The organism is Methanobacterium veterum (assembly GCF_000745485.1).
GTDB classification, from domain to species: domain Archaea; phylum Methanobacteriota; class Methanobacteria; order Methanobacteriales; family Methanobacteriaceae; genus Methanobacterium_D; species Methanobacterium_D veterum.
The window spans coordinates 1-57,671 of record NZ_JQJK01000016.1; the positions used below are offsets into that span (position 1 = coordinate 1).

Consider the following 57,671-nt stretch of genomic DNA (forward strand, 5'->3'; position numbering starts at 1 on the left):
TTGAGGTCAGAGGCTGCTGATACTGTTGTTGTGGTTTGGTCCTGGTTGTTTGTGGGGTTTTGGTCGTATGTGTTGTTGTTTACAGTTGCAGTGTTGGTTATAATGGTGTTGGATTTTATGATTTGAGCTATTATATTTAGTGTAATTGATGCTCCATTTGAGAGGGTATCTATGGTCCATATCCCTGTATTATGGTTATATTTTCCATTACTGTCATCTGATATCCATTGGAGTCCGGATGGTAGATAATCACTTACAGCGATATTATTGCTTGCGTCTGGTCCATTGTTAGTTACAGTTATGGTGTAATGTATTTTATCCAGGTAATTGGCAGTTGTTTTATCTACTGTTTTGCTTATTCCCAGATCTGAAGCTGGACTTACATTTACAGTCGTATTTGACTGGTCATTACCAGGTTCTGGGTCGTAATTAGTTCCTGTTATATTGGCAATATTGGTTATTTGGGTGTTTGAAGAGACAACCTGTGCTATAATATTTAATATTGCTTCTCCGCCATTTGCCAGGCTTCCAATGGTCCATGTTCCTGTTATGAAATTGTATGTTCCATTCCCGCTGGCTGATATGAATTTTAATCCTGCAGGTAATTTATCTAGTACAGTAACACCTGTTGCATTATCTGGCCCGTTGTTGTGCACTTTTAATGTGAAAGTGACATTTTGCAGATAGTTGGGCCGGGTATTATCCACGGTTTTGGTTATTTCCAGGTCAGAAGTATTTACATATAATCCTCCTGCTGGAACCTGTGCTTCGGCATCTGCATGTCCAATTACTAGATTAACAAGGCCTCCTCCAAGAAGACCAAGAATTTGCAGCCGCAAAGCATCACCTGATGCTTTGGCATAGGTACCGTCAGCAGAAGTGGTACTTTCAGTACTGCCCAATGAAAGAGTTAATATGTTAAGGCCCAGAAGGCCAATATTAACACGGCCATTTAAGGTTAAATCGTCTAATATGCTTATACCCAGAGCTTTAATATCTGCTACGTTCCATGTGAACTTTGCAGTAGCGCCTCCTGGTTTTCCATTTACTGAAGCTACTGCATTTGATTGTAATGCTTCAATGTCTAGTAAAGGAATTCCTAAAAGAGTTAGAGTTATATCAGCTACTCCTGCATTTGAAGAGCTTATTAAAATGCCTGTATTAAAATTGGGCGTTACGCTGCTGTTTGCAGTTATAAGATCGGCATTTAATGATAATACATCCAATAATTGTAGAAGCTTTATACCTACATCAATTGATGCCACTTCTCCTGATCCACTTGATTGTGGTAAAGTAGCACTTGAATTAGAAGTAGCACTTAATAGACCTACATCTATACCTAAAAGCTTTAGAGATGAGAGCAAACTGGCATTATTCGATGGAAGCAGCCCTCCTATTTTACTGCCTTCATCACCTGTTGAATATACATCTAAAAGTCCTGCTAATAAACTTCCGGTAAGAAGTTTAACTTCTAAAGGAGTTCCTCCTCCCTTGGAATAATTTGGGGAGGTACTGTTTACCAATGCGCTTGATTTTCCAGCGTAAATATCTACCAGAATATCTGGCAGTGCTCCTACATTGAGTACATAACTTGATGCACTACCGCTGTATTTAAGCAGATTATAAAGTCTAAAATTTGCGGTACCGTAAAGATTAGGGTCGCTTAGGTTTGAACTGGGTGCAACTGTTATTGTTTTAGAAATAGGCATATAACCTAATTTACTTGCAATTATTGTAAAACTCGTTTTAGAACTAATGAAATTTAATGAATAGGTACCATCATTGTGGGTTGTAGTTTGTGCTACCTGTGCGTTATTTTGGATAACCCTTATTGTAACACCTCCAAGACCCTTGTTGGTAGAATTATCTTTGACTACTCCCGATATTATAGGATCTGGAATTTGGCTGCTGGTACTTTTTACACTTGTTGATGATTGTAAAGAGTGAAAACTAGAATTGGTGTTATTGGCTGTTATATTGCTTGTATCTGCTGCTGAAACTGTACTGCAAAGAGCCAATGTGATGATACATGTTAATATTAATATTGTTCTTTTGATATTCATTTGAGAATCACCTCCTGTTTTTTTAAAAGAAATTCAAATCTTTAAATAGTTATATTGACATTTTTTCGGCGATTTTTATGAATTCACTACATCTAAAAGAATGTGAAGTATAGTAAAACATTTGTACTAATAGTGAACTGTTTGTGGGTAATATCACACGTTTATTAAAGAATTTGAATAGTTATGTGATTTGACTAATATTTTCAGTTCCATTTCAATAATTCATACTATAAAGTTTGGTACGTTATGCACAAAACGAAAAGAAGTATATCTACTTTTATTTAGTAATATAATACCATATTATATTATTAAAAAATAAATAATTTTTATAAATCAATTTTTATGTCAGATAGATAGTTTTAAAAATACTATTATAGTTAAAATAATCTTTTAGACCATTTTAATAATATAAATAAATAAAATAGCTTTTAAATTTTAAATTATGTTTATTTATGCATTTTAATTGCTTTAAAATTTATATATAAATTTTATTTATTAAATTAAATTTGCAGTAATTTTATAAAATCAAAATAGGAATGTATATAATCATAATACTTTATTAAAACTATTTTAAGCTCCATTATGTATTATTCATATGTATATTAGTTATACATTAATAATAGAATTGATAGTAGATGTATTTCTACAAAACAGGTTAAATTAAGAAATTTTTATATAACGAAATTTAAAAAGAAAAAAAGTAAAAGATGAATTTTACCATCCAGTGTGTTACTTAAGTTATGATTGCATTTCCTTTTATAGATGCAACAGTTGTCAATTTGACATTTGAGACCATTGCTTGTTCAACTATATGCATCACGACCTTAGAACCATTTTTTAAATTACCAATAGTCCATACTCCTGTTTTAGAGTTGTATTGGATGTTCTTGTCTTTGGATATGTATTTAAATCCTTTAGGCATTTTAAGAGTTACAGTAACGTTTTTAGCGTTCATTGGACCGTAATTGTATGCTGTTATTGTAAATGTAACTTTCTGTTTATATTTGGGGTGTGCGTTGTTTACTGATATCTTTACAGCTAAATCAGCTGCGGGTCCAATTTTCACGATTGCAGCTGCATTGTTATTGCTGGATTTTTGATCATAGTTGTTTCCAGTTATAGTAGCAGTGTTAGTTACCTTGGTGTTTGGAGCGGTAGCTTGTGCCACTATGTTCAGCACTGCAGTTGCGCCGTTTGCTAAGTTTCCGATGGTCCATGTCCCTGTTGTGGAGTTGTATGTTCCATTGCCGCTGGCTGATATGAATTTTAATCCTGCAGGTAGTTTGTCAGTGACTTTAATTCCTGTGGCATTATCTGGTCCGTAGTTGTGTGCTGTTAGGGTGAATGTAACTTTCTGCAGGTATTTAGGATTTGCATTGTTTACAGTTTTAGTAATTCCTAAATCTGAAGCGAGGTTTACAGTTATTGTTGAGTTATTTCGGTTGTTGGTTGAATTCTGGTCATAATTAGTCCCGTTTATAGATGCAATATTAGTTATTTTGGCGTTTGAAGTAATTACCTGTGCTATAATTTTTAGTATTGCATCTTTCCCGTTTGCTAGGTTTCCGATGGTCCATGTCCCTGTTGTGGAGTTGTATGTTCCATTGCCGCTGGCTGATATGAATTTTAACCCTGCTGGTAGTTTGTCTGTTACTTTTACTCCGGTTGCTGTGTTTGGGCCATTGTTGTGAGCGGTTAATGTGTATGTGACATTTTGAAGGTAGTTTGGACATGCATTATTTACTGTTTTAATAATTTTTAAATCTGAAGCTGCACCCACAGTTATTGTTGTATTAGACTGATTGTTGGTTGAATTCTGGTCGTAATTATCTCCTTTTACTTCTGCAATGTTGGTTATTTTGGTGTTTGATACGATGACCTGTGCTATGATACTTAGTGTTGCTTCTGCTCCATTTGTTAGTGTTCCGATGGTCCATATTCCTGTTGCGGAATCGTAGTCACCATTTGAAGATATGAATTTCAGCCCTGCTGGTAGTTTGTCCGTTACTTTTACTCCTGTTGCAGCGTCTGGGCCGTAATTGTGTACTATTAGGGTAAAAGTTACATTTTCAAGATATTTTGGATTTGTGTTGTTTGCTGTTTTAGTAATTTTTAAATCTGAAGCTGTACCTACCGTTATAGTTGAATTGGACTGATCATTATTTGGATCTGGATCGTAGTTAGTTCCAGTTATATCAGCTATGTTGGTTATTTTGGTGTTTGATGCGATGACCTGTGCTATAATATTTAATGTTGCTTCTGCTCCATTTGTTAGTGTTCCGATGGTCCATATTCCAGTTGTAATATTGTAAGTACCGTTACCATTAGCTGATATAAATTTTAACCCTGATGGTAGTTTATCTGTTACTATTACACCTGCTGCTGCATCTGGTCCGTTGTTATGTACTTTTAAGGTGTAGGTTATGTTTTGAAGGTAGTTTGGATGGGTATTGTTTACTGTTTTGGTCACTTCAAGATCGGAAGTGTTTACATGTAGTCCTCCTACAGGGACCTGTGCTTCAGCTTCAACGTGGCCAATAATTAGATTAACCAGACCTCCTCCGAGAATGTCAAGAACTTGTAGTCTTAATGCATCACCTGATACTTTGGCGTAAGTACCGTCGGCAGAAGTATTTGTTTTTTGGCCGCCTAGAGATAGGGTTAGTATACCTGGAATTTCAATCCCTGCTTTTAATTGGTCCAGAGTAACAGTTGCACCTAAGAGTTTTATAGATGCTACCTGCCAGTTGAAGGTTGCAGATGCTCCTCCTGGTTTTCCGTTAACTAAAGCTGTCGCGCTTGTTTGTAATGCTTTAATTTCCAGTAATTTATCACCTAAAAGTGTTACAGTTATGTTAGCTACTCCTGCTTTTGAAGTGCTCACTAAGACTCCTGTATTAAAATTGGGTATTACGCTGCTGCTTGAACCTACTGCACCTACATTTAATGATAATATGTGGAGTGCTTTTAAAAGCGTTATATCCAGATCAATTGATGCAAGGGTACTTGTTCCACTTGCAGATGGGGTGTTGGCACTTGAATTTGATTCAGCACTTAAAAGGCCTATATTAAGTCCTAAATTATTCAAAATTTTGTTTAAAGTGGAATTAGTTGTAGGAAGCAGTCCTCCAGATTTATAACCTTCATTTCCTGTTGAGTATACATCTAATAGTCCAGATAATAGGCTGGCTGTTAGAAGTTTGATCTCTAAAGAGGATCCACCTCCAGTGGAGTAGGTTGTGGAGCTGCTATTTACTCCAGCACTTGATTTTCCCGCATATATGTCTAATAATATCTGGGGTAATGCACCTATGTTTAAAACATAACTTGAAGCATTACCGCTGTATTTAAGCAGTTTGTAAAGTTTAAAGTCTGCAATACCGTAAAAATTAGGATCGCTTAGGTTTGAACTGCGTTTAACTGTCATGGTTTTAGATATGGGCATATATCCTAGTTTGCTTGCGATTATAGTGTAAGTTGTATTGGAATTAATGAAGTTTAATGAGTATGTACCGTCATTGCGGGTTGTAGTTTGTGCTACCTGTGTGTTGTTTTGAATAACTTTTATTGTAACGTTTCCAAGGCCTTTGTTGGTAGAATTATCCTTGACTACTCCCGATATTATAGGATCTGGAATTTGGCTGCTGGTACTTTTTACACTTGTTGATGATTGTAAAGAGTGAAAACTAGAATTGGTGTTATTGGCTGTTATATTGCTTGTATCTGCTGCTGAAACTGTACTGCAAAGAATCAATGTAAAAATGCAAACTAATACTAATATTATTCTTTTGATATTCATTTGAAAATCACCTCCTGTTTTTGTAAAAAAAATTCAAATCTTTAATGTAGGCTTGGCAATTTTTGTAGAGATAGAAATGTGAAATATAGTAAAACATTTGTACTAATTGTAAACTGTTTGTGAGTATTATCCCACGTTTATTAAAGAATTTGAATGGTTTAGTGATTTGACTTCTTTTCAGTTTCAATAGTCCATACTATAAAATTTAATACGTTATTCACAAAACAAAAACAAGCACATATGCACATATTGGGAGTATTATATAATATTAGATTATTAATTAAAGATTTATTTTAAAAAATTAATTTATATTATCTGTTAGCCATTTTAAAACTTTAAAGGGGGATTAAAACTAGTTTTAGTTGATATAAAATGGTAACTTTGTAAAATAATTTATAAATAACTAATTTTTACACTTGAAATTGACCTCTGGAATAAGTGAAAGAACCCTATTATTTTTTAATAGTTTAAAACATAAAGTAATAAGGGATATAATCATGGAATATGATGTTGTGATAATTGGTGCAGGACCTGCAGGGCTGCTTGCAGCAGCTAAGTTAGCTGATCATCTTAAAGTTGTTTTAGTAGATAAAGGGAGAGGGATGGAAGGAAGATCATGTGCTGCCCTTAAAAACAGCACCTGTAGAAAGTGCAAACCATGTAATATAACTGGGGGACTTGGTGGAGCCGGGGGGCTTTCAGACGGCAAGCTCAATTTAAGGCCGGACATAGGAGGTAACCTTGAAGAGTTTGTAAACAATGAAGAAGCATGGAATATTATACATGAAATAGATGACTTTTTCTTAAGACATGGCGCCCCCGATGAGCTGTATTCTCCCTCTAAAGAAGATATATCCGAAATTTTAAAGAAATCTGCTGCTGCTGGAATTAAATTTATCCCAATAGTCCAGAGGCACATTGGATCAGATAAGACACCTGCTGTCATAAGCTCCATAAGGAAAGAACTTGAAAGTAAGGGTGTTGTTTTTTTACTTGAAACTGAAGTTCTTGATATTCTTGCTGATAAGGAAATAAAAGGAGTAGTTGCGCGGGGAAAATCTGGAAATGAATTTGAAATAAAATGTAACTATGTACTGGCAGCACCTGGAAGAGTTGGGGCATACTGGCTCTCAGATCAGCTTAAAAAGCTTAAAATTCCTATAAAATACAACCCGGTTGATATTGGAGTTAGAGTTGAGGTTCCACAAATTGTAATGGAACCTATAACTGAAATAGAGTGGGATCCTAAATTTCACATAACAACAAAAACATATGATGACTTTGTAAGAACTTTTTGTGTGTGCCCTAAAGGGTTCGTCGTTGAAGAAGTATATGATAGTTTTGTTGGTGTAAATGGGCATTCTATGCGTGAAAAATTATCTGAAAATACAAATTTTGCTTTTTTAGTTAGGGTAGAATTAACTGAACCTGTTGAAAACACCTCTGCATATGCTTTTTCAGTTGCAAGTATTGCTAACATACTTGGGGGTGGAAAACCCATCATTCAAAGACTTGGAGATCTTAAAAGAGGCAGGAGATCAACCTGGAAACGGATTGAAAAAAGCCATGTTATTCCAACATTTAACAATGTAGTGCCTGGTGATATTGCTATGGCCCTGCCAAATAGGCTGGTTGTAAATATTATAGAAGGTCTTGATGCATTGAGTGAAGTTATTCCGGGAGTAGCATCTGATTCAACACTTATCTATGCTCCAGAAATTAAACTGTATGCCATGAGAACTGAAGTAGATCGAGGGCTGAAAACTGGTATTGAAGGGCTTTATGTGGCAGGGGATGGGGCAGGAGTTTCAAGAGGGATTGTCGGAGCTGCTGCAACGGGCATTATAGCTTCAAATGATATTTTAAGGAAAATTAACTCCATGTAATCCTATAAATGAATATAAAATAATGGCTATTCTAATAAAAGAGTTTTGGTGTTTAATTAAATGTTATAATGCCTATTTTTCTACAGTTAACCTTATTTTGAGCTATTTTTGGATTAAAGGCATAAATTTATATCATATGTTATTAAGAATATATGTATTAGATTTGTGGACTCTGAAATAACTATTAGGAGGATTAAAATGAGAAGTCTGTTTGCGGGGATACTGGCCATAATTCTTGGTCTTATAGTTATTGCGTTTCCGTTTTTAACAACGGTAACGGTCAGCATATTTGCGGGTGTTGTGGTACTTTTAATAGCAATATGGCTGCTTATACTGGGAATATCTGAGTTAGAAATAAGCAGAACAACAGGTATATTGAATTTGATACTGGGTATTATAGCCCTGATAATAGCAATTGGTTTGATTATAAACCCTGCCTTACTCAGCTTTATAGCAGGACTAACCCTTTCTATAGCAGGTATATTCCTGATAATAGCAGGTTTAATATCGTTAGTAGATGGAATGCACCGAAAAATGGCATGGGCAGGCGTTTTAGGTATAGTCCTTGGTATTATCTATCTTATACTGGGTTTATTTGCATTCAATCCAGTTAACCTGGGATTCCTAATAGGTATCTGGCTGGTTATAACTGGTATATTCAAATTAGTAGAATGAATTTAAAGAGTGGTAATTAATTACCACATATTTTGTTTTAAAACATTTATTCCATTAAAAACTTCTAAATTAGCCAGTAATCTGTTTAAAAGATTATTAAAAGAATTTAAAAATAATTTTTAGAAAAAAGTATCTATTTTTTTTGGACAACTACAGCAGTTCCATAGGCTAAAATTTCCTGCATTACATTTGAAACTTCATTGGAATCATATCGAACGCTTATTATGGCATTGGCACCCATTTGCTGCGCATGATCTATCATCCTGTACACTGCTTCGTCCCTTGACTCTTCCATCATTTTAACGTATTCCTTTATTTCTCCACCAAACATGGAACGTATTCCTGCACCTACCTGCCCGCCTACACCTCTACTGCGGACAGTCAGTCCGTAACAAAAGCCTTTAGTTTCAACAACTTCATAGCCGGGGACATGGTTCGAGCTTACCACTATAAAACTCTGCTGTAACCCTCCCTCTTCAGTGTTTATAGGCATTTCGCCCTCTTGGGAAGTATTTCCTTTCCTTTTTTCTTCAAGTTTCCTTTGTATTTCCTCATTTGAGACCATGGGAACCAACTCATTTACTAAACTACAGTTATATTTGTCTAGTTAGATTTAAATTTTTATATTCCAGGTAAAAAATTAGTTAATGATTGAATTTCATTAACCTCCTTTTAAAAGCACTTCACCGGCAAATAATACTTATAATATCTCCACTTTTAAGCTCGTAGTCGCTGCTCACCCTCATACAGCTCCTTGCGTCCATAGCATGCATGAAGCTCTCACCAATATCTGTATGGATCACGTAAGCTAAATCCCTTGGTTTTGACCCTGTCCTAATTAGAATAGCGTCTGGAAGCACGTTACCTTTGCCGTCGCACATCTTATGTTCGTCTTCAACAGGGAAAACAACGATCATCTTTAAAAGGTTGAAAATAACTGCGTTTAAAGCTTCCTGTACCCCAGTACTCCCATATTTATCGAGTACGTGTTCCTTAATATAATTCAAGGCTTTTTTCTGGGCATCGCTTAATTTTTCAGGCTCTATTATTTCGAAGTCTGAGTCTCCTGAAGTATAATTTATCAAACCTGCTTCAGCAGCTTTTACCAGAGCTAATTCTGATTCAGCAGATGCGGGAATTACATTTTCGTATTTTTCCTGCAGGCGTTTTACATTTTCCTCTGCAGTTGGAAGGTCTGCCTTGTTGGCAACTATGAGCATTGGTTTAGCTATACGCAGCAGAACAGCTAAAAATTCCTGCATGTCTTCATCTTCCCAGGCATGATATTCGGCAGGGATAGACCTTTTTGCTTCGAGGATATCTTCTAAAGATATTCCAATTCCGCTGAGCTGGTCGTGTATAATTCTAGCAAAATCAACCTTCTCTGCCTGGGCCTTTCTTATTAACCTGCTCCAGTTTTTCTTCAATATCCCAAAGAGCCACATGGTTATCTCATGTTCTAAGAAGTCCACGTCTTCAAGAGGATCATGGGAACCTGCATCTACAGGCCGTCCTTCTTCATCAGTTGATCCTGAAGCGTCTATTATATGTATAAATGCTCCAGATTGCCTTAAATCGTCTAAAAACTTATTTCCAAGTCCACGTCCTTCGTGAGCTCCTGGAACTAACCCTGCAACGTCTATTAATTCTACAGGTATCATCCTGGTTCCTTCAACACATTTTGAGTTTCGTGGGTTGCATGTAATCTCTAGTTCTGTACATGGGCATTTTGTTGTGACATAGGCAACTGCTTTATTTGCATCTATGGTTGTGAATGGATAACTTGCAACTTCAACCTGACTTAAAGTTGCTGAATTAAAAAATGAAGATTTTCCAACGTTTGGCTTTCCTGTTACTCCGATCTGTAGCATTTTTATCACGTTCTATTTATTCTTTTTATCAGTTTAATATTGAGGTGAGGTAGCAGATAACATTTGTGGAAATTAATTTAATTAATTTAAACAGTTATAATGGAGAAAAGTAGTGTATAACACTAATAACTGGATAATTAATTAAAAAAATTTAGGTAAGGACGTATTTTTTCCCGTACCGTGTTTCATATGTGTAATATAATTTATAGGCCCATTTATAAGTCCAGTAGTAGTGCCATTCCCCATGGCGTTTGTACCAGTGTTTGTACCATTTCTTGTACCATTTTTTATGTGAAACCTTTGCTTTGTAGCTGTATTTTACTGTTCGATAAATTTTGTATTTATCTGTGTAAACATATGACAACGTACCTGACCTGTCAATGGCCATGAATTTGATGGTTTGGCTGGTTTTAAGGATAATGGGGCCTGTATAAACCAGACTATTTCTTGTAGGGTTACTTCCATTCAGCGTATAATAAATGGTTGCAGGTTCACTTGCTTTTAAGATTATAGTTAATGGGCTGTAGTATGAACCTCCTTTTAGATTAACACTTACTGAGGGAGCTGTTGAATCTGCTATTATGTTTGTTAAAGCCTTAAGTGCGTTAATTCTGCCTCCAGTTAAGATTTTCCCTGCTAAAGAACTTATATAGTCTACGTTATTTAAAATGGTGTATTTTATTTGAAGGGCACTTAGATCTGGCCTTACTGACTTAATGAGTCCTGCAAGCCCTGTTACATATGGTACAGCCATCGAAGTTCCTTGCATATATCCGTACTGTGATCCTGGCAATGTACTGCATATGTGTGTTCCTGGAGCAGCTACATCAACTGAATTCAAGCCATAATCTGAAAAAGAGGCAAGAGCATCGCTTGCATCGGTTGCCGCAACTGAAATTATGTTTTTACTTGTAAAACATGCAGGGTAAACTGGTGAAATATCATCATTTGTGCCACTGCCTCTATTTCCTGCAGCACAGACTACAAGAGCAGAAGAAGCATCAATTACATCTTTAAGGGCTTGGGAGTATTCACTTCCTCCCCATGAACAGCTTATTATACTTGCCCCCATTTTGGTTGCATAACGTATTGCAGATACAGCATCATCTACGTACCCGTTTCCTTCATTATCAAGGAATTTTAGGGACATGATTGTGGCGCTCCACATAACTCCTGTAACTCCTTTGGAGTTGTTACCTGCGGCTGCAATAATCCCTGCTACATGGGTACCATGTCCGTCATCATCAGAGATATTATTATCGCCGCTGATGAAATTCCATCCATAAATATCATCTATATATCCATTGTGGTCGTCATCAATGCCATTTCCAGGTATTTCGCCTTTATTTATCCATATATTGGCTTTAAGATCAGGGTGATTTAGATCAATTCCAGAATCAATTACTGCAATTATAACCTTATGTGATCCAGTTGTGATATTCCATGCCTCTGAGGCATTGACCTGAGAAAGTCCCCATTGATAATCATAATAAGTGTCATCAGGAATGGAATTTTCTGCATAGGCGTAATTAGGTTCTGCATAAATTACGTTAGAATTTTTCTTATACTTTGCTATTGCATCCTTTAGAGACATATTTGCAGGTATTCTAACAAGTTGTAATCCTTTCACTTCATTGTATTCTTTTATTACAGTAGCCCCAATTTGGCGGTTAACCATTTGGGAATTTTTTTTATAACTGGTTTCGCTGCTGTACTTAAATTTAACAAAAAGCTCATTTTTTTTGTAATTTGTAGAATTAGTGTTTTTTGAGGTGTAATTATTTGTTATATTTGAAGAAATGGATGTTGAAGATAGATTAGTACTACCATTTATGTCCGAAACATTTGAGGCGCTAGCTACGCTACAAAAAGTAAATAATGAAATTAATACCAGTATCAACAGTATTATATGCTTTTTCAACGCTTTCCCCTTTATTTAATTTATTATAACTCAATTTATATTATGTAAAATCCAGTATATAATAATTTCTTATACATAAATGCTTTAAGGGCTATAGTACGCATTTTTAAGTTTTAAAATAATAAAAGTTAGGCATATATGTATTAATATGAAATTTCATACATGCAGTGTCTTAAACATTTTCGTTCATGCCCACGATCATAGGCATGAGTGTAAAGAAAAATAAGTTCATTCAGGCGGGCATGATTTTAGACATGTTCAACTCAAAGTAACAGGTTTGTTGTTTAACACACACAGTAAAATTTTACAATAATATGACATGGGAGAATAAGTTTTAAAAGTTAGTGAACCTATATAATATAACATATTTTAACGGGGTTTAAATGTCAAAGCTGTATATTGTAGGAATAGGTCCTGGATCTAAAGATTACTTAACTTTAGCTTCAAAAAAAGCGGTTGAATCTTCGGATATAGTAATTGGAAGTAGAAGAGCACTTGATCTTTTTAAAATTCCAGATCATGGTAAGATAGAACTCAACGCTCAAAATATGAAAGAAGATATGAAACTCGCAGTTTCTGAGGTTAAAAGTGGTAAAATTGTTGCACTGCTTTCAACTGGCGATCCTGGATTTTCCGGAATTTTAAAGCCAATTTTAAAGATGAAAGAGGATATAAATATTGAAGTTATCCCTGGAGTAAGTTCAGTTCAATTATGTGCCGCCAAACTTAAAATTCCGTGGGACGAAGCTAATTTAGTTACCATGCATGGAAAAGGGATTTCAGAGGATATTTTGGATATCATCAACAATGGAAAGCCTACAATAATGCTCCCAAACTTTAAACCAGCTGAATTAGCAGCTTATTTAATTGAAAATGGCATTAATCCAGATAGAAAAGCATCAATTTGTGAAAAACTCAGTTACAGGGATGAAAATATAATAGAAACATCTTTAAAAGGTATTTTAGAAATGAAATTCAGCTATATGTGTGTTATGGTTGTTTATTAGAACTAGAAAAGAAAGAATTTGGTATTTTCATGTTTTAAATCGAAAGTGTATCCTGCAAAACTATTGCAATCATAATTCTTTATACCTGATATTAAATGATAAAATATTATTAATAAAGTAATCTGGGATATAATTTAAATAGCATATATTGGTTTAAATTTTGTATTATACAATATAAAAGTCCAAAATTCATAATAAACGAAAATGTATTATTAATAAAATAGAAACAATAAAGTATGACTAATAATGCATATGCTTCTTGGATTCATGGTTCTGCTATGCAGATAGAATTTCCAGAAAATCTCGCATCTGTTAAACGTGCAGGATGGGGAATTACTGTTTCTAGTAAAAGTGGTATGTCCAATGTATTCCATTTTCCAATTCCAACTCCAGTGATAATCAATGATCAGAGGCTGAAGGTTGGTTCTGTAATGCTTCAATTCACAACTGGGTCTGGTGATGCAGTTGTACGGAAAATTATCATTAATGATGGTAAAAATTTGCTAAAATCATATGAAAATGTTAATTTGTCTGGAAAGGTTGGATGGAAGCGTTTTGATGTTCCTAATCATCCTTCTGCACAGTTGGGGATAGATATTATAGTTCACGTAAGATTTGGTGTGGAAAGTTCAGATCATAGCATGACATTTGAAGCTGCAGGGTGTGATTTTTTACCTCCATAAGACACGTGGAATACAAATATTACACAATTTGCAATAAAGTGTATCCAAAAGTAATACGTTAGTTTATACCAGTACTGATCGTTACGAATTTTTTATCTATTTTGAATTTTAAAGTTTTACAGCTAAATTTAGTTTTAAGAATCTGTAGTTGATTTGATATTGCTTCATGTGTTTATATCATAAGATTAAAATTGTTGATTTGCAGAAATAGTAAAATAAAACAAGCCATGTCTATTTTATCAATTCTTCATCTTCTTCCTGCCACATTGGGTAAACCATGGCTAAAAATTTAAGTTCATTATGGTCTGTGTTTTCAATGTACTGCTTTGAATTTGCAGGAATGTAAATGACTTGCCCTGGTTGAACTTCTTCAGATTCATCATCAATATGCATAATGCCCTTGCCTTCAAGGATGTAGTATATCTCAATGGAAGTTTTTAATCTGTGGGGTAGTGAAGATTCACCCGCCTTTAAAATTGCATGGGCAATGCTGTAACCTATGTTTAAGTCTTCATTCTCATTTTGTGGATGCAGTAATTCGCAGAGAATGGTATTATCAAGGGCTTTAAAATAATCGCAGTTTTTTATGTCTCTTATCAACATATGACCATCTCATTCAGGATATAATTAATAATATTATATAAACAATTGAATATATGGGATATTAACACTATAAATGCTTTTTTATAATACAAACTCATTATAATCAAATTTATTGATGTTAAGCCATTTTTGTGCTCTATAATGGTATTTTTTTCATGATTATATATTATATTATGTTAATAAATGATATTTTAATGGTTAAACAGCTATATTTGAAGATATAATACCTATAGTCTAATAAATACTTAAAATAATGCTTAATTAAATAGTTTAAAATTAGGACTCTAGAATTAAAATTTTTAGGTAAATAACAAGAAATAAAAAATATTTGAGTTATAATAATCAAATATTTTTAGAATTTGGACTGTAAAAGGATATCTATAGCATCATCCACGGTTACAATGCCTTTAAGATGATTTTCATCGTCAATAACAGGGACTGCAAGTAAATTGTACTTTGCAATGGTTTCTATTACATCAAACTGTTTTTTGTTAACATCAACAGATATAACCTCTTTAGTCATGAACTCTCTTATTGGTTTATCAGGATCTGCAAATAACACCTGTTTTAAAGATGTAACTCCGGTTAAATTATCCTGTTTAGATAATGCATAAATGTAATAAATACTTTCAGCTTCTTTATCCATTTCTTTGAGCTTATTTACAATTTCACCTGCTTTCAACTCTTCAGAGACTGCCGCAAATTCGGTTGTCATAATCCCTCCAGCGGTGTCTTCGGGGTACTGTAGAAGTTTCTTCAGGTCATTTGATTCTTCGGGATCCATTAATTCCAGCAGGTTATCTGTTTTAGAATCGGAAAGACAGCTGAGTAAATCAGTTGCATCATCAGGCGACATTTTATTTAAAATATTTGCAGCTTTTTTAGAATCAATTTCATCCAGTAAACACATCTGGTTTTCCTGTGAAACTTCCTCCAGAATGTCGGCGGCAACTTCGTCATCAAATGAGTTGAGGATGGTAACTGAATCTTTAACGCTCAACTTTTCAACTATATCTGCTATGTCTGCAGGGTGAAGCTTCTTAAGGTCGTATTCATGAACTTTTAATTTTAAATTGAACATGTTGTCCCTGCTTGTTGTGACATCGATATCTTTCCAATCTATATAATCCTCTTGAAGGTTTATCTTAAGGCTGCTTGCTATTTTTTCCAGCCCAAGTCTTCGCAGTGCTCCTTTAAGACTTATATCCACACCAATAAGCCTATAATGGCTGTTAACAGGGGATACCTGCAGGTCGTTAATTCTTCTTATTTTTTTGCCATCTACATCCACCAGCTGTTTATCAAACACATCGTCTACAAGTTTGATATCTCTTTCGCCTATATTATATTCTTTAATGCTTTCAAAGCGGGTATTAAGTGATATATTACTTCCGGAATTGTTTATATATTCCCAGGGTATGTTAATATCTTTTTTATGGGGGCCACGAAGAACTATTGCGTTTATTACAGGATATGATCTCCTGGCAGAGATTATGCAGTCTTTGCACTTTCCAACCATTTTACCGTTTGAGTCAAACACGGGTTTTTCGATGATTTCGCTTATAAATTGTAAAAAATCACTCCCCTGAGCAGATTTATTTTTCGCTTATGTCTATCATGCAAATGGATTATACTTCCTGTTAAATTGTAATTGGGACATAAAATTATCTTAAAAATATTTATTCAACATATAATTTATTTAAACAATCTCATGACGCGGGTGTTACTTTGAAATTCCGGTTATAACCACAATTTCTTCAAAGAAACACTTTTCACTGGCTGTGATGCTGGCCTCAAATCCCAGTGCCTCTAATTTTTGGATGGTTTTTTCGTTATCGGATAAAGATGACTGCACGAGCTGGACTCGGCCGCCTTCATTTAAATGGTCCTTTACTTCATCAAGGAACTTGTCTATAGTTGCTCTACCGTCTGCTCCACCGTCCCAGGCGGCATTGATTTCACCGTCAAATTTTTCATCTTCCTCAGTTGGGAGGTAGGGGGTATTGAATAAGATTAAATCAAATTTCTCATCTTTAACTGGCTCAAATAAGTTCCCTTGTTTTAATTCAACGTTATAAGTCCGGTTAGTAATGGTATTTTTAAGGGCGCATTTAACTGCATCTTCATTTATGTCAGTTGCAGTTACTTTTTTTGATTTTTGTGCAGCTGTAACTGCTATGAGGCCTGTTCCTGTCCCTATTTCAAGTACTTCATCTCTCCTTTGAATATCTAAATTTTCTGCAAGTAAGAATGTGTCTTCTGCAGGTTCATAGACATTTGGATGAGTGTAAATTACGATTCCTTTGTATTCTAGCATTTTAATTATTCCTTACTGTTGATAAATTTCAAATATAAAAAAGATAATAAAATCAGGATTTATAAATTATTGTATTTAGTTAAACATTTTATTTTACACCTGTGCATATTGTAGTATACGCAGTCTTCAGGATATGATCTACATATCTCCATGTACTTGAAACTTTTGCTGCAATTAGGGGATTTTTAGGATATTTTTTCAATGTTTGTATGGCCTCTTCTTTTTCGACATATCTTGCTTTCCCTACATTAATCATCCCTTCAGTAAGTTCATCTAAAAATACAGATTCTGTAAACTTTGAATCTTTATTTATTGTTCTGCAAACGCGTTCTCCTACTGCACATTTCTTTGATTCATGAATCAAAATTGACGCGGTGTTTATGTCAATGAGTTTTGGTTCTGATACTATTATTTTCTTCAATAATTCTTTCCCGATGAGTTGGCCTAAAACTGGAATTTTTACAAGTTTAAGAAAATAAAGCGTCAATTTCACATTTTTTAAAACTTTTCCAGATGTATAATCATCAATAGTTGGCATATTATGGCCTGTTTTAATATTTAATTAAAAATATTTGGGAAGACAGTATATTCAGTCAAATAAAGTTTAATCAAACACTTCCCTAAATCCATATTTGATCTGTAGATTATACTTACTTTCAGAGTCTTTAGCAATTTCAATTTTATCTCCAGCTTCTAATCCTTTCCATGAAATAAAATAGTGTTCATGCGGCCTGTCAGGCCCTCTACAAGTACAGGGATATGATTTTACCATGACTTCTCTGGATATATTTTCATTTGAAAGCTCAAAATTAGTTCCAATGGGAGGAAAAAATGGCAGTTTATTTTTTAAAACAAAAATGAAATCTTCCTTAGCTTCCTTTGGAGATATCTTTCTTGAATAAATGTTTTGAGAGGCCATTTATACTCCTCAAACTCGTTTCGATGTTAAGAATTTACCTTCAAACCCGTCGATAGCAGCTGGAAGGCAGTCAAGCACCGAAGCAAATCCTGAATGGTGTAAATTCAGCACTACAGCACCGACCACTTCTTCACGAGTAGCACCTTCATTTTTGGCCATCATTGCGTGCATCTGCACTCCTTTTATATTCCGATTAGCGGTTTGAATGGCTATGTTAATTAACTGCTTTGTTTTAGCATCTAAACCTTCTAAAGACTGCTGGGCTTTAATCAAATCGTTAAAACGTTCTGCAACTTCTGGACATTCTTCTATAAATATTTCATATGGGCTCTGGGTCATATTTTCATCTCCATTTTAGTTTTTTTCCATGAATTAACTTTTGCAAGTGTCATGCAAAAGGTTCCTCCTACTACAAGTCCTGCTAAGATGAATTTATTTGTATCTTGCATATAATTAAATTTAAATGCATAAATATAGCTTAATATTAACCCTAAAATTAAAATGAGTGTTGAAATCGTCAAATAAACATTTTTATTGTGATATCCTCTAATTTCAAATAAAATACCTAACAAAAAAACTACATAAAAAGATCCAATTGATATTGACAATGTGGGGTTAGTTGTCCAAGAATTTATAACACCAATTAATATAAGAAAGCTTCCTAAAACCAATAGTATAATCTTATCCATTATATCTATCCTTTCTTCTTTTTCATGTCCTAATTTAGATTAGATAGATATAAATGTATTTATTTTTCTAAAATTTCTTTCAATTCTCCAGAAATCTCCATAACTTCATCAGGCTCAAGTTTCACAACTCTAGTGCTCAAAAGAGTTTCATCTAAATTTGAAACTATTTCCTTAGCTTCTTTTTTATCCACATCTGCAATTTCATGGAATGAGTTAAGCAGAGCATTTCTCACTTTTTTCTTTTTATGCTGGAAAAGTGCCCTTGAAACTTTTGTAAAAAATTCATCAATTTCTGTGTTTTTTGGAATTAGTTTGATTACAGCTGATGATATCTTTGGATTTGGGAAGAATGCGTGTTTTGAAACTTCAAAAAGCATTTCAACATCTCCACAGAAATGCATCATCAGGGATAACCTTGAATAATTAGATTCGCCGGGTTTTGCAACCATCCTTTCTGCAAATTCAAGCTGATACATAAGTACTGCAAAATCAAAGTTATATTCAAGAAGTTTAAACGTGATGGGAGATGAAATTTTATATGGGAGGTTAGATACAACTTTATTAAACCCTGGAAAATCAGTTTTTACAGCATCTGCAACCATAACTTCTACATTTTGGATATTGAGATTTTTAAGACGCTCATTTAAAACAGCAGCAATTTTGGGATCCTGTTCAACAGCAATTACTTTTTTAGCATGTTCGGCCAGGGGAATTGTTAACGTTCCTATACCCGCACCAATTTCAAGTACAGTGTCTTCAGAAGACAGATCTGCATAATCAACGATTTTGTTTAGTATATTTGAATCAATCAGGTAATTCTGACCTTTTCGCTTATCTAATCTTATATCATTCTCTTTCAGTATTTTTAGAGTTTCTTTAACTAACATTAGATATGACCTGAGTAAGATTGTAATGTTCTATAAAAAAATTAGAAAAAAATATTTAATTTAAAATAATTAGTTTCGTTTTGCAGTGGATCGGGTGAAAAGTACATATTTTCGCTTTCCTTTTTTGTCTCCTGTAGCTTCAAGTTCCATAAGAACTCTTTTTGAAAGAAGCTTTACAGGGTCTGAAAGCATAGGAACCCTTTTTTTAAGGTCATCAAAGCTTTCAAATGGTTTTTCCTGTCGTGCTTTGATAATATCCCACATATGTTTTTTTCCAATTCCAGGTAATAGTTCGAGTTGATGGAGTCTGGTTGATATTGATCCTGCTTCGTTGAAAAACTCAATGAATTTATCTTCTTTTGATTTAATGATTTCTTCTACAACGTAGTTTAATTCAACTTTAGCAGTGGCAGTGAGGTCATCATATCTGAGTCGTCGGTTTACACGAGAGATCTGTTCGCGTTTTCCTGAGCCTATATAAACTTTCTGGTGAATATCCAGTGAAGTGTTTTCCTTTGGGATAAGCTCAAGTAGAGTAAATTCCTCTTTCCCTATAGCTTGAACTACAGGTTTTCTTTTATATGATGGTATACCTTCTTTAACATAACCTAAAGGAAGATAATCCAAAATAATTGCATATTCTTCCATTTAATCACATCGCCGATGCTATCTCGAATATTCGAGTTTGAAAATCATCTTGATTTTCAATATTTAGTTAATATCTTAAGATATTGTCTGGATTAAGATTCAATTAATCCTCTAAAATTTGTTTATATTATTATTGGCTTTAATATTCCTTATAGTTATCTGTACTTATTTACAATTTCCAATATCTTCTCCATGTCCTCTTGTTTAAATGAACCCCTTTCTTTAGCAAATATTAACCTTAAATCTGCTAGATCTTCAGGCATAATATCTGCTACCTTAATAGCTTGAGTTTTTTTGATTATTTCTGAGAGTTCTTCAACAAGTTTCTTTGCTGATTCTTCGTCTAACTTTGAAAATTTTGTTACATGGTCCAGAGCAAGATTTTGCTCATATGTAAGCTCATAACGCTCTGAAAGCTCTCCAAGCATCTCTTTAACTTCTGCAATTGTGATAGGGTCAGTATCGATAACTTTTTTCCCAATCATCAATATCACTCTTGCATTTTAAGGTGTTCTGGTCTTATTATTAATTTTTTAGCCTTATTACCGTCGTTTATTTCTACTATGTATGCCCTACCTCTTTTTTCGGCTATTTTACCGGTTTTACCGTGGAAACGAGGGTGTGGCTGACCTTTTTGAACACTAGGATCAATTATTATGTGGACTAAATCACTTTCATCGAAAGTCTGTATTTTTTTAGTTATTAAATTTGCCCTACTTACTCTTAAGTCCTTTTTAAGTTTATAACGTGTTTTGCTTCTTAAACCTCTAGATCTGGTTACCATTCTATAAACCTCCAAAATTTTAAATTATTATTTTTTTTAAATTTTAATTTTGGGGTTCAGGAAATCAATGCTGCAAAAACTACGTTTTTGCACATTCAAAAATTCGAAGCTTTCAAAAACCTATTGATTTTTGATGCCCCAAAAAATCTTCGATTTTTTGAGGGAATTTTTGAGAGATTTCCGTCACCTCCGTAATTATCATAGTTATTAAACTGAAATTTAGAATATGTTAGTGCCATATTATACAATTCTGGCTGATTCAAAGAATTCTTTAGAAAAATTCGTTAAGTGAAATCAGATTTCAAATATGTAGATCATAATTGGCATATTCTCTACTTATGTAATATTGTTAAAACACTATTTATACTAAACTTGTCTATTTTAAATTTTATTAAATTTAAACCTTATGAATATATCTGTCAGTACACTTTTAAATATTAACCTCAAAACTCAGTTCTATAATAAATATTATGCTGAATTTATTAAATATTTACTTCTAATACATCTAACTGGATGCATCTGGCATTAACTCCCAAAATTTCGGATATACTGGGTTTTGATCTGCCTTCATCGCCAGATATGAGCTCTTTGATGTATAAACCACCTTCACATTCTACTATCATTTCAAATTTATTGGCGGCTAGTGGTTTGGTAGTTATATTTCTCACGGTTCTAGTTCTTATCTTATCTGCACGTCGGTGAGATACTCTTATTGGAGTGCGCTGCTTTATAATTTCCATTGAACTTAATAAGTTTAATTTATCCTCATTAATATCATTTTCAAGCTCTACAATTGCGCTGTAAACTTTATAAGTATCTGTAGATGAGCATTTGATTGTACCTTTTCTATCTTTTCCCACAAACTTTAAATCCTGAACTTCTACCTTTCCACCTGCAAATGTGTTGATTTTTTCTTCCAGAGTTTCAAGATCTAAATTTCTTATCTTTGGCTCTTTAATTTCAAGCACAAATGGCCGTCCATTTCCAAGCATTTTAACGTCTATATCTTCTCGACCTGCGCCGTGGAATTTAGACTCACTTCCGCAAGCTAATTTTATGGCTTCCGGTGAAATTAACTCTTCAACAGTTTCAGGGTACTGTTTTCCTGTGTAATTACAGCTTGGGCATCCTTTACCTCTGCATTTTCCACATGGCCATTTAGTTTGGGGAATTCCACGTACAAGCTTTCTGTAGCGCCCCTCTATAAAGATTGGATTTATCTGGATATCTATATTGTCATTTACAAAATCTACCATTATGACTATATTGGGATTATCAAATTCTACCTCCTTATTGAAGGTGAAATATAATTTTTTGCCGATTTCTCTATTAATCTCTTTTTTAATGTTTTCTACATCAAGTTCCATATTTTTATGGATTTCTTCTTCTTTACTGAGGATCTCGGGTGAGACACGACATCCCACAAGGAATGTTGAAAATTCAATATTTTCTCGGTTTATTTTGGTTATTATTTTATCAATAATTCTGTTTTCAACATCATCAAATATATTGCAGCATATGTAACATGAATCAGCAGTGGAGGCATCAACACCGGTTTCATTTAGGGCATGTCTCACGTATTCTCCCCGGTATTTATTATCTGGTCCTTCCACAGTTTTGGAGAACGTCCTGCCTAAACAGTGATCGCATAAGTTTCCCTCTGCAATTTCCATAATTTTAAGTGCTTTTCCTGTAATTTGTGATTCCATTGTCTCATCCAGTCAAATTAATTATAATGAATAACGTAATTTTTTAAACGCTTAATTTTGAGTTGAAATTAAATCTTCATGTAAGTCCTAAACAAATTTTTTATGTAGTCAAAATATGTGGTTATTCACTGTAAATAAGTTAAATTAAGTGAAGTGTTTAATTAAAAAAAGAATATGGTTAGCGCATCATCTGTCTCATCATCTGCCCTAAAGGCCCGCCCATTTTTCGTTTTCCAAAGCCTTTCATTGCTTTTTTGGTAACGTTGTAATATTTAAGAAGTTCTTTAACATCTTCATTTTTCATACCTGAACCCCTTGCTATTCGTTTTACACGGGACTGTTTTATAACTTCAGGGTGTGTGAGTTCGTGCTCGGTCATGGAGTCCATCATAATTTTATATTTGGTTAACTTTTCTTCTGTTACCTGAGAAGCATTTTTTGGGAGTTTATTTCCCATTCCAGGGATCATATTCATAACCTGCTGCATTGGCCCCATTTTATTCATCATTTCAAACTGTGAATACATATCCTTAAGGGTGAATTTACCGCTTAACATGGCATCCATTGTATCCACATCGATATCTTCTTCGGCAATTTCTTCTGCCTTCTCAAGGAGTGTTTTAATATCTCCCATTCCAAGGAGCCGTGATATGAATCTTTCAGGGTCAAATGCTTCAAAGTCGTCGATCCGTTCTCCAGTTCCGATGAATTTTATAGGTGCTCCAATCTCAGATACTGCAGATAGTGCCCCACCACCTTTTGCAGAACCATCTAATTTTGTGATAACTATGGAACCTACATCTGTAGCTTTATTAAATGCAAGGGCTTGTTCCCGTGCTTGCTGACCTATTGTCCCGTCTATAACAAGCATAACTTCGTTAGGATTTACGATTGCAGACAGCTGTTCCATCTCATTAAGAAGATCCTGTTCCTCTTTATGGCGCCCTGCGGTATCTATAATTACAATATCGTTCTTTTTAAACTGTTCAATACCTTTTTTTGCAAGGTCAAGCGCGTCTTTATTTTCTGGATCCCCATACAGCGGCACGTCCATGCTTTCAGTCAGCTGACGCAGCTGTTCATATGCTGCAGGCCTCCATGTATCTGTACTTACAATTGCAGGACGGAAACCTTTCTTCTGCAGGTACCTCGTAAGTTTTCCAATGGTGGTTGTTTTACCGCTTCCCTGAAGCCCTACAAACATTATTCTGTATGGTTTAGCATTAACTTCCACTTCTTCTGCTTTGCTGCCTACCAGGTTCACCAGTTCTTCGTAAACAATAGTTATAATATACTCTCTTGGTGTAATTCCTTTAGGGGGCTCTTCTTTTAGTGCCCTCTCTTCTATGGTTTTTGAAAGTTTAAAAACAAGCTTAATGTTAACATCTGATTGAATAAGTGCCCTTTGAATATCTTTTACAACTTCTTTTACCACTTCTTCATCGATTATGGGCATACCTGCTAATTTTTTCATGGTTTTGGTTAAGTTTTTACCTAAGTTGCCTAACATGATCTGCCTCGTATAATTTTTATAATTCTCAAATTTTTGTGATTATTTTTTAATTCTATTTGATAGTATTGTACAGGTCAATTTATACTCTGAGTATTTTTAAATTAATGTTAAGAATAGTAAAATACATTATTAAATATACCTTACGTTATAAAAATATCTTTGTATATATTATTGACAATAGAATTAGATATGAAATATTAAATTTTACGTGTTTTAATAATGATATTTGTATGTCTCGGTGATAAAATGTTTGATAAACTTAAAAAAACCCTTGAAGAATCACCTATAGTAAAAAAAGGTGAATATAATTATTTTGTACATCCAATAACTGACGGTATAATGCTTGTTGAACCAGATCTTTTAAAAGAAGTTTCAAATGCAATTATCAAAGTTGCAGATCTAGAAGTTGATAAAATCGTGTGTATGGAAGCAATGGGTATTCATATTGCAACTGCACTTTCCCTTGAAACAAACATTCCATTTGTGGTTGTTAGAAAAAGGTGTTATGGCTTGGAAGAAGAAGTTGCAGTCCATCAGGTTACAGGCTACAGTGAATGTGAGCTTTACATAAATGGACTTAGAAAAGGAGATAGAATTTTGGTTGTAGATGATGTATTGAGCACAGGCGGGACTATGGTTGCAGTTTTAAATGCTCTTAAAAGTGCAGGGGCGGAAATTGCGGATGTAATCGCTGTTGTGGAAAAAGGAAATGGAAAAGAAAGGGTTAAAAAAGAGACAGGTTACGACGTTAAAACTCTTGTTAAAGTGGATGTTAATGGGGGTAAAGTTGTAATAGAGGATAGTATACTTTAAACTGAGTAGATAAAATGCTTAATTACGATTTTAGACTGGATGAAGTTGTTCAAAAGATAAATGAAATGAATGCAAAGGCAGTTGGCATTCAATTTCCAGAAGGGCTTAAAATTCATGCAGTCCGTGTTGCAGAGAAAATAGAAAATGAGACTGATGCAGTGGTTATAATATCTGGTGATCCCTGTTATGGTGCATGTGATGTTTCAGATACTCATATGGAAAATTTAGTGGATTTAATTGTACATTTCGGCCATATAGAATTTCCAATTGAGTATAAAGTACCTGTTTTATTTATTGAGGCATATTCTAAGATAGAGATAGATAATGTGCTTAAAAAAAGTCTTCCATTTCTTGAAAATTATAAAAAAATAGGTGTCGTAACTACTATCCAGCATTTGCCACTTATAAGCCAAATCGGCGATTTTTTAGCTGGCAGCGGCAAGGAAGTGGTAATGAAAGAAGGTGCAGGGACAAGAAAAGGCCAGGTTCTTGGCTGTAATTTCTCTGCTATTAAAGATGTGGATGCAGATGCATTTTTGTTTATTGGAAGCGGTAATTTCCATGCCCTTGGAATCACACTCTTTACAGAAAAGCCAGTTTTTATTGCAGACCCTTACATGAATGAAGTAAGAACAATAGATGAATTTAGAGATAGGATACTGAGAATAAGGTTTGCAAAGATAACAAAGGCGAGCGATGCCCAGAAGTTTGGGATTATTGTTTCATCAAAAAGGGGCCAGTTCAGGTTTGACCTTGCAAAAAGTTTAAAGAAGATGATAGATAAAGAAAAAAGGGAAGCATTTATAATAATGCTGGATAATGTTTCACCAGATCTTTTAATCCCTTATATGGACCTGGACGCGTTTGTTGTAACTGCATGTCCAAGAGTAGCTATAGATGATGCAAGTATGTATAAAAAGCCGCTTTTAACACCTAAAGAACTTGAAATAGTTCTAAATAAAAGGGAATGGGAAGATTACAAAATAGATGAAATTGAACATGTATAAATAATATAAAGAATGTAACAACATAAGATAATTATAAAAATGATCAATAATTTCAAAACTTTTAATGATAATTGTATAAAAAATAAAGGAAAAATTAAGAAAGTTTTACTTATTTTAGTTGAGGTGAACTAATGAAAGCTAAATCTGGAGACTTTGTATTACCTGGTGACGTATTGGGGGTCACTGAAGAATTTGTTCCATCTGAATGGACATATGAAGAAGATGGAGAAATCAAATCATTGGTAGTTGGAAAAGTCGCAATCGATGAGAAAAATAAAAAAATATCTATAATTCCAAAAACTGGCACTCCGGCTCCTGTGGAAGTTGGTAAAACTATAGTTGGGCAAATAACTGAAGTTAGAGGCCAGAGAGCTTCAGTAAAAATAGAAAAAATTAAAGGTATTGATAGGGAACTTACAACCTCTTTTGTTGGGGGGATACATATCTCACAGGCCCAGAAAGGATATTTATCCAAATTAACTGAAGCTTTCAGGATTGGGGACATAGTAGAAGCTAAAGTTACAAAAGTCATAGGTCTGGATAATGTAGATCTTACAACTGCAAATGAAGAACTTGGAGTTCTAAAGGCCATGTGTACCAAATGCAGGCATTACATGGTAAAGACAGATAACGAAGTCGTATGCTTAAACTGCGGAAGAAAAGAAAGAAGAAAACTCTCTGCACACTATAAGGGTTGAAATCCTTCATTTTTTTTATTTTATATATTTTTAGATTTTAATTGTACTTGTTTTGAATGAATTTTCTATAAATGAGTTAAGTGAAACATTTAAAATTAACTGTAATGTCGAAAAGTATATAATCTAAAATTTAATATAAAGATTTCATACTATGAATTACTAATGAACTAATTAATAACAGTATTATACATAGTATATTTTTATTTTGTAAATGTTTAGAGTTATTAGTAATTGGGGTATAAATGAATAGATTTTGTTAAGGTTATGAGGGATTAAAATGAAGATTATAAAAGATACTAAAAACGAACTGGAAATTGAAATTACAGGCGAAACCCATTCATTATGTAACGCACTCAGAAGAGCTTTGATGGAAGATAAAAACGTTGAATCTGCAGCATATGTTATAGCTCACCCTATTGTAGGAGAGCCAAATTTGTACATTAAAGGTAAAAACCCAAGAAAATCTCTTGAAAAAGCTGCAAAAACGCTTCAAAAAAGAAGTGATGAGTTCAAAAGTATTTTAGAAGCCTCTTTAGAGGAATAATCTTTAATGAAAAATAAAAAATTTAGGATAATTAAAAGAGAAATACGTATTTTGGGAGTTGACGATGCTCCTTTCCCTCCTCATACAAAAAACAACGTCATGTTAATTGGCACCATCTTCCGGGGAGGAACATGGCTTGATGGAGTATTAAGGACTTACATCAAGGGGGATGGTACAGATTCAACTGCAAAAATCATCAAAATGGTAAATGACTCCAGGCATAAAGATCAAATTGGAGTCATCATGCTTGATGGAATTACTTTTGGCGGATTCAACGTTGTAAATATAAAGGAAATCTTTGATGAAACTGGTATTCCCATCATTGTCATAATGAGAAAGTTTCCAAATTTTGAGAAGATTAAGAAGGCTTTAATGAGATTTGAAGACTGCAAAGAAAGATGGAAATTAATACAGGAAGCAGGAACAGTCTATAAAATAGAAAATAAAGAGCCTTTGTATATCCAGATATATGGCATTGATCTTGAAGACGCTGAGGAAATAGTTGGTATTGCTACAACAAGAAGCGCTATACCTGAGCCTATAAGGGCAGCTCATCTTATAGGGGCAGGAGTTGTAACTGGTGAATCCAAAGGAAGCGCATAAAAATTAATTTTAAGGTCGTGATTAAATAAAATCTCCTTACTTAACTGTTGACGCCGTGATACTATGTGAAGATGATTCCATAGTTTTGATCAAACGAAAATACGATCCATATAAAGGTTCGTGGGCGTTACCTGGCGGATTTGTTGAATGGGGTGAAACAGTAGAATCGGCAGTTGTTAGAGAAGTTAAAGAAGAAACTGGCCTTGAAGTGGATATAATAGAGCTTGTAGGAGTTTACTCAGATCCTGAAAGAGATCCGAGGGGACATACCGTTACAGTATGCTACCTTATGAGGAAAATAGGTGGAAATTTAAAAGCAGATACTGATGCTTCCATTGCACAGTATTTTAAAAAAGATGAGATTTTGAAACTTAAACTTGCATTTGACCATGATGTCATCTTAAAAGATGCGTTTAAGTTATTAAATAGAAGTAAAACATAGATACAAACCTATTTCAGTATAGGAATATTGTAGTCCGATTTTTAAAAGACCACAAAATAATTCTTATTAATGATTTTAAACTCGGATAAAGTTTATAAGTGTTGAGAAACTATTTTTTTTAATCACAATTATAATAATTTTGTAGATAAGTTACAGATTAAACTCACAAATATATCTAACTAAAAAATTTATTTATCTAAAAATTATCAAACTGATAAGGAGGACTAAAATGGAATTTTGTCCAAAATGTGGAACTGTCATGTTTCCTAAGGATAACTGCTTTAAATGTAAATGCGGGTATGAACGGGAAATAACCAAAGAACAAAAAAACGAGTATGAGGTCTCTGAAAAAGTATCATCTAAGGATAATATAATAGTTAAAGGTGATGATGTAAAGACATTACCAACTACTCGTGCAATTTGTCCAAAGTGCGGCAATAAAGTAGCCTACTGGTGGCTTCAGCAGACCAGAAGGGCTGATGAATCTGAAACAAGGTTTTTAAGATGCACTAAATGTGGACAGACCTGGCGGGAATATGATTAAGTAAATCAATTGTCGCTCATCAATTGATGAGTTTTAGAAAAAATATAAGACCTTACACAATAGTGAAGGGGTTATTTTATGAAAGAAAATTCAGAAAAAGAGAATTCTAAGGGGAAAGCGGAAGAAAATTCTGCAATTTCCATGAATTCTAATAATAAAGTGGAGGAAGAATCCACCACTTCTAAGTCCAGGGAAGATTTCTTAAAAAAGATGGACTCTATGTTTCCAACCCGTAAATCTGAAAGAAAAGATAAAAAGGCTGGAAATTTAGAAGATAAAACTCCTAAAGGCTCTGAAGAACAAAAAAATGAAGTTTCAAAAGATCAGGACAAAGAACATGATCCTCATGCATTTCCAATGCTGGGGGATTTCATAAGTTCGGATAAATGGAAAAATCTTAAATCTAGAAAGAGCAACCTTGTATTATTAATAGGAATTGTTGCAGGTGCTTTACTGATATATGCCGGTATTTCTTTGATGATGGGATCTGTTGGATCTCCTGAGAGAGTAGCAGATAATGTACAATTTGAGGATGTTTCATCGTTTTCAGCATTTTTAATCTTAGCAGGTGCTCTTTTAATGGGAGGGATTTTAGTCCGTAGATTTCTCGACAAATCTTTTTTTAAAGGAATAAATAAAGAAATCGAGTCACACAATGGAACGTCTTCTAATTCAACTGAAAAAGAATAATAAAAGGTATAATATAAATAGAACTAATAAAATAATAGGATAACAGAAAGTCTTAAATCGAAGGAGGATAAAAATGTTTAAAGCGGTTCTGAGCGATTCGAACATCTTAAAAACCAGTTTTGATGCTATATCTTCTATTGTAGATGAAGTACAGATGCAGGCAGATAGTGAAGGTCTAAGATTGGATGCACTGGATAGATCACATATCACATTCGTACACCTTGAACTTAAACCACAACTATTCGACGAATTTACTATCGACGAGCCTTTAAAAATAAATGTAGACACAGAAGAGCTCATGAAAGTCTTAAAAAGAGCAAAAAGCAGTGATATTGTTGAACTTTCAGTAGATGAAGGAAATCTTATTCTTATATTTGAAGGGGATGCAAGACGTAGATTTAAAATAAGACTTATAGATATTGAATATGAAGCACCAAGTCCACCAGACCTTGAGTACCCAACTGAATTTGAGATTCCATTCAGTCTTCTTAAAAACTCTATTCAGGATATTGAAATAGTCTCAGATAAGATTGCACTTATGGTTGATGAAGATAAATTCACTGCAGAAGCTGAAGGTGAATTTGGGGATGCAAAAATCGAGTATCTTCACGGGGAAAAGATAGATACAAAATCAAAATCCATTTTTTCACTTGAGAAAATTAAAGAGATGCTAAAAGCAGATAAATTTTCAGATGCAATTGTTTTAAAACTTGGAAATGATATGCCTCTTAATCTTTCCTTAAAAATGGCTACAGATGAAGGAGAGCTCAGTTTTCTTTTAGCTCCACGTATAGAAAGTGAAGAATAGAAGTAAATACAAAAAATTAATTGACTAAACACAGATACAGTAATCTATAGTGAATGACGTAACTTTTTAAACGCTTAATTTTGACAGTAACTTGATCAAAATTTACATCTGACAAATTGAGGAAATCTCTCAAAAATCCCCTCGAAAACTTGTTTTCGGGGCCGAGGAAACGTAGTTTCCTACGGCATCAAAAACATACGGTTTTTGAAGGCTACGAATTTTTGCAGGTTGAAGGAAACTCAGGATGAATTTCCTGAACCGCAAAATCGTAGATTTTCGAAAGTTCTCAAACACGATGTGTTTGGAACCCCAAAATTTTTGAAGGTTTAAAGCATATAAACAAATTACTTTATAAGTAATTAACCTAAAGTATTAGGTCATTCACTATAAAAGCGAGGAATAAGGTTGGATGAGTTTTTCCAGAGATTGAGGGAAATCCAAAAAAAAGAACGTAGTACAAGTGGGTTAGCTGATGTTGGAGATAACTTCTATAAAGATGTTCACAACTATCTAGATAAGTTGATAATGAAAATAGGGAATAATCCTTTTTCTTTTGAATCATATCTCCTTAGAGATGCGAGAAGAATTGCAGCAGAAATCTGTGAAAGGCGAGAATATAAAATAACAAGCAGTGCATTGATGAATGTGCATCGCACCTATAGAATATTCGATGAAAAATCTGAAAAATCAGATATAAATTCTCCTGCTATTCCCCCTGCAAACTTAACCCCCGAGGAAGAAGATCTTTATTATTCTCTCGTAAAATCACTTTCAAAATACAGGCAAGGGATGAAATCTCCTTTAGCTAAATTTAAAGCTAAAAAGGCAAAACCGGAGTTAAAACCTAAAGCACCAGATACGCCTGAGCCATCTGTGCCGTTAGCTAATGAAAATCTAAGCACAAGCAAAGTTAAAAAAGCGGCACCTGCTGGAATTGAACAGGATATTGAAAGTTTTCAGGCATATGCGAGTCCTGGATTTGAAGCACCAGATATAGAACCTCCTATAGAACCGGAATTAGAACCTGATATCGGACCTGAAATAGACTTTGAAAGTCTTGAGAAAGGAATTTCAAAGGCAGCTGATCAAAAGGATCCAGTTAAAACACTAATGGTTCTTGAAGAACTTCCTTCTATTATGGGTATTGATAAAAAAGTTTACGGCCCTTTATCTCCTCAGGATATAATTACGATGCCTGAACCAAATGCAATGATACTCATAAAGAATAATAAAGGGAAATTTATTGAAAAATACAAAAAAATAGCTTATAGATGAGTGCCAGGCATATAATATTATTTAGAAGCTATATCTATTAAAAATACATAAGAATGTCTTCACTAACAGGATTATGGCATTGTAGCTAGTCTATTTATAAAGATATGGTTACCAATTGTAATACATATTATCTAATTTTTGCAGAAATTGATGGAATTAATCCAAACATATAAATAAACTATTAAGAATAAATAATGCTAATATCGATTGAACTTTGAAAATCATGATATTTTCAAGCCAAAAAACCTTAGGAAACTGTATTTCTCAGGTTTCAAAATCCTCGATTTTGAAAACCGCTGGTTTTAAAGGTTTTTTTAGGAGTTTAATGTAACTATATTTTTAATCATAAATATATGGTTTATTTTTATAAATAGAGGTGATTATAATGAAAATTCCAAAAGAAAGAAGAACTTACTGTCCAAGCTGTAAAAAACATACCCTTCACGAAGTATTCCAATCCAAAAAAAGGAAAGCAAGCGAGCTTAAATGGGGGCAACGTCAGTTCAGAAGGGTCACAAGCGGGTACAGAGGTTATCCAAGGCCACTTCCATCTGGAAACAAACCAGTCAAAAAACTGGATTTAAGATACAAATGTAAAGAATGTGGAAAAGCACACATTAAAAGAAACTCATTTAGAGCAGGAAAAGTGGAGTTTGTAAGCTAGGTGATCTCATGGCAATTGCAGGAACTCAAAAAAGTAACTTTTTAAAAGTCAAATGTTTGGACTGCGGAAATCAGCAGACTGTATTTGATCACGCAGCATCAAACGTCCAGTGTATCATATGTGGGAAAACACTGGTGAAACCAAAAGGCGGAAAATCTGAAATAGTAGCTCAGATTATTGAAGTCCTTGATTAAGTGAAGTTAAGGGCTAATCCAAAATCAGGTGTTTTAATGGTAAGAATGAAAAGAGAATGGCCTAGCGAAGGAGATTTAATAGTAGGAACAGTGCACAAAGTTTTAAACTATGGTGCATTTGCTTCTCTTGAAGAATATGAAGGAAAGGAAGCTTTTATTCATATTTCTGAAGTATCTTCTGGATGGGTAAAAAATATCAGGGATTATGTCCGTGAAAATCAGAAAATCGTTGCAAGAGTCTTAAGGGTAAACCCTAAAAAAGGCCATGTCGACGTTTCCATGAAAAGGATAAGGGAAGATCAAAGGACAAGGAAAATTCAGCAGTGGAAAATCGAGCAAAAAGCTGAAAAACTGCTCGAAATATCTGCAAAATCAATAGGAAAAGATCTTGATACTGCATATGATGAAATTGGATATGCTATCATAGATGAATTCGGTGATCTTTATGAAGCATTTGAAACAGCCGCGGAAGAAGGCGAAAGTGCACTTAAAGATAGAGGAATAGATGGGGAATGGGCAACAACTATAACTGAAGTTGCTAAAAAGAATATATCTCCTCCTGAAGTTCAGATAACTGGATACATTAATTTAAAATCCTATGCACCGAATGGTGTTGATATAATAAAGAATGCACTTGGATCTGTTGAGGCTGATAACATTTCAGTCCAATGTGTTGGAGCTCCAAGATATAGGTTAATAGTCAAATCTTCTGATTACCTTACAGCAGAAAACTTAATGAAAGATGCAGCACAGCAGTGTATTGAACTTGTTGTTGAGGAAGGCGGGGAAGGCGAATTCCAGCGTGAATTAGAATAGGAATATGCTCCATAAATAGTATGCTACAGGTCTTTTAATGAAAATGAAAATGAAAAAGTGTAAATCCTGCGGGGAATATACACTTAAAGACAAATGTCCTTACTGTGAAGGTGAAGTTGGAGTGGTATATCCTCCTAAGTATTCTCCTGAAGACAAATATGGGAAGTACAGGAGAATGCTTAAAAAACAACTGCTTAATAAAAAGGAGTGATTAGATGAATAAAACTTATGTGAAGATGATGGAAGAAGTGGACCTTACAGAACCCATATTCATAGAGGCACTTCCTGGAATCGGTCACGTTGGTAAATTAGTTGCAGAACATATAATTCACGAACTCGACGCAAAAAAATTTGCAGAGTTATACTCACCATCATTCCCTCCACAAGTCTTTGTAAGTGAGGAAGGACTTATTGAACCAATGAAAAATGAGTTTTATGCACTTAAAGGCCAGGATGGACAGGATTATATTATTCTTGTTGGAAATACCCAGGGTTTAAGTCCTGAAGGTCAACACGAAGTATGTGGAATTATACTTGATTTGATAGAAAAATATGGGGTTAAACAGATGTTCACCCTCGGCGGTCTGGGAACAGGTCAACCTATTGAAAAATCAAAAGTTTTAGGTGCAGCTACTACATTAGAACTTGCAGAAATGTTAAAAGAACATAATGTAACTCTAAGATCCGCAGATGGCGGTATAATCGGGGCATCAGGCCTTCTTTTAGGAATGGGAATGCTTAGAGGTATTAATGGAGTATGCCTTATGGGTGAAACACCTGGATATTTCATAGATGCTGACGCTTCTAAAGCAGTTTTAACAGTTTTACTTGATATACTGAATATGGAAATAGATATCGCTAAATTAGAGGAAAGAGCAGAAGAAACTCGTAAGATGATATCTAAAGCTCAGCAAATGGAGCGAGAAATGGCTGAAAGAATGCATATAGCTCCTGGTGAAGAAGATTTAAGATACATCGGGTAATTATATTATTTTTAAACCCGATTACTATTTATTTTAATTTAATTTGTGATTGATATGATTATTAATGCAGATCTACACATTCACAGTCTTTATTCTATGGCAACTTCAAAAAGCATGGTTATAAGCACAATTGCATCTCAATCTAAACTTAAAGGTCTGGACTTAGTTGGTACTGGCGATGCATTTCATCCTGAATGGCTTAAAATCATAGAAGATAGTACACAACCTTCAAAAACTGGAATATATTCAGTTAAAGAATGTGGAGATGATTCACAGACGCGTTTAATAAATAGTGTGGATCATCCTGAAACCGGCACGGCTAAATGTAAATTTATTTTAACAGCTGAAGTTGAAGACCGTAATAGAGTCCACCAACTGCTTATTTTACCTTCAATTGAAGCTGCTTACCAGATAAGGGAAGAATTACCATCTAAAAATATAGATAAAGAAGGTAGGCCTAGAGTTAATATGAATGGGGCAGAATTAATGGATTTAATTAAAGATCATAACGGATTAATAGGCCCTGCCCATGCATTTACTCCCTGGACAAGTATTTACAAGGAATTTGACAGTATATATGACTGTTATAATGATACTCCTGATTTTTTAGAGCTTGGACTTTCTGCAGATACGGATATGGCCGATAGAATAGAAGAACTTCAGGATATTCCATTTATTTCAAATTCAGATGCGCATTCGCCGTGGCCCCACAGGCTTGGAAGGGAATTTAATGAAATTGAAATTAAAGAAATGACATTTAATGCGTTTAAAGACGCTGTCCATGCAAAGAAAGTTGTAGGTAATTATGGATTTGATCCAAGGCTTGGTAAATACCATGAAACTGGCTGTGTAAGGTGCTATGACACAATTCCAATTGAAAAAGCACAAGAACTTAAAATGAGGTGCCCCTGCGGAGGACTTATAAAAAAAGGTGTTAAAGACAGGATAGGTGACATTGCAAAATGGAAAGAGCCGCACCATCCAGAATTTAGGCCGCAATATACTCATATCCTCCCCTTGGCTGAGATAATAAGCCTTGTCCATGGAAAAGGAATCACTACAGTTTATGTTCAGAAAATATGGAAGGAAATGGTGCAGACATTTGGAAGTGAAATAGAAGTCCTGATTTATGCACCTCTTGATAAGATTGCAAGAACTGAACCAAAACTGGCAGAGGTTATAAAGTCATTTAGAGAAAATACCTTGAATATTCAGTCGGGTTCCGGTGGACATTACGGGCAAATTATTTTAGACTGAATTTATTAATTTAAACCTTTTTTTTGATATTATTCTCTTTTTTAAGTAATAACTGCCAGTTTGATCAGCGGCATGTATAGATTTGATAAATAAATTTAAAGTAAAAAATTTTTAGGTGTTTTCAACTGTTAAACTGGAATCTTTTTGTTTTTCAGGCAGGGGGATAACTACTGTCTCTTCTTCGCATGCTCCTGCATCATGGATTAAACACCCTTCAATTTTGGAGTGAATGGAGGCAGCGTTTTCTGTGTCCACCAGGTCAACTATTTCGATTTGATCTCTAAATCTCTGGACTGCATCTTCAGTGACGTTTTCAAGGTAGGGTATCGCCCCTTCAGCACCTACTATCCTTTTTTTTGCATCTACACCATTTTCATGCAGAGCTTTAATAGTTTGACCAGTAATATGTCCCTGGACCTCTGCACCGCAAACCACAAGGAATCTTATGTTAGGATTGGAAACAACGTTACCAATAACCTTTTCAATACCCAGATTTTCAGTATGCAAAGATCCTGATATTGATGCTCCTGCTTCGGTAGGTTCATTTCCCATATGGGACCCGAGGGTAACTACTGCCACAGCACTTTCTTCATCTCCAACGGTATAATCACCGACTATTTGTGGCCATCCTTCAGCAGTGGGTTTTTTGTTTACCATACTTTTCCATCTCCTGCAAATTTAAAATTTTGCGGACCCGAAAATTGTAAATTTTCGACGGTCCAGTAAAATCTTTTGATTTTATGGACCCAAAAAAATCATAGATTTTTGACGGTCAGAAAGTCTCCCTCAAAAATCAGATTTTTTAAGGTTTAGCTACAATTTTTTTTAATGATTCTTTAACCAGTAGTTAATTTTTAACTATCAGTTAAATTTTAACTTGTAGTTAACATTATATAAAACTTTTGATTAAAATTAATATGACACAAATCATTCAATAGAAAAAAATTTTAAAAATCTAAATTATAGTTCTAACTTTAACATATTTGGATATGTGGGTTGTAATAATGTTTATCCCTCATATAAGGGCATTCGAAGCTCAGCATTAAATTTGTAAGACCGAACCTTTATTATATTCTTAAACTAATTTTAAAATAGTAAAGAACTTGCAATTACAGATATACGTTTGTATGGTGAATAATAATGGCTATTTCCAGAAAACAACGAGAAAGAGAACAGAGGCGCAATGGACTCATAGACGCTGCAGAAAAGCTTTTCTTTGAGAGAGGTTACGATAATGTTACAATGGATGAAATAGCAGATGAAGCTGAGGTTAACAAAGCACTGCTGTACTATTACTTCAAGAATAAGGAAGCACTGTTTTTTGCTGTTGATCTTAGGGGAGTTAGGATACTGCATGAACAGTATGTAAACTGTTATAATATTGATGTTGATGGTTATACTAAAATAAAATCTATGATTCAAAGTCTTTTTGAATTTTCTAAGGATTATCCGGATTATTTCCGTATTTACCGTTATGCAAGAACAGAACGGTTCTAGATGAGTGATAACGAAGATGCAAAAGAACTTGTAGATCTGACAACTGGAATATGGAGACTCATGGTTGAAGCTATTCTTCAGGGAATGAAGGATGGAACCATTCGAAAGGACATAGATCCTGTAGAAATGTCTATTTATATTAATGTTATGAGTATGAGTGCTTTAAATATTGATATAGGTTTTAAACTTATATTGGAAGGTAGAGGAATACATCCAGGCAAATTCTGGGAAGATTTACAGCGTTTTTTAGACCCTGCAATTACAAATCGTTCTTTAATTGATTAAACTGTGTAGATAATTTAATTGATTAAACTGTGTAGATAATAGTTGCAGCTATTGGAAAATGAAATTACATGCATTAACTAAATTTTTTATATTAAAATGACTAAAGGTTACACAATAGTTTTATTTTAAATTATTTGGCCTGGGTGAAACAATGGCAATTTCAGATAGGAAAAAAAGAGAGAAAGAGCAGAGAAGGCAGTCTATTATTGATGCTGCTGAAAAGCTGTTTTTTGAAAAGGGCTATGATAATGTTTCAATGAACGATATTGCAGGTGAGGTTGAATTGAACAGGGCCACAATTTATCTTTATTTTGAAAATAAGGAAGCATTATGCTTTGCGGTTATTTTACGAGGGGTTAGAATGTTAAACGTGATGATCAAAGATAATGTAAGGAAGGCAGTTGACCGTCAAAAAATAAACACGGTAGGAAGGTCATATTACACGTTTTTCCAGGCATATCCTCAATATCTTCAAGTATATACTTTTTTCCAATCTGGAAGGTTTGATTTAACTGGTTTAAGGGATCGTGCATATAAAGATGTAACTGAGATACTTAAACTGCAAAGGGACATTTTTGATTTTGTACACATAAATATTAAAGACGGAATAAGAAAAGGAAGCATTCTTTCGGATATAGATGGGGTAAAGAGAGAGGGAATTCGTCAAGATATAGATTCTTTTTATGCAACGAGTTTGATTTTAGCTACAATAGAGAGTATTATAAAACTTCCTCCATCTTTAGGAGAAGAACTTAAAGATAGAGAAATAACTGAATACCAATTTGAAGCGCTTTTAATGCACTTTGTAAGCAGATTACTTATGAATTAACGCTAAGAGTGTTATTGAATTTATAAATTAGTTTTTTGTCTTAAATTTTAGTTTTTTGGCTGCTATTTACATTTTGAAAAATATATTTATTTTTTTCTAGTTTTAACAGCTTAAAATGGTATATTCAATGTTTTTAGTCGTTTAAATTTCGATTTTTTATTTTTTCCGTGTAAGTTTTACCCAAACATTTATATTGCACTAACACTATGTTATAAAATAACACTGTGTTAAAAAATAACAACCTGTTATAAAATGACAGGTGGAAAGCCACGAGATCTCCAGGGTAAAAAAATTTGAAAACAGCCGATGGAATTAGCATTTTCCATCTAAAGGAGGTTAAATTACATGTCAAATAAAAAAACGCCAGCAGAAAACTGGCCTGTAATGTCTGGGGAATATATAACTGGTGATCCTGAAAGTGCTGTAGCAGTAGTCACTTTAGGATCACATCTGGAAGATATGCCTGTTGCAGCAGGAGCTGCTATATCTGGACCATTACATACTGAAAATTTAGGTATTGAAAAGGTCATTACAAATACTGTTTCCAATCCCAACATAAGGTTTCTGGTGGTTTGTGGTACTGAAGTTCAGGGGCATATAACTGGTCAGACTATCAAGGCTCTGCATGAAAATGGTGTAGACAAGGATATGAAAGTAGTTGGTTCACCAGGAGCAATACCAATTCTTGACAATATGACTAACGAAGGGGTTCAGAGATTCAGGGATCAGCTGGAAATAGTTGACCTGGTGGACGTGGAAGATCCTGTAACCATCCAGTCAAAAATTGAAGGATGTTTGGTCAACGATGCGGGGGCATATGAGGAAGAAACTTCAGTTATTCCTCTACTTGGAAAACTTAAGGACTCAAATATTGCAATTGAAGATGCACAGGTAGCTGAATGTGTCGAATAGTGGAGAAATTTTATGCCAATAGCAAAAGTAAATGATATAAACATGTATTATGAGATTCAAGGCGAAGGAGAACCTTTAATCTTTATACCGGGTCTTGGAACAGAAATCTCTTCTGCAGGCTTGTTTACAGCAAAACTTGCTAAAAAATACGGGGTAATTATATTTGATAATCGTGGCACTGGAAGGACTGACAAACCGGATGCACATTATTCTATTGAAATGATGGCTGAAGATACAGTTAGGCTCATGGATAAACTTAAAATAGAAAAAGCCCATTTTATGGGAGGCTCTATGGGGGCATGTATACTGCAGGTAATCGCTGCAAAATACCCGGAACGAGTAAATAGTATGGTATTATATTTGGCTACTCCTCGGTTCTCTGACGCATTGAAAAATGCAATGATGCCTTTTTTAAAGCCGCAAAAAGTGGAAGAAGGGAAAACTAATCAAATGCACCCTCTATTTATGCAGAAATATCCTCCAACTGAAGGATCTTTATCAAGACAGCTTGAAGCGAATATGAAATTTGACGGTAGAGATTTGATTGGCCAAATTAAAGCACCTACTCTTATTATTAATGCTACAAAAGACCGGTTTATCCCGATAGAATCTACTGAAGAACTAGCAGAGGTAATACCTCATGCAAAAGTGATTCTTGTAGATGGAGATCATTTATTCCCAATGACAAAGTCGGAATTATTAATTAAGCCTGCTATTGTGTTTCTGGAAGAAATGGATTTGAAATATTAATGGAGGAATATCATGCCTGCAATAAATGATGATAAAAACAATGGCGTGGCGGGACAAAAAAATTACGTTATAAACACTTCAAGATATATTCGTAAACTTTCAAATTTAGAACGAATGTATTTATGGAGCCCTTACAGCGACGTATCGATGGTAGCAAGAATTAAAGGAAATGTTTCAGAAGAAAAACTGCTCAGTGCATTAAATATAGTTTTGCAGATGCATCCACTTGCTGGTGCAAAGATCGTGTTTGATGATGATTATAACGCGTGGTTTTCAATCGATAATGTTTGTAAACCTTTCTTTAAAACTGTAAACAGAGTTTCAGATACACAATGGCTTGAAGAGCTGCAGTGTGAAATTCAAATACCTTTTAATCCAGAAACAGGGCCATTGATCCGGTTTATATTGGTGCATTCTGAAACAGTATCAGATCTGGTAGTTATATGCAACCACAGCATCTGCGATGGAATGTCACTGGTATATTTAATTCGTGATCTGCTTGATATTTACACAAATCCAGAGCAGGAAATTAAAGTAACCAATTCTGTGGATATTAGGGATTTTCTTCCAAAAGGAGGGTTTTCGCTGCAGTCAGTCATGATGAAACTTATTATGGGCAATGCTAACAGGAAGTGGGAGAAAAATCCATATTATTTTGACCATAAAGATGCAGTTGCTGTACAGAACGCATATTGGGAAAAATATGTCTTTAACACAGTTCTTCTTGAGCTTGAACCTCCAGAAACAAAATTTCTCTTAAAACAGTGCAGAAATAAGGGTATTTCAGTTGGCTCTGCAGTAATAGCTGCTTTTATAGCAGCTCACGAATATATTGTCGGTCCATTCGTTAAAAACCAGAAACAGTTATGGGTCCCTTTTGACATGAGGAGACACGCAACTACTCCAATTGGTGATGTTTTCGGTCTTTGTATTGGAGCACCTCGGTTTTCATATACATACAATGCAAAAAAACCATTCTGGGAGAATGCGGCAGTTTTACATAAAGAAATCCATAAAAGAGTCTCAAAATTAGACTCTCACACCATGGAAACTCCAGATTCTCATCCTACATTTATGGATGCATTATCTTCTTTTGCACTTCTTAAGGAAGTTGTTCCTGAAGCATACACTAAAACGGAGAATTTGAAGATGTATTTTCAAGATGAAAAGAACATTACTTTCTCATTTGCAAAAAGGTCCAGGAGCATGGTTCCAGGTTCAATTCCTTCAAATTTGGGGCCACTTGACATACCTGAGACCTATGGGGATCTTCAAATTGATAAAATGATCTTCTTCCCGGTAATAAGTGATTCTGTTCCTCTAAATCTTGGAGGGCTTAGTATTAGTAATAAAATGGTGTTCTCTCTTAGCTATCCTGAGCCAAAGGATAGAGGAAATATCATGACTGGTGAAATGATTCAGATCCGTAACAGGGCTCTGGAATATCTGGGTTTTCTGGATAAAGCAAGTGAAAAGGCAATTGTATAGAATATAGTATAAATTAATAGAGGTTTAAAAACATGCCAACTGTAAAAGTGAATGATATAAATATGTATTGCGGGTACATGGCGATGGAGAACCCTTATTGATAATTTGGGGAATGGGTGGAGAGATCTCCACTTTTGTTGATTACATGGATAGTCTGGATAAAGATTATAAATTAATCTTCTTTGATAACCGGGGCACAGGCAGGACAGATATGCCAGATGAACATTATTCCATTGAGATGATGGCGGAGGATACAATTAGTCTTATTGATGAAATTGGTATAAAGAGTGCTCATGTTTTGGGGATTTCTATGGGATCACGCATCGCGATTGTAATGGCTGCAAAGCATCCTGAGCGGGTTAAAAGTTTAATCTTAAATGTGGCAGCAGCTGGTTTTCCAGACATGTATAAATCTATTCTGGATGTTTCACTCGAAAATATGGATTTAAGAGAAAAACTACTTCGAAAAACAGGAATAGTATTTATACAGAAGTACCCACCTAACCCTGAATCATTTCTCAGGCAGTTAAAAGCTATGGCAGATTTCAATGGCAGAGACTATTTAGGTAAAATTAAAGCATCTACACTTATAATAAATGGCACAAAGGATCAGTTGGCACCTATGGAGTTAACTGAAGAACTCGCACTAGGAATTAGTGATGTGAAACTTGTTCTTGTTGATGAAGGACATTATTTTGCAGCATTAAAGCCAGAATTACTCATTAAACATTCTTTGGAGTTTATGAAAGAAATTGAAACAAAAACAGTTTAACAGAATATTAAGATGTAAAAATCACGATGAGATGTGTTAAATGGAAAAAATGGATAAATGTAAAGATTTGAAAAAAATGGTTTTAGAAAAAGGATATCCTGAGGCAAAAATCATTTCAGCAGACAAAGTGGTAGTAGAAGATAGAGTACGTCTTAAATGTATGGTGGGTTGTCCTCATTATGGTCAGGGCCTAAGATGCCCACCTTACACGCCAGATATAGATGAGTTCAGAAAGATGGTGGGGGAATATAGCTTTGCCATGGTTGTCAAGATTAAGCCTCAGGAAATACCTGATGAAGTCACAGCAAAATATAAATTGGAAAAGAATAAGGAAGAGCCGGTTAGGTTAAGGGACCAATATGAAGATGCAGATAAAATGTTATCGAGTGTATGGTCTGATTTTGCGGACTATTACAAAAAATCTTTACTGGACTTGTTGGACCTGGAAAGTGCTGCTTTCAGTTTGGGGTATACCTTTGCCACTGTGTTTTTTGCTGGAAGATGCATGCTTTGCGAAAAATGTAACGTAAAAGAAGGGATATGTAGAAACCCTGTAATATCGCGTTTTTCTGCAGAAGCTATGGGTATCAATCTATTAAAAACAGCTAAAAATGCAGAAATGAACCTAAAATTTGATCCAGATAGTACTCCAACTCCAATGGCAATATTGCTCGTAGATTAATGAATAAAATTTAACATGGCAGCTGGAGACAGAAACTTAGAAATTATGAAATTCATCAGCAGAAGTTAGTAAGATGAGTATAAATAGTATTAGTAGACAGAATGGAAAGAATGGTGATTTCATGAGCGAGATCAGTTTAGATACAAATTACGTAGAGGAAATTTTAACTCAAAATGGTTACATTCCTGATGATAATATAGTTACTGTGATGTTTTTAGCATTATCCCTTAAAAAGCCAATATTAATTGAAGGTCCTCCTGGGACTGGTAAGACTGAGCTCTCTAAAGCAGTTTCTAGAGCGTTTGAAAGGGATTTTTTTAGAGTACAGTGTTATGAAGGCATAACATTTGAACAGATCGTTGGGGAATGGAATTATCAAAAACAACTCCTGCATCTGGAAATGTCCAAGATAAATAAAACCGCACCGGATAAAACAGAACAAGATGTCTTCAGCGAAGAATTTTTTATAAAAAGGCCGCTTTTATCAGCATTTATGAATGAAAAACCTTCAGTTATACTCATAGATGAAATTGATAAAGCAGATGAAGAAGTAGAAAGTTTCCTGCTTCAAGCACTTGGAGAAAAACAGATCACAGTCAATGATCTGGGAACATTTGACCTTAAGAACGATTTACTTGTTATCATGACTTCAAATTCTCAGAGACAGCTCCTTGACGAGACAAAGGACCGCTGTTTATATTTATATATTGATTACCCCACTTTTGAAAGGGAAGTGGAAATAGTTAAATCTCACGTGCCTGATGCTTCTTTAAATCTGATAAAGAGTGTTGTAAGGGCTATGCAGAAAATACGCAAACTTAGTTTAATTAAAGTGCCATCAATCAGGGCAACTGTAGACTGGATTAATAGTTTACTTATTTTCGGTAAAGATGACTTAGATGATGAATCATTTAAAAAAACCATTAATGTTGTCATAAAGAATGAAGAAGATAAAAATAAAGTGATAGAATCCTTTAAGCTGGATTAAACTACTTCGGCTGATTGGTAATATGTTAGAAGAGATAACTAAATTTTCAGGAAAGCTCCGGGAAAGCGGGATCCCTGCAAGTATTAGGAGTACAGAAATAGCATGTCAAGCGGTTCCACTAATTAAAGAGAATGATGGAGATTTAAGGGAAGCTCTAGCATGCATCTATCTTAAAGACCAGCGGCAGAGAAAGAGATTTAATGAAGTGTATGGTTCTTTTTTTGAAGGAAAAGGAACAGATAATGGGGAGCAGTCTGTAAAGAAACAATCTAAACATACAAAACATGTAAGATCTTCACTGATTACTACATCTTCACCAACAGGTGCAAACACTGCTCCTGGCTTAAACAGCACTTATCATGCATGGGATCATAGAATGAATCATATAAATGATTCTATAATGGATAAAATTAAGATAGAATACATCGAAAATACCCTTGGAGGTAGCAGTGACGATGGTTCTATAAATGACAAATCAGGTTTACTTAAAAGTAACATAATGACTTTAAATTCTCTTCAGCCTGAACTGATAGATTTGTGCCAGAAGCTTGGTAGAAAGATTGCTACAAAAAGAGCACGAAGATATAAACAATCTAAGAAGCAAAAACCAGATATTAGAAGGACTATCAGAAAGAATTTAAAGCACGGCGGAACTCTTCTTGAACTTGTAAAAAGTAAACCTAAATTAAAGAAACAGAATCATTATTTTTTAAATGACGTGAGTGTTTCATGCGACTGGATAAGCATCTGGTTTTTCTGTATGGTTTACGCGGCACAAAATTCATTCACTAGGGCAAGGGCATTTGAATTTGATAACAGAACTGCTGAGGTAACTTCTGCTCTCTATGAGCTTAATGTAGTCGATGCATTCGTTAAAGTTTTAAAGATCAGACAGGAAAATGCAATGATCCATGGTAAATCTAACATGTATACTGCATTTGGAGGTTTCCTTGATCAAGCGAATCTGAATAGTAAATCATACGTCATGATCTTAAGTGACTGCAGAGATTGGGCAGGGCCAAAACATAACAATGAACCATTGAGTGCAGAATTTATCAGTCAAATGTCTCAAATAGCAAAAAGGGTTTTAATATTAAATCCTGAACCAAAGAATAAATGGAACGTAGCCGACAGCCGTGTTTCATATTATGAAAAGGCAGGGGCTGAAGTTTTTGAGGTCCGTGATTTAGAACAGCTTGCTAATTTAATAAGTGAGATTTAGTTAATTTTAAATTATATAAACTTATATTTTATTATTAAATGGTGAATTCAAATGTTTATTTTGAAATTGAAATATTCTAAACATGTAGATGAAGTTGATAAAGTATTGGCGTCTCATACGAAATATTTAAAAAAAATACTGTTCATTAAAAAAGTTTATTTGCACTGGTAGGCTTAATCCAAGGACTGGCGGCGTAATTATTTGTAATGCTAAAAATAAAGAAGAAGTTGAGACTCTGATAAAAGAAGATCCCTTTTACACTAATGAAGTTGCAGAATATGGGATAATTGAGTTTTTACCTAAAGTATATGCCGAAGGATTTGAAGAATATATAAAATAAAATATTATTCTCTTTTAAATGTGATGAAATAACTTATGTGTTGTTTAATTTTAATAAGGGGTTTAAATATATGCCATATGATAAAGAACTAGAAAAATTTGGTTTTTTAGAAAAAATAGCCCTGAAAATGGGAGCTATTGATACAAAAGTTATAACTGTAGACGATGTTTGTGTAGAAAATAGAGTGACACTTAAATGTAGGGCTGGATGTGTTGGCTACGGTAAAAAGTTAACGTGTCCTCCTTATGTTCCTACAGCGGGTGAATTTAAGGATATTCTAAATGAATATCAATATGCAATGCTTGTGAAATTTAAATCACCAGCAAAAGCCGATGAAGAGACTGTATGTTCAATATACAAGAACTGGTTTGATCCTGACACTCCAGAAGACTTGAAAAATAAAGCTGATACATTCTGGAATGATTATTTTGATTACAGCCAGGATATACATAATATCATGCTTGAACTTGAGAAAACAGCATTTAACAAGGGTTACACATTTGCCCTTGCATTTGTAAACGGTTCATGCAGGTTATGTAATGTTTGCAATACAAAGAGCGGAGTATGTGTTCATCCAAACAGGGCAAGGATACCTGAACATGCAGTGGGTATCAACATGAAGAAAACAGCCGAAGATGCCGGAATGGGGATTCAATTTCCATTTTCAGGCCATCCTGAGCCCATGACTATATTATTAATAGATTAAACTTTTAAATTCTTTTTATCCTTTTTTATTGTTTGTAATTTAGTTAAAATGCTATTTTAGATAAATTTTTATATTTATAGGGGCTAAAATACATACAGCTGTTTCATGAAACCTGAAGAACTTAACATGAGACAAACAGAACGAATTGAAATTTCTGATTTTTTTATAATATAGATGTTTTACTTTTATCCTGAGGGATATATGAAATTTAAAAACGTTGATCATCGTTTAAATGTTTTCTTTTTTCGGGTTAAGACACTTATTTGTTTTTAAATTTAGATATATATTGATAAAACTTTTGAAATGAAAAATGTAGCCTAGATTTAATTTTTTCCATAAAGTCTATACAAGATAACGATATTAAATAATTACAGGTGATATGATGATAGAATATTTAGCTCAAGAGGAAGGGCATACTACTTACCAATTAATTTTTAAAGATACTGGAATCTCAGAAAAGACATATAAAATTCTAGAAAAGCGTTTAAAGAAATACGATGAAAATTTAGTATTGACACACGTGCCTGTTGCAGGTGAAGTGGTAATCATTGTAAATAAAAAATGCGAAACTGATGAATGCCGTGAGGCGGAAGCAGAACGGTTTATTAAATATTATGTGGGGATTTCGAGAAAACTTAAGTAGATAGCCATAACTTAGCTACAGTTTAATTATTAATAGGATTAGTGTATTTTATGGAATTTAAAATCGAAAAAATGAAGCATGAAGATTGGGAACAGGTTTCAAAAATATATAATGAAGGTATTAAAACTGGAAATGCTACCTTTGAGACCGAGGTGCCTTCGTGGGAATCCTGGATTTCAAAACATCTACCTTGCTGTAATCTCGTCGCGCGCAGAAATAAAATTTTAGGTTGGGCAGCAGTATCACCAACTTCAAGCAGAAATATTTATTCTGGAGTGACTGAAGTCAGCATTTATGTAAGTAAAGAATGTAAAAGAACAGGTGTAGGTTTATCTCTTCTTAAAAAATTAATAGAATTATCTGAAAATAACAGTATCTGGACTTTACAGGCGGGAATATTTCCAGAAAACGAGGCAAGTATAAATCTGCATAAGAAATGCGGATTTAGAATTGTAGGCATCCGTGAAAAGATAGGAAAAATGGATGATGTCTGGCGTGATGTTGTTTTGATGGAAAGGCGCAGTAAGAAAGCAGGTATAACATAGTTCGATAAATTATATAATTTGAATTCTTATTTTCAGCTGTTTTAATAACTACTCTGTTAAATTCAGTACAGTCATTGTCACGGTTTGACCTATTTTATTCATATCTTTTGAATTGAGCTTGTCAAAGGTATTGGCACTGCTCCATGGAGCAACTTCAAAGGGCTGGCTCATTACCTGCAAAACAGGCACTTTATCATTGTTATAATAGAATGGATAAGTATCGCTGGGGTATGTTGTAGTTCCAGTAACAGCAGAGTATCCTAATTGTTTGGCGCATTGCTTCATAAGATCTATAAGTTTAGGGTCTCCATTAACAGGCTTTGGTTGGTTACTGTGACCAATTAGAGATACCTGTTTGCCGGCACCAACACAGTTAAGGTCGATCATCGCTTCACAATTTTTAACAACTTCTGGATGCCCCTTTACAAAGGCATCTGAACCTTTAAACCACATTTCTTCCCCTCCAAACCCAACAATGAGAACTGTTTGTTTTGGTTTGTAACCCGTGGAAAATACTCTTGCCATTTCGGTTTGTATTCCCATGGCTGCTGCATCATCTGTGGCCCCTTCGCAAAATCCCGGAGAATCAATATGTGAGCCTATTATAATGTATTTTTCGGGACTTTCTGACCCTTTAATTTCCCCAATAACGTTGTATGTGTACTTTCCGTTGCCAAGATCTACTTTTTCTTTGTATGCATTTATTCCATTGTTTTTAAATTCAGTTTCCATGTTATCTGCAGCTTTTATTTCAGCGTCGTTACCGCCGTATCGGGGGCCTAAACTGCAGATCGTTTTGGAAAAATCAAGGGCGTTTTGTGAATTAAATTCTTTAGCTTTGGCCAGTGGATCGGTTACAATTGGTTGAAACTGATCAAGGGTACTGGATGAATTGAACATGAATGCACCTGCAAGCACCACTGCGCATAACGCTATTCCTGCAATTAAAAATATGTTTTTATTTTTCATAAAAATCCCCAGTCGCATTTAATTAATTATTTAAAATGGTGATAATCATTTGATCATGATTTAAACTAAATTAGAAAGTTTAAAAGAGTTAGAATCACAATATCTCAGATTAGTTATTGATTTAGTACTGCTAACTTTTGAGTTAATTTCCTGCACATAATTTCTTTATTTAAACTTAATAATAAACTTTATTAGAATAGTAATAATTAGAATGTTATTAGCAGATTAATTTTTATTTGATAATGATCGTAAAATGAGTTATTTGTTATTTAGAATGTTTTTAAAACTATTTTGAGCAATAAAATGGATTTAGATTTTAAAATAAATAGTTTGTTTTTGAGATTTAGTTCGCTTTTGGGATTTCGATCTTCCGAGCGTTAGCGAGGCAAACTCAATTGGTTTTGAAATATTATAAGAATTTAATAAAAAGGATTTGTTAACGCTTAGAATGTATTTAAAATAAAAATTCACTTTGATTTTGGTTTTCCGGAACTCAAAAATTTTTTATTTTTGAGTGAGGATTTCGGTTCATCCTTTTTAAAAGCCCTCGAAAATTCATAGAATTTTCGGGGCACCAAAATTCTTCGAATTTTGAGTGGATGAGCGGACCCGCCGGGATTTGAACCCGGGACCCTCAGATTAGGAGTCTGATGCCCTGTCCTGGCTAGGCTACGGGCCCACGTGTATTCAGAATTAATTTGTTGTATCTGATTTATAAGTTTTTATTTTAGTATTTAACTTGTCCGCTTTTTAGATTTCGATCTTCCGAGCGAAGCGAGGCAAACCCAATTGTTTTTGAAATCTTCAGTGGATTTAAATGAAGAAGATTTAAATTAGAATTTGTTGGAATTCAGATAAGAATTAAAATTAGAATTCGCCTTGATTTTGGTTTTACCGCAACTCAAAATTTTTTATTTTGAGTGAGGATTTTGGATTAAAACTTTTCGTAAAAGCCCTCAAACACTTCGTGTTTGGGGCACCAAAAATACTTCGTATTTTTGAGTGTTTTAGCGGACCCGCCGGGATTTGAACCCGGGACCTTCGGATTAGAAGTCCGACGCCCTATCCAACTAGGCTACGGGCCCGTATGATACTGTTCAAAGTTGGTAATTACTAGATTGTTGGTTCTGCTATATAAAATAAACTGTTACGTGTAACTATTTTTATAATAATTACGCGCAACCTATTAAAGCTCATTTTATAAATAAGTTACATGTAGGCTGGTGATTCTGTTTCACCTTGCCCCTGTACCGTTTGAGCTAGTTCTTTGAGTCTATTTTCTATTTCTTCCGCTTCTTTTATGAGGGGCTCTGCATTGATGTTTGTGCCTAACATTTTGTTTAAAACGTTTGTAACATCTGCAGCAGCCCGTGGATCTGGATATGGGCTTGTTATTTCTGCAAATAGACAGGATCCTGGTATGCCTTTCATCATGCTTCTTGTAAGTAAAGTACCTGATAGACCGCTTATATTTCCGAATGGTAGAATAGGCAGGTCTAATTTTCCAAGGCGTTCCAGAGCTTCATCTGAGTTTGCAGCACCTGCAGCTCCCTGGCTTTTTTCCCTTACAACTATACTGTTAAATGTAATTATCTCCTTACTGTTGTTTCGTTCCATCCAGTCCACTATGCCGTTTGTCATGTCAAAAGCGACATTTTGAGGGATGATGAAATCTGAAAGGAATAAAACAATCCCTTCTGTGGCATATATTCTAAACGGATGGATTGCTTTACCTTTATACAGTACTGCAAGAGGAGGGAAATATTTGGAGTCAATATATCCTATTTCCTCCATGTTAAGCTCTTCAACTAAAAGCCATCCTAGTATATTTCCTATAAGGCCTAATTCAGGTGATCCTTCTAAGACTATTGCATCTTCAACATTTTTAGAAATTATTTTACAACATTCATATTCAGTCTCAACCATATCAACCATCTACGGTGCACCTCCTGCACCTCCAACGTTTTTACCTGTTTGAGCGTCTATCCAGATTTCTCCGGCTTGTTTACCGTTGTATATAATTGGAACGACGTAAACTTTTTCACCGTTCATTGTTGTAAGTTTAGGAGTGCCTGCTTTCGCCCCGTCCTGTTCTATGTAATTATTTTGAACAATTGATTTGGCTTCGCTTGCTGATATTTTCACACTACTACCTCCATTTGAACTTGAAGTGTGGCTTCCTGTAGAAGTTGTTTCACTTTGGGTTTGGGTTTGACTTCCGTCAGACTGGGTAGTTGTGCCCTGATCTGAAGATTGTTGATTGTCCTGTGAAGTAGTAGGCTGCCATAAACCCGGAGTAGTTGTAGTAACATGATAAGTAGCTGCTGCGACACCTATAAGTAATACAATGACAACGGATAAAAGAATCTTTGTGTTAACCATTAGTTCACCTCTTCATAGAATTGCACTGATCTCTAAATTGGAGTTATTACTTAAATAATGTTTACTAATATAAATCTTTGACTTATTATAGTTTTAGTGTTCCCGATTATACGTAGAAAAAAGCTTTTAAAGCGCGTTAATAAAGTGTTTTTAAAAAATTAAAGATGTTTTCGCTGTTTTTATATTCCTACAAAGTTAAGCTTATTAATCGGAGGTTGTTAATTAGTCTTTTATAATATATATATTTTTCATTTTTTTTTTCAAAGAAAAGCTTATTATTATAGATAATAAATTGAAATAGTGATATTCGTATATTTTAAAAACAAGAGGTGATACATTTGAGCGAAAAGATTGTTATATCGCCAACATCACGACAGGAAGGACATGCCGAACTGGTCATGGAAGTCGATGATGAAGGAATAGTAACTAAGGGGCGATACTTCAGTATTACTCCAGTCAGAGGACTAGAAAAGATAGTAACAGGCAAAGCTCCAGAAACCGCACCAGTAATCGTGCAGAGGATCTGTGGTGTCTGTCCTATACCTCACACTTTAGCATCAGTAGAAGCTATGGATGATTCATTAGGTATAGAACCACCAAAAGCAGGTAAACAGTTAAGAGAACTAACTTTAGCGGCTCATCACATAAACAGTCACGCTATACACCATTTCTTAATAGCACCTGATTTTGTTCCAGAAAATTTAATGGCAGCCGCCATAAACTCAGTTTCTGAAGTAAGGAAAGTTTCACAGTATGTAGTTGATATGGTTGCTGGGGAAGGTATACACCCATCAGATATTCGAATTGGTGGAATGGCAAGTAACATTTCTGAAGTTGCAAGGAAAAGGTTATACACAAGATTAAAAGCACTCCAGCCAGTACTGGATGAACACGTAGACCTTATTGTAGGTTTAGTAGCTGATAAAGACTTACCAAAAGGCTTAGGAGTTCACGACCAGCCAACACTTGCTACCGATGTCCTTTACGGTAACAGAGACAAATTTGATCTTGACAGATTTACCGAAATAATGCCAGAAAGATGGTATAAGGACCCAGAAATAGGTAAAAGAGCTTGTTCAACTGTCCCTCTCTATGACGGTGTAAACATAGAAGTAGGTCCAAGAGCAAGAGCTGTTGAATACGGCGGATTCTCCGGAAAAGGTACCGTAGCTCAACATATAGCTCGAGCAATGGAAATGAAAAGGGCTCTCTCAAAAGCAATAGCCATACTTGACGAATTAGACACATCTGCTCCTGCAAACGTTGGTAACTTCGATGTTAGAGGTACAGGTAAACTCGGAATTGGTGCAATAGAAGGCCCAAGAGGAATGGACGTTCATATGGCTCAAGTAGGCGAAAACGGTAAAACTGAATTCTACAGCGCTTTAGTCCCAACAACCTGGAACATTCCAACCATGGGACCTGCAACCGAAGGATTCCACCATGAATTTGGCCCACACGTAATAAGAGGATACGACCCTTGTCTGTCTTGTGCTACCCACATGATAGTATTAGACGACGAAGATAAGAGCGTCATTAGAAACGAAATGGTCAGATTATAAGGGAATAAAAATGCCATACGATGCGGAGATTTTAGTTGTTGGCTGCGGAAATGTCCTTTTCGAAGATGACGGATTTGGACCTGCAGTAATAGAGGCCTTACAGGAATATTTCAAGGATCATGAGCTTCCAGAGAACACAATGTTAGTAGATGCAGGAACCAGCGCACCACACTACATATTTTCTCTTCCACACAAATCATGGAAGAAACTTATAGTAGTAGATGTGGTAGAATCTAATGCTGAACCTGGATCAGTGCGGAGATTTGAGGTAACAGAACTTCCAAGAGGACGATACGACGATGCCCATTCATGGTCGGTGGAAGAGCCTTTACATGAGTTGAGTAAAAAATGCGAAGTTTTTGTAATTGGATGCCAGCCAGAGTCTATCTCTGCTCCAGATGTTATAATGGGCTTAACTAAAAGTGTGGAGGAAGCTATTCCCAAGGCCATGGAAATCATTTTGAAAGAAATAGGGGTTTAGCATATGTTAGCCCGAATTAAGAGATTTTTAGGAATGGAAGCTAAGCCAAAAGAAGATGAAAAAGTTCCAGTTGAAAAAAAAGTGCCAACGGAAGAAAAAAAAGTAGCTTCAGAAGAGGAGGTTGAAAAAGTGGCTGAAGAGAAACCTAAACCAAGAATTGGATACATCCACTTAAGCGGATGTACCGGAGATGTAATGTCGTTGAGTGAAAACTACGACATTTTAGCACCGTTACTTACTGAAATGGTGGATATAGTATACGGACAAACACTGGTAGACCGATGGGACATACCAGAAATGGACATAGCATTAATAGAAGGATCTGTATGTCTTCAAGATGAACACAGCTTACACGAATTAAAAGAAGTTCGTGAAAAAGCAGGATTAGTAGTAGCATTCGGTTCATGTGCTGCAACAGGATGTTTCACCAGATATTCAAGGGGTGGACAGCAAGCACAGCCAGCTCACGAATCATTCGTGCCAGTAGCTGATGTAGTAAAAGTTGATTTAGCAATCCCAGGATGTCCTCCATCACCAGAAATCATCGCTAAAACAGTTGTTGCTGTAATTAACGGTGATATGGATTACTTACAACCAATGATGGATCTTGTTGGCTACACTGAAGCATGTGGTTGCGACTTACAGCTTAAAGTGGTAAACCAGGCATTATGTATCGCATGTGGTACATGTGCAATGTCATGCCCAACTCGTGCAGTAAGTATGACTGCTGGAAGGCCAGAAGTTAACAGTGACAGATGTGTCAAGTGTGGTGTCTGTTACATCCAGTGCCCAAGAAGCTGGTGGCCAATGGAAAGAATTAAAAAGGATACTGGATTATAGGAGGCTAAAAAATGGTATTAGGAACATATAAAGAAGCACTCTCTGCAAGATCAACTGACAAACAAATCCAGAAAATTGCACAGGATGGAGGAATTGTATCAGCTCTTTTATCCTTTGCTCTTGATGAGAAAATTATAGATGGTGCAGTTGTCGCAGGGCCTGGAAAAGATATGTGGAAACCAGAACCACAAGTTGCATTAACATCTGATGAATTATTAGCAGCAGCAGGTACCAAATACACATTCTCTCCAAACGTCTGGATGCTTAAAAAAGCTGTAAGACAATACGGTCTTGAAAAAGTCGGTACTGTAGCAATTCCATGTCAGACCATGGGTATAAGGAAAATGCAGTCATATCCATTTGGTGTAAGATTTGTCGCAGACAAAATTGCATTACTTTTAGGTATATACTGTATGGAAAACTTCCCATTTGCATCTCTCCAGACATTCATCTCAGAGAAAATGGGAGTTAGCCCAGAACTGGTCGAAAAAATGGACATAGGTAAAGGTAAATTCTGGATATACACCGCAGATGATGAATTAAGCATTCCACTCAAAGAAACACACGGATACGAACAGAGTGGATGTAAAGTTTGTCTTGACTACGTTGCAGAATTAGCTGACCTTTCAACAGGTTCAGTAGGTTCCCCAGACGGATGGTCAACAGTACTTACACGTACTGACGCTGGTGAAAGCGTATTTAAACTTGCCGTTGACGCAGGTTTAATTGAAACCAAACCTATGGCTGATGTAAAACCAGGTCTCGGTCTCTTAGAAAAGCTTGCAAAAGACAAAAAAACCAAGAATCAAAAAACAATTGATGAAAGGATTGCAATGGGATTACCTGTCCCATACAAAGCAAGCACAGAAAAAGAAGACCCACTTGCAAACTTCTAAGTTTGAAAATGTAGGAATTAATTCCTACTAATTTTATTTTTTTTGTTTAAATTATATTTCAATGATTACAACTATTATGTGGTTAAAATGGACATAATTACACTTTTAGGGGCGATGTGCCTTGCTTACGGTGGTATGTTAATCCTGTATTATAGGTTACGTACAACCGAAAAACGAAAAGAATTATCTTACCTTATGCTAAATGGAATAAAAAGCATGCGCCGAGGTAATTTAGATAAAGCATTAATATATCTTGATAAGGCCTATGGATATGCCATTGAAACAGGTAACAGGGAAGAAATGGCAGATGCACTTTATAATATTGGTATAATATACAAAGAAAAAGGGGAAATGGACAGCGCAAGGGAATACCTAAACAGTGCACAGAGTGTATATGATGAAATACAGGATAAAGACGGTAGTAAAAAAGTAACAGTTGCCACACGCTCAATCCGATAATAAAAAATGATATTGGTTTTAATGGAGTCCTGATAAATGGAATCATTAAATTTAACTCCTGCTGAATCCCTGATTATTATATCTCCTAAAGCCAGTGGAGATAAGATGATAAAATTCACATTGATGGATTTACTCTTAAAAAGAAGCCTTAAATTAGATATAGGTGAGAAATTCAACTTTTTAAAAGGTTCCTATAGCGGTATAATCATTAGTGAAGGCGAATCCTGTCACTGGCCTTTTAAACCACATGAAGAGATATTAATAGACCTGATTTTGGAGCATCATGAGTTGAGGCTCGATGAATTTGTAAATACATTATATAAAAAGATTGGCTCGCCTATAGAATATAAAAATAGATATGTAAGAGATCCTCTCATTGGTAAAGGCTACTTTAAAATGCAAAAGAAGATGTTAATGTCTCTTGCTCCTTATAATATGTATTCACTGACTGATAATGGACTTAAAGCGAAGTATAAAATAAATAAACTACTTAATGAGGCAGAAAATCTTAAAAAATGGATGAAAGAAGATTTAGGTAAAGCAAAAGCGTATCTATCTGTTTTAGGATCTCATATACTCTTAACAGATATTGATATAGAAGATATTAAAAAATTCAATAGAATACTATCTTACATAAATCCTGAACAAAATACCTGTGAATATTACAGTTATTATCTTTATACTGTACCTTTTGAATATTTAGACGATTATGGTAATCTTAAAAGCTTTGATTTTTTAGATATATCTCTACTTGATCATTTTAACTCTTTCAGTGACTTAACTGATAAAGAAGCACCGATTAATGGAAGAAGAATAGAAAGAAGGCTGAAAAATAGGGATGTTATTCCGTAATTACCGTACAACCATCACTTTCAACAATAACAGTGTGTTCTGACTGTGCAACAACTGCATCGCTCTTTTCTCTAAGTACATGATATGGATAGACTGCTCTTGATGAAATTAACATTCTCATAGCGGCATTAAAATGATGCTCGCTGAAATGACTTCTAAGCCATCTACCTGAAAATGGTAAACTTCTATATTCTTCTTTTATAATTTTTAGAGCTCTTCTTGCGTGTAACAGCCTCATGGGTCTGTCTCTTAAGAATTTGAATATGTATGTTTCGTTCATATCTGTAACTCTTCCAATACCATCGGTTGCAAATGGTTCTATGGCTAGAACATCTCCTTCTTCTAATTTATGTGGATTGTTTTCCTTTATGTTTGGCATTGAAAGCCCTGCGTGGAGTATCCATTGGTCCATACTATGGCCTGTTAAATTAGATACAACGTTAAATCCCCTATCGTTTATGGCTTTTTCTATAATTTCTCCGACTTTTCCGATTTCTACACCTGCTCGTATGGCACTTATTCCACTTTCAAGCCCTTCCTGGGATGCAAGTATCATATTTTCATGTTTTTCGCGCTGTTCTTCAGGGATATCCTCCCCAACAAGCACACTTACGGCAGTGTCTGCTATGTATCCGTCTATATGTGCGCCTAAATCAATTTTGACAACATCTCCAGATCGGATTATGTTTTCGTCGCCAGCGGGGGATGTGTAGTGGGCAGTTATTTCATTTACAGAAATGTTACATGGAAATGCAATATTACCTCCGCGCTCTACAATTTGGTTTTCAACGAATTCTACAAGGTCTAAAACTTTCATGTCTTCTTTTACATAGTTTACTGCATCTTTTCTAACTTTTGATGCTATTTTTCCAGATTTTTTGTACATATCACTCATATAATCACGTAAATTCAATTCATTGATGCTTTAATTAGTTTAGATAAAAATTAATGATATAATTACTTAGTGCAAAAATCTACGATTTTTGCAGGCTCTTAACATAAATAACATATCTTATTAAACAGCTTTAAAACTGTATATTTATTCACTATAATTTAATTATAATCGTCATTTTCTATTTTTTCATTAATAAGTTTTTAATGATTTGGTTTAATCATATAAAATTAGGATATATAACTTGAAAATTTAATAAATTTGATTCATTGCATGTTTTTGTTCTATTAAAATCATAAGATAATTTATTTTTAATTATGTATGACTTTTTAAGCTTAATTTAGTATTGTAGAATAGTTTAATAAAGTAAATGTATAAAAATCAATTAAGAAATGCACTAATCTTTTAAGGATAGATTAGGGGGTTAAAAAAATTCCAAATAATAATAAAAATGAGGTTGGCTATATCACTGGTTCTTTCCCAGCTTTTTTATTTGGTGGAGACATATTTCAAATTTTTATAGCGATTGTATTAGTTTTAATTTTAATTTCGGGTGTTTCTGTCATTTACAGGAAAAGAAAGTCATCCAAAAAAACTGATGAAAGGCTTTCAAGCTTAAGAAGAGAATTTAACTATGTAAAAGAAGAAAGTTTTGATGAAATCGAGGATGATTGGTTAGAAAATAGATTAAATGCCGATGATCCAGATCTAGAAGATTTAATTTATGTAAATAAGAAGTAAGCTTATTATAACTCTATTTAAATTAATTATACTACTTTTTATTTAAATTATTCAGTTTAAGGTGCTTATAACTCCCTGACTTTAATTTTATTTATTTTAAGGATTAAAATTTCAAATTATTTATATTGGATTACTACATATAAATTTAGAGTTAATTAAAGGCCACCTAAATGACTAAGATTATATATAAACTTGGACAAAAATATTAAAAGGTGAAATCATATGGCTGCATTCGATACAACTGCAATATCACAAAATATCGTCTGGATAATTATCGTGGTAATTGCGGCAATTGTTGTTATAATTGCATTTAGTGAATGGAGAAAAGTAAGGGAAGCTCAAAATAATGTAGCACTTGTTGAAAAACAGGTTGAGCTCAAAAAAATTTCTTTAGTAGAAAAAGATATTGAAACAAAGCGCATGATGGAAAATGTAATTCCATTACCTAAAGATCAACAGGAACAGCTTGCTAATATTAGACAGGGTACTTCAGATATAATGCACAAGGTAGGGTATCTTCACAGTGAAATAAGCGAAAGAGTAGCACGCCTTGAAGCTAAAGCAGAATATGGAAAACTCCAGAAATTAATGAAAGACCTTGAAAAGAAAGAAGCAGAACTTGATAA

62 protein-coding genes, 2 tRNA genes and 2 pseudogenes (1 of these 66 running past the window's edge) are annotated in these 57,671 nt (G+C 34.6%); 41 read left to right on the forward strand and 25 right to left on the reverse strand.

The window, feature by feature from the left end:
• A partial coding sequence (locus EJ01_RS08640; RefSeq protein ID WP_048192872.1) for a carboxypeptidase regulatory-like domain-containing protein occupies positions 1–2,063 on the reverse strand: 2,063 nt, incomplete at its 3' end.
• Positions 2,064–2,796: 733 nt separating this feature from the next.
• On the reverse strand, positions 2,797–5,862 hold the full coding sequence (locus EJ01_RS16490; protein WP_052376004.1) for a carboxypeptidase regulatory-like domain-containing protein: 3,066 nt from the start codon (positions 5,860–5,862) through the stop codon (positions 2,797–2,799).
• 497 nt (positions 5,863–6,359) lie between these two features.
• On the opposite strand from EJ01_RS16490, the gene EJ01_RS08650 reads away from it, so the two are divergent.
• Together EJ01_RS08650 and EJ01_RS08655 are read left to right on the forward strand one after the other, a co-directional pair.
• Positions 6,360–7,748, forward strand: a complete 1,389-nt coding sequence (locus EJ01_RS08650; protein WP_048081673.1) for an NAD(P)/FAD-dependent oxidoreductase — start codon at positions 6,360–6,362, stop codon at positions 7,746–7,748.
• A gap of 198 nt (positions 7,749–7,946) precedes the next feature.
• Positions 7,947–8,423: a DUF308 domain-containing protein gene (locus tag EJ01_RS08655; RefSeq protein WP_048081674.1), complete on the forward strand. Its 477-nt coding sequence runs from the start codon at positions 7,947–7,949 to the stop codon at positions 8,421–8,423.
• A 133-nt stretch (positions 8,424–8,556) separates the two neighbouring features.
• Here EJ01_RS08655 and EJ01_RS08660 read toward each other — a convergent pair whose 3' ends face one another.
• The 3 genes from EJ01_RS08660 to EJ01_RS08670 form a co-directional block, all read right to left on the reverse strand.
• Positions 8,557–8,916 (reverse strand): heavy metal-binding domain-containing protein, encoded by a 360-nt coding sequence (locus EJ01_RS08660; RefSeq protein WP_048081784.1) that lies wholly within the window; start codon positions 8,914–8,916, stop codon positions 8,557–8,559.
• Positions 8,917–9,106: 190 nt separating this feature from the next.
• A complete protein-coding gene (locus EJ01_RS08665; protein WP_048081675.1) occupies positions 9,107–10,294 on the reverse strand; it encodes a redox-regulated ATPase YchF in 1,188 nt (395 codons plus the stop codon).
• A 151-nt stretch (positions 10,295–10,445) separates the two neighbouring features.
• Positions 10,446–12,215 carry a S8 family serine peptidase gene (locus EJ01_RS08670; RefSeq protein ID WP_052376007.1) on the reverse strand — a complete coding sequence of 590 codons (1,770 nt, stop codon included), beginning with the start codon at positions 12,213–12,215 and terminating at the stop codon, positions 10,446–10,448.
• 383 nt (positions 12,216–12,598) lie between these two features.
• On the opposite strand from EJ01_RS08670, the gene cbiE reads away from it, so the two are divergent.
• On the forward strand, positions 12,599–13,222 hold the full coding sequence (cbiE, locus tag EJ01_RS08675; protein WP_048081676.1) for a precorrin-6y C5,15-methyltransferase (decarboxylating) subunit CbiE: 624 nt from the start codon (positions 12,599–12,601) through the stop codon (positions 13,220–13,222).
• A 236-nt stretch (positions 13,223–13,458) separates the two neighbouring features.
• Entirely contained in the window at positions 13,459–13,905 is a 447-nt protein-coding gene (locus EJ01_RS08680; RefSeq protein ID WP_052376009.1) for a DUF6623 family protein, read from the forward strand.
• A 231-nt stretch (positions 13,906–14,136) separates the two neighbouring features.
• Here EJ01_RS08680 and EJ01_RS08685 read toward each other — a convergent pair whose 3' ends face one another.
• The 13 genes from EJ01_RS08685 to EJ01_RS08745 all read right to left on the reverse strand — a co-directional run bounded on the left by EJ01_RS08685 (position 14,137) and on the right by EJ01_RS08745 (position 23,971).
• Positions 14,137–14,508: a cupin domain-containing protein gene (locus EJ01_RS08685; protein WP_048081677.1), complete on the reverse strand. Its 372-nt coding sequence runs from the start codon at positions 14,506–14,508 to the stop codon at positions 14,137–14,139.
• Between the two features lie 352 nt (positions 14,509–14,860).
• Positions 14,861–16,027, reverse strand: a complete 1,167-nt coding sequence (locus tag EJ01_RS08690; protein ID WP_048081678.1) for a magnesium transporter — start codon at positions 16,025–16,027, stop codon at positions 14,861–14,863.
• A gap of 204 nt (positions 16,028–16,231) precedes the next feature.
• Positions 16,232–16,825 carry a HemK2/MTQ2 family protein methyltransferase gene (locus tag EJ01_RS08695; RefSeq protein WP_048081679.1) on the reverse strand — a complete coding sequence of 198 codons (594 nt, stop codon included), beginning with the start codon at positions 16,823–16,825 and terminating at the stop codon, positions 16,232–16,234.
• An 88-nt stretch (positions 16,826–16,913) separates the two neighbouring features.
• Positions 16,914–17,363, reverse strand: coding sequence for a hypothetical protein (locus EJ01_RS08700; protein WP_048081680.1), 450 nt, complete (start codon positions 17,361–17,363; stop codon positions 16,914–16,916).
• Between the two features lie 66 nt (positions 17,364–17,429).
• Positions 17,430–17,744 carry a hypothetical protein gene (locus EJ01_RS08705; protein ID WP_048081681.1) on the reverse strand — a complete coding sequence of 105 codons (315 nt, stop codon included), beginning with the start codon at positions 17,742–17,744 and terminating at the stop codon, positions 17,430–17,432.
• A 9-nt stretch (positions 17,745–17,753) separates the two neighbouring features.
• Entirely contained in the window at positions 17,754–18,083 is a 330-nt protein-coding gene (locus tag EJ01_RS08710; RefSeq protein WP_048081682.1) for a carboxymuconolactone decarboxylase family protein, read from the reverse strand.
• Entirely contained in the window at positions 18,080–18,433 is a 354-nt protein-coding gene (locus EJ01_RS08715; protein WP_048081683.1) for a hypothetical protein, read from the reverse strand. Before EJ01_RS08715 ends, EJ01_RS08710 begins: the two co-directional genes overlap by 4 nt.
• Before the next feature lie 59 nt (positions 18,434–18,492).
• Entirely contained in the window at positions 18,493–19,320 is an 828-nt protein-coding gene (gene rsmA, locus EJ01_RS08720) for a 16S rRNA (adenine(1518)-N(6)/adenine(1519)-N(6))-dimethyltransferase RsmA (RefSeq protein ID WP_048081684.1), read from the reverse strand.
• Positions 19,321–19,389: 69 nt separating this feature from the next.
• On the reverse strand, positions 19,390–19,968 hold the full coding sequence (locus tag EJ01_RS08725) for a DUF655 domain-containing protein (RefSeq protein WP_048081685.1): 579 nt from the start codon (positions 19,966–19,968) through the stop codon (positions 19,390–19,392).
• A 155-nt stretch (positions 19,969–20,123) separates the two neighbouring features.
• The gene (locus tag EJ01_RS08730; RefSeq protein WP_048081686.1) at positions 20,124–20,453 is read right to left on the reverse strand and encodes an RNA polymerase Rpb4 family protein; all 330 of its coding nucleotides are present in this window, start codon (positions 20,451–20,453) and stop codon (positions 20,124–20,126) included.
• Between the two features lie 5 nt (positions 20,454–20,458).
• Complete coding sequence (locus EJ01_RS08735; protein ID WP_048081687.1) at positions 20,459–20,752, reverse strand: 50S ribosomal protein L21e; 294 nt, start codon at positions 20,750–20,752, stop codon at positions 20,459–20,461.
• A gap of 482 nt (positions 20,753–21,234) precedes the next feature.
• The gene (locus EJ01_RS08740; protein ID WP_048081688.1) at positions 21,235–22,461 is read right to left on the reverse strand and encodes a tRNA pseudouridine(54/55) synthase Pus10; all 1,227 of its coding nucleotides are present in this window, start codon (positions 22,459–22,461) and stop codon (positions 21,235–21,237) included.
• A gap of 178 nt (positions 22,462–22,639) precedes the next feature.
• Positions 22,640–23,971, reverse strand: a complete 1,332-nt coding sequence (locus tag EJ01_RS08745; protein WP_048081689.1) for a signal recognition particle protein Srp54 — start codon at positions 23,969–23,971, stop codon at positions 22,640–22,642.
• A gap of 249 nt (positions 23,972–24,220) precedes the next feature.
• Here EJ01_RS08745 and hpt point away from each other — a divergent pair, with 249 nt between their 5' ends.
• The 16 genes from hpt (at position 24,221) to EJ01_RS08825 (ending at position 35,312) form a co-directional block, all read left to right on the forward strand.
• Entirely contained in the window at positions 24,221–24,787 is a 567-nt protein-coding gene (hpt, locus tag EJ01_RS08750) for a hypoxanthine/guanine phosphoribosyltransferase (RefSeq protein ID WP_048081690.1), read from the forward strand.
• 14 nt (positions 24,788–24,801) lie between these two features.
• Positions 24,802–25,794, forward strand: coding sequence for a diphthamide biosynthesis enzyme Dph2 (gene dph2, locus EJ01_RS08755; protein ID WP_048081691.1), 993 nt, complete (start codon positions 24,802–24,804; stop codon positions 25,792–25,794).
• A gap of 131 nt (positions 25,795–25,925) precedes the next feature.
• Positions 25,926–26,492 (forward strand): exosome complex RNA-binding protein Csl4, encoded by a 567-nt coding sequence (locus EJ01_RS08760; protein WP_048081692.1) that lies wholly within the window; start codon positions 25,926–25,928, stop codon positions 26,490–26,492.
• Between the two features lie 277 nt (positions 26,493–26,769).
• Positions 26,770–27,036: a DNA-directed RNA polymerase subunit L gene (locus EJ01_RS08765; RefSeq protein WP_048081693.1), complete on the forward strand. Its 267-nt coding sequence runs from the start codon at positions 26,770–26,772 to the stop codon at positions 27,034–27,036.
• Positions 27,037–27,042: 6 nt separating this feature from the next.
• Positions 27,043–27,639, forward strand: coding sequence for an endonuclease dU (locus EJ01_RS08770; protein WP_048081694.1), 597 nt, complete (start codon positions 27,043–27,045; stop codon positions 27,637–27,639).
• A 55-nt stretch (positions 27,640–27,694) separates the two neighbouring features.
• Entirely contained in the window at positions 27,695–28,081 is a 387-nt protein-coding gene (locus EJ01_RS08775; RefSeq protein ID WP_245611180.1) for an NUDIX domain-containing protein, read from the forward strand.
• A gap of 229 nt (positions 28,082–28,310) precedes the next feature.
• Positions 28,311–28,625: a transcription factor S gene (locus EJ01_RS08780; protein ID WP_048081696.1), complete on the forward strand. Its 315-nt coding sequence runs from the start codon at positions 28,311–28,313 to the stop codon at positions 28,623–28,625.
• A 78-nt stretch (positions 28,626–28,703) separates the two neighbouring features.
• The gene (locus EJ01_RS08785) at positions 28,704–29,315 is read left to right on the forward strand and encodes a hypothetical protein (RefSeq protein WP_048081697.1); all 612 of its coding nucleotides are present in this window, start codon (positions 28,704–28,706) and stop codon (positions 29,313–29,315) included.
• A gap of 73 nt (positions 29,316–29,388) precedes the next feature.
• On the forward strand, positions 29,389–30,123 hold the full coding sequence (pcn, locus tag EJ01_RS08790) for a proliferating cell nuclear antigen (pcna) (RefSeq protein ID WP_048081698.1): 735 nt from the start codon (positions 29,389–29,391) through the stop codon (positions 30,121–30,123).
• Between the two features lie 405 nt (positions 30,124–30,528).
• The gene (locus EJ01_RS08795) at positions 30,529–31,398 is read left to right on the forward strand and encodes a DNA replication complex subunit Gins51 (RefSeq protein ID WP_048081699.1); all 870 of its coding nucleotides are present in this window, start codon (positions 30,529–30,531) and stop codon (positions 31,396–31,398) included.
• A 385-nt stretch (positions 31,399–31,783) separates the two neighbouring features.
• Positions 31,784–32,062 carry a 50S ribosomal protein L44e gene (locus EJ01_RS08800; protein ID WP_048081700.1) on the forward strand — a complete coding sequence of 93 codons (279 nt, stop codon included), beginning with the start codon at positions 31,784–31,786 and terminating at the stop codon, positions 32,060–32,062.
• Between the two features lie 8 nt (positions 32,063–32,070).
• Positions 32,071–32,256 carry a 30S ribosomal protein S27e gene (locus EJ01_RS08805; protein ID WP_048081701.1) on the forward strand — a complete coding sequence of 62 codons (186 nt, stop codon included), beginning with the start codon at positions 32,071–32,073 and terminating at the stop codon, positions 32,254–32,256.
• Between the two features lie 36 nt (positions 32,257–32,292).
• The gene (locus EJ01_RS08810) at positions 32,293–33,072 is read left to right on the forward strand and encodes a translation initiation factor IF-2 subunit alpha (protein ID WP_048081702.1); all 780 of its coding nucleotides are present in this window, start codon (positions 32,293–32,295) and stop codon (positions 33,070–33,072) included.
• 37 nt (positions 33,073–33,109) lie between these two features.
• Positions 33,110–33,283, forward strand: coding sequence for an RNA-protein complex protein Nop10 (locus EJ01_RS08815; protein WP_048081703.1), 174 nt, complete (start codon positions 33,110–33,112; stop codon positions 33,281–33,283).
• 4 nt (positions 33,284–33,287) lie between these two features.
• Positions 33,288–34,055: a proteasome assembly chaperone family protein gene (locus EJ01_RS08820; protein WP_048081704.1), complete on the forward strand. Its 768-nt coding sequence runs from the start codon at positions 33,288–33,290 to the stop codon at positions 34,053–34,055.
• Positions 34,056–34,109: 54 nt separating this feature from the next.
• Positions 34,110–35,312 carry a TIGR00375 family protein gene (locus EJ01_RS08825; protein ID WP_048081705.1) on the forward strand — a complete coding sequence of 401 codons (1,203 nt, stop codon included), beginning with the start codon at positions 34,110–34,112 and terminating at the stop codon, positions 35,310–35,312.
• A 111-nt stretch (positions 35,313–35,423) separates the two neighbouring features.
• Here the strand turns inward: EJ01_RS08825 and mtrA are convergent, their stop codons facing one another.
• Positions 35,424–35,969: a tetrahydromethanopterin S-methyltransferase subunit A gene (gene mtrA / locus EJ01_RS08830; protein WP_048081706.1), complete on the reverse strand. Its 546-nt coding sequence runs from the start codon at positions 35,967–35,969 to the stop codon at positions 35,424–35,426.
• Positions 35,970–36,452: 483 nt separating this feature from the next.
• On the opposite strand from mtrA, the gene EJ01_RS17815 reads away from it, so the two are divergent.
• The 14 genes and pseudogenes from EJ01_RS17815 to EJ01_RS08890 all read left to right on the forward strand — a co-directional run bounded on the left by EJ01_RS17815 (position 36,453) and on the right by EJ01_RS08890 (position 46,971).
• On the forward strand, positions 36,453–36,809 hold the full coding sequence (locus EJ01_RS17815; protein ID WP_245611181.1) for a TetR/AcrR family transcriptional regulator: 357 nt from the start codon (positions 36,453–36,455) through the stop codon (positions 36,807–36,809).
• The gene (locus EJ01_RS17820) at positions 36,810–37,094 is read left to right on the forward strand and encodes a hypothetical protein (RefSeq protein WP_245611182.1); all 285 of its coding nucleotides are present in this window, start codon (positions 36,810–36,812) and stop codon (positions 37,092–37,094) included.
• Between the two features lie 151 nt (positions 37,095–37,245).
• Positions 37,246–37,923 (forward strand): TetR/AcrR family transcriptional regulator, encoded by a 678-nt coding sequence (locus tag EJ01_RS08840; RefSeq protein WP_048081707.1) that lies wholly within the window; start codon positions 37,246–37,248, stop codon positions 37,921–37,923.
• Positions 37,924–38,268: 345 nt separating this feature from the next.
• Positions 38,269–38,763 (forward strand): annotated as a pseudogene (locus EJ01_RS08845) (tetrahydromethanopterin S-methyltransferase subunit A); the annotation flags it as partial.
• Between the two features lie 84 nt (positions 38,764–38,847).
• Complete coding sequence (locus EJ01_RS16495) at positions 38,848–39,585, forward strand: alpha/beta fold hydrolase (protein WP_052376011.1); 738 nt, start codon at positions 38,848–38,850, stop codon at positions 39,583–39,585.
• Between the two features lie 12 nt (positions 39,586–39,597).
• Positions 39,598–41,073, forward strand: a complete 1,476-nt coding sequence (locus tag EJ01_RS08855) for a condensation domain-containing protein (RefSeq protein WP_048081709.1) — start codon at positions 39,598–39,600, stop codon at positions 41,071–41,073.
• Positions 41,074–41,170: 97 nt separating this feature from the next.
• Complete coding sequence (locus tag EJ01_RS16500) at positions 41,171–41,845, forward strand: alpha/beta fold hydrolase (protein WP_052376013.1); 675 nt, start codon at positions 41,171–41,173, stop codon at positions 41,843–41,845.
• A 40-nt stretch (positions 41,846–41,885) separates the two neighbouring features.
• Positions 41,886–42,527: a DUF2284 domain-containing protein gene (locus EJ01_RS08865; RefSeq protein WP_048081710.1), complete on the forward strand. Its 642-nt coding sequence runs from the start codon at positions 41,886–41,888 to the stop codon at positions 42,525–42,527.
• Between the two features lie 121 nt (positions 42,528–42,648).
• Entirely contained in the window at positions 42,649–43,515 is an 867-nt protein-coding gene (locus EJ01_RS08870; protein WP_048081711.1) for an AAA family ATPase, read from the forward strand.
• A 22-nt stretch (positions 43,516–43,537) separates the two neighbouring features.
• A complete protein-coding gene (locus EJ01_RS08875; protein ID WP_048081712.1) occupies positions 43,538–44,737 on the forward strand; it encodes a VWA domain-containing protein in 1,200 nt (399 codons plus the stop codon).
• Positions 44,738–44,891: 154 nt separating this feature from the next.
• Positions 44,892–45,077: pseudogene (locus tag EJ01_RS18085) on the forward strand (YciI family protein); the annotation flags it as partial.
• 70 nt (positions 45,078–45,147) lie between these two features.
• Positions 45,148–45,783: a DUF2284 domain-containing protein gene (locus tag EJ01_RS08880; RefSeq protein ID WP_048081713.1), complete on the forward strand. Its 636-nt coding sequence runs from the start codon at positions 45,148–45,150 to the stop codon at positions 45,781–45,783.
• Between the two features lie 382 nt (positions 45,784–46,165).
• On the forward strand, positions 46,166–46,426 hold the full coding sequence (locus EJ01_RS08885; protein WP_048081714.1) for a hypothetical protein: 261 nt from the start codon (positions 46,166–46,168) through the stop codon (positions 46,424–46,426).
• A gap of 50 nt (positions 46,427–46,476) precedes the next feature.
• Entirely contained in the window at positions 46,477–46,971 is a 495-nt protein-coding gene (locus EJ01_RS08890) for a GNAT family N-acetyltransferase (RefSeq protein WP_048081715.1), read from the forward strand.
• A gap of 48 nt (positions 46,972–47,019) precedes the next feature.
• On the opposite strand, the gene EJ01_RS08895 is transcribed toward EJ01_RS08890, so the two are convergent.
• The 5 genes from EJ01_RS08895 to EJ01_RS08915 all read right to left on the reverse strand — a co-directional run bounded on the left by EJ01_RS08895 (position 47,020) and on the right by EJ01_RS08915 (position 50,322).
• A complete protein-coding gene (locus tag EJ01_RS08895; RefSeq protein ID WP_048081716.1) occupies positions 47,020–47,940 on the reverse strand; it encodes a M28 family metallopeptidase in 921 nt (306 codons plus the stop codon).
• Between the two features lie 604 nt (positions 47,941–48,544).
• Positions 48,545–48,619, reverse strand: a tRNA-Arg gene (locus EJ01_RS08900).
• Positions 48,620–48,951: 332 nt separating this feature from the next.
• Positions 48,952–49,025: transfer RNA gene (locus tag EJ01_RS08905), tRNA-Arg, on the reverse strand.
• A gap of 124 nt (positions 49,026–49,149) precedes the next feature.
• Complete coding sequence (locus EJ01_RS08910) at positions 49,150–49,866, reverse strand: proteasome assembly chaperone family protein (protein WP_048081788.1); 717 nt, start codon at positions 49,864–49,866, stop codon at positions 49,150–49,152.
• A 9-nt stretch (positions 49,867–49,875) separates the two neighbouring features.
• Positions 49,876–50,322 carry a PepSY domain-containing protein gene (locus EJ01_RS08915; protein ID WP_048081717.1) on the reverse strand — a complete coding sequence of 149 codons (447 nt, stop codon included), beginning with the start codon at positions 50,320–50,322 and terminating at the stop codon, positions 49,876–49,878.
• Positions 50,323–50,660: 338 nt separating this feature from the next.
• On the opposite strand from EJ01_RS08915, the gene frhA reads away from it, so the two are divergent.
• From frhA to EJ01_RS08945, 6 genes are all read left to right on the forward strand, one after another.
• A complete protein-coding gene (frhA, locus tag EJ01_RS08920; protein ID WP_048081718.1) occupies positions 50,661–51,884 on the forward strand; it encodes a coenzyme F420 hydrogenase subunit alpha in 1,224 nt (407 codons plus the stop codon).
• Positions 51,885–51,894: 10 nt separating this feature from the next.
• A complete protein-coding gene (gene frhD / locus EJ01_RS08925) occupies positions 51,895–52,365 on the forward strand; it encodes a coenzyme F420-reducing hydrogenase, FrhD protein (RefSeq protein ID WP_048081719.1) in 471 nt (156 codons plus the stop codon).
• A gap of 3 nt (positions 52,366–52,368) precedes the next feature.
• Positions 52,369–53,205 carry a coenzyme F420 hydrogenase subunit gamma gene (gene frhG / locus EJ01_RS08930; protein WP_048081720.1) on the forward strand — a complete coding sequence of 279 codons (837 nt, stop codon included), beginning with the start codon at positions 52,369–52,371 and terminating at the stop codon, positions 53,203–53,205.
• A gap of 11 nt (positions 53,206–53,216) precedes the next feature.
• Positions 53,217–54,101 (forward strand): coenzyme F420 hydrogenase subunit beta, encoded by an 885-nt coding sequence (gene frhB, locus EJ01_RS08935; protein ID WP_048081721.1) that lies wholly within the window; start codon positions 53,217–53,219, stop codon positions 54,099–54,101.
• Positions 54,102–54,188: 87 nt separating this feature from the next.
• The gene (locus EJ01_RS08940; protein WP_048081722.1) at positions 54,189–54,560 is read left to right on the forward strand and encodes a tetratricopeptide repeat protein; all 372 of its coding nucleotides are present in this window, start codon (positions 54,189–54,191) and stop codon (positions 54,558–54,560) included.
• 36 nt (positions 54,561–54,596) lie between these two features.
• Positions 54,597–55,412, forward strand: coding sequence for a hypothetical protein (locus EJ01_RS08945; RefSeq protein ID WP_048081723.1), 816 nt, complete (start codon positions 54,597–54,599; stop codon positions 55,410–55,412).
• On the opposite strand, the gene map is transcribed toward EJ01_RS08945, so the two are convergent.
• Entirely contained in the window at positions 55,402–56,307 is a 906-nt protein-coding gene (gene map / locus EJ01_RS08950) for a type II methionyl aminopeptidase (protein ID WP_048081724.1), read from the reverse strand. The genes EJ01_RS08945 and map overlap by 11 nt on opposite strands.
• 960 nt (positions 56,308–57,267) lie before the next feature.
• On the opposite strand from map, the gene EJ01_RS08955 reads away from it, so the two are divergent.
• Positions 57,268–57,671, forward strand: partial view of a hypothetical protein gene (locus EJ01_RS08955; protein WP_048081725.1) — the 5' portion only. It continues 34 nt past the right edge of the window; the window shows 404 of its 438 coding nt (coding positions 1–404); the start codon lies at positions 57,268–57,270; its stop codon lies beyond the right edge, outside the window.

Bases quoted from the DNA above. Each gene is read 5' to 3' on its own strand.
- EJ01_RS16490 (WP_052376004.1), bottom strand. From the start codon at position 5,862: ATGAATATCAAAAGAATAATATTAGTATTAGTTTGCATTTTTACATTG.
- EJ01_RS08650 (WP_048081673.1), top strand. From the start codon at position 6,360: ATGGAATATGATGTTGTGATAATTGGTGCAGGACCTGCAGGGCTGCTT.
- EJ01_RS08655 (WP_048081674.1), top strand. From the start codon at position 7,947: ATGAGAAGTCTGTTTGCGGGGATACTGGCCATAATTCTTGGTCTTATA.
- EJ01_RS08660 (WP_048081784.1), bottom strand. From the start codon at position 8,916: ATGCCTATAAACACTGAAGAGGGAGGGTTACAGCAGAGTTTTATAGTG.
- EJ01_RS08665 (WP_048081675.1), bottom strand. From the start codon at position 10,294: ATGCTACAGATCGGAGTAACAGGAAAGCCAAACGTTGGAAAATCTTCA.
- cbiE (WP_048081676.1), top strand. From the start codon at position 12,599: ATGTCAAAGCTGTATATTGTAGGAATAGGTCCTGGATCTAAAGATTAC.
- EJ01_RS08680 (WP_052376009.1), top strand. From the start codon at position 13,459: ATGACTAATAATGCATATGCTTCTTGGATTCATGGTTCTGCTATGCAG.
- EJ01_RS08685 (WP_048081677.1), bottom strand. From the start codon at position 14,508: ATGTTGATAAGAGACATAAAAAACTGCGATTATTTTAAAGCCCTTGAT.
- EJ01_RS08690 (WP_048081678.1), bottom strand. From the start codon at position 16,027: ATGGTTGGAAAGTGCAAAGACTGCATAATCTCTGCCAGGAGATCATAT.
- EJ01_RS08695 (WP_048081679.1), bottom strand. From the start codon at position 16,825: ATGCTAGAATACAAAGGAATCGTAATTTACACTCATCCAAATGTCTAT.
- EJ01_RS08700 (WP_048081680.1), bottom strand. From the start codon at position 17,363: ATGCCAACTATTGATGATTATACATCTGGAAAAGTTTTAAAAAATGTG.
- EJ01_RS08705 (WP_048081681.1), bottom strand. From the start codon at position 17,744: ATGGCCTCTCAAAACATTTATTCAAGAAAGATATCTCCAAAGGAAGCT.
- EJ01_RS08710 (WP_048081682.1), bottom strand. From the start codon at position 18,083: ATGACCCAGAGCCCATATGAAATATTTATAGAAGAATGTCCAGAAGTT.
- EJ01_RS08715 (WP_048081683.1), bottom strand. From the start codon at position 18,433: ATGGATAAGATTATACTATTGGTTTTAGGAAGCTTTCTTATATTAATT.
- rsmA (WP_048081684.1), bottom strand. From the start codon at position 19,320: ATGTTAGTTAAAGAAACTCTAAAAATACTGAAAGAGAATGATATAAGA.
- EJ01_RS08725 (WP_048081685.1), bottom strand. From the start codon at position 19,968: ATGGAAGAATATGCAATTATTTTGGATTATCTTCCTTTAGGTTATGTT.
- EJ01_RS08730 (WP_048081686.1), bottom strand. From the start codon at position 20,453: ATGATTGGGAAAAAAGTTATCGATACTGACCCTATCACAATTGCAGAA.
- EJ01_RS08735 (WP_048081687.1), bottom strand. From the start codon at position 20,752: ATGGTAACCAGATCTAGAGGTTTAAGAAGCAAAACACGTTATAAACTT.
- EJ01_RS08740 (WP_048081688.1), bottom strand. From the start codon at position 22,461: ATGGAATCACAAATTACAGGAAAAGCACTTAAAATTATGGAAATTGCA.
- EJ01_RS08745 (WP_048081689.1), bottom strand. From the start codon at position 23,971: ATGTTAGGCAACTTAGGTAAAAACTTAACCAAAACCATGAAAAAATTA.
- hpt (WP_048081690.1), top strand. From the start codon at position 24,221: ATGTTTGATAAACTTAAAAAAACCCTTGAAGAATCACCTATAGTAAAA.
- dph2 (WP_048081691.1), top strand. From the start codon at position 24,802: ATGCTTAATTACGATTTTAGACTGGATGAAGTTGTTCAAAAGATAAAT.
- EJ01_RS08760 (WP_048081692.1), top strand. From the start codon at position 25,926: ATGAAAGCTAAATCTGGAGACTTTGTATTACCTGGTGACGTATTGGGG.
- EJ01_RS08765 (WP_048081693.1), top strand. From the start codon at position 26,770: ATGAAGATTATAAAAGATACTAAAAACGAACTGGAAATTGAAATTACA.
- EJ01_RS08770 (WP_048081694.1), top strand. From the start codon at position 27,043: ATGAAAAATAAAAAATTTAGGATAATTAAAAGAGAAATACGTATTTTG.
- EJ01_RS08780 (WP_048081696.1), top strand. From the start codon at position 28,311: ATGGAATTTTGTCCAAAATGTGGAACTGTCATGTTTCCTAAGGATAAC.
- EJ01_RS08785 (WP_048081697.1), top strand. From the start codon at position 28,704: ATGAAAGAAAATTCAGAAAAAGAGAATTCTAAGGGGAAAGCGGAAGAA.
- pcn (WP_048081698.1), top strand. From the start codon at position 29,389: ATGTTTAAAGCGGTTCTGAGCGATTCGAACATCTTAAAAACCAGTTTT.
- EJ01_RS08800 (WP_048081700.1), top strand. From the start codon at position 31,784: ATGAAAATTCCAAAAGAAAGAAGAACTTACTGTCCAAGCTGTAAAAAA.
- EJ01_RS08805 (WP_048081701.1), top strand. From the start codon at position 32,071: ATGGCAATTGCAGGAACTCAAAAAAGTAACTTTTTAAAAGTCAAATGT.
- EJ01_RS08810 (WP_048081702.1), top strand. From the start codon at position 32,293: ATGGTAAGAATGAAAAGAGAATGGCCTAGCGAAGGAGATTTAATAGTA.
- EJ01_RS08815 (WP_048081703.1), top strand. From the start codon at position 33,110: ATGAAAATGAAAATGAAAAAGTGTAAATCCTGCGGGGAATATACACTT.
- EJ01_RS08820 (WP_048081704.1), top strand. From the start codon at position 33,288: ATGAATAAAACTTATGTGAAGATGATGGAAGAAGTGGACCTTACAGAA.
- EJ01_RS08825 (WP_048081705.1), top strand. From the start codon at position 34,110: ATGATTATTAATGCAGATCTACACATTCACAGTCTTTATTCTATGGCA.
- mtrA (WP_048081706.1), bottom strand. From the start codon at position 35,969: ATGGTAAACAAAAAACCCACTGCTGAAGGATGGCCACAAATAGTCGGT.
- EJ01_RS17815 (WP_245611181.1), top strand. From the start codon at position 36,453: ATGGCTATTTCCAGAAAACAACGAGAAAGAGAACAGAGGCGCAATGGA.
- EJ01_RS17820 (WP_245611182.1), top strand. From the start codon at position 36,810: ATGAGTGATAACGAAGATGCAAAAGAACTTGTAGATCTGACAACTGGA.
- EJ01_RS08840 (WP_048081707.1), top strand. From the start codon at position 37,246: ATGGCAATTTCAGATAGGAAAAAAAGAGAGAAAGAGCAGAGAAGGCAG.
- EJ01_RS16495 (WP_052376011.1), top strand. From the start codon at position 38,848: ATGCCAATAGCAAAAGTAAATGATATAAACATGTATTATGAGATTCAA.
- EJ01_RS08855 (WP_048081709.1), top strand. From the start codon at position 39,598: ATGCCTGCAATAAATGATGATAAAAACAATGGCGTGGCGGGACAAAAA.
- EJ01_RS08865 (WP_048081710.1), top strand. From the start codon at position 41,886: ATGGAAAAAATGGATAAATGTAAAGATTTGAAAAAAATGGTTTTAGAA.
- EJ01_RS08870 (WP_048081711.1), top strand. From the start codon at position 42,649: ATGAGCGAGATCAGTTTAGATACAAATTACGTAGAGGAAATTTTAACT.
- EJ01_RS08875 (WP_048081712.1), top strand. From the start codon at position 43,538: ATGTTAGAAGAGATAACTAAATTTTCAGGAAAGCTCCGGGAAAGCGGG.
- EJ01_RS08880 (WP_048081713.1), top strand. From the start codon at position 45,148: ATGCCATATGATAAAGAACTAGAAAAATTTGGTTTTTTAGAAAAAATA.
- EJ01_RS08885 (WP_048081714.1), top strand. From the start codon at position 46,166: ATGATAGAATATTTAGCTCAAGAGGAAGGGCATACTACTTACCAATTA.
- EJ01_RS08890 (WP_048081715.1), top strand. From the start codon at position 46,477: ATGGAATTTAAAATCGAAAAAATGAAGCATGAAGATTGGGAACAGGTT.
- EJ01_RS08895 (WP_048081716.1), bottom strand. From the start codon at position 47,940: ATGAAAAATAAAAACATATTTTTAATTGCAGGAATAGCGTTATGCGCA.
- EJ01_RS08910 (WP_048081788.1), bottom strand. From the start codon at position 49,866: ATGGTTGAGACTGAATATGAATGTTGTAAAATAATTTCTAAAAATGTT.
- EJ01_RS08915 (WP_048081717.1), bottom strand. From the start codon at position 50,322: ATGGTTAACACAAAGATTCTTTTATCCGTTGTCATTGTATTACTTATA.
- frhD (WP_048081719.1), top strand. From the start codon at position 51,895: ATGCCATACGATGCGGAGATTTTAGTTGTTGGCTGCGGAAATGTCCTT.
- frhG (WP_048081720.1), top strand. From the start codon at position 52,369: ATGTTAGCCCGAATTAAGAGATTTTTAGGAATGGAAGCTAAGCCAAAA.
- frhB (WP_048081721.1), top strand. From the start codon at position 53,217: ATGGTATTAGGAACATATAAAGAAGCACTCTCTGCAAGATCAACTGAC.
- EJ01_RS08940 (WP_048081722.1), top strand. From the start codon at position 54,189: ATGGACATAATTACACTTTTAGGGGCGATGTGCCTTGCTTACGGTGGT.
- EJ01_RS08945 (WP_048081723.1), top strand. From the start codon at position 54,597: ATGGAATCATTAAATTTAACTCCTGCTGAATCCCTGATTATTATATCT.
- map (WP_048081724.1), bottom strand. From the start codon at position 56,307: ATGAGTGATATGTACAAAAAATCTGGAAAAATAGCATCAAAAGTTAGA.